Below are 57,012 nucleotides of genomic sequence, written 5' to 3' on the forward strand. Positions count from 1 at the left end.
CGGTGAAAACCACCCCCCGGCCCCCCTCCTTACCAAGGAGGGGGAGTGCGCTACCCGTTTCACAAGTTGGCGAAGCCACCCCCTCCTGTTTTAGGAGGGGGCCGGGGGGTGGTCCGGCCGGTCCGGCCAACAAAAAAGCGCTGCCGGTGTTGAAACCGGCAGCGCCATATCTTTTGACTGGTTCAGATTCCGTTACTTCTGCTCCGTCAGCAGGTTGAAGAACTCGTCGAGTTTCGGCAACAGGATGATTTCGGTCCGGCGGTTGGCCTGACGACCGGTCTCCGTGGTGTTGTCTTCCTTCGGCAGGTATTCCGAACGACCACCGGCCGTCAGACGCGAGGGAGCCACGCCGAACTGGGTTTGCAGCACCCGGACGACCGAGGTCGCCCGCAGTACGCTCAGATCCCAGTTGTCCTTCATGAACTGCGTCTGGATCGGGTACACGTCGGTGTGCCCTTCGACCAGCACGTCCAGCTGCTTATGATCGTTGATGACCTGCGCTACCTTGCCCAGCACCACCTCGGCCCGTTTGTTGACTACGTAGCTGGCGGAAGGGAACAGCAGTTTGTCGGAGATCGACACGTAAACCACGCCTTTCTTGACCTCTACCTGGACATCGGAATCGTTGATGTCGGAGAGCGTACGCTTCAGGTTCTTCACCAGCACCAGGTTGATCGAGTCTTTTTTGGCCTGCGACGAAGAAACGCTCGACAGGGTTTCCAGCGACTTCCGGATGCTCTCGGCGCCGGCCTTGCTCACAACCGACAGATCGGCCATGCGGTCGAGAAGATTGTTGTTGTTCTTTTTCAGATAATCGACCTGATTCTGGAGGTCGTTCACCTGGCCGGTTTTGGTTTGCAGGTCGGTATCCTTCGTTCGCAGCGAAGCCTGGAGGTCAGCGTTTTTCTGATTACAGTCGTTGAGTTCGACCTTCATCCGGTCATGAATCGTTTGTAATTCGGCAAGCCGTTTCTTACTGGCACAGGAGGAAAAGACAGTTACGAAAGCTAAACCAAACAATATTTTTTTCATGGGTCATTTTTGGGATAGAAGAATTGAATAGTAGCTCAATATAACCTGCAAGTTACGATGCAATTTGCAAAGGTTACAAGAGAACTTTTGTAATATTTCAATTTTTAAGGATTTTCTAATAAATAAAACTCTTTATAAAGAGTAATCAATAAGCCCTATTGGTCTTGTCAATCAACCACTACCGGCGGCTCTCCATCTCACTGCGAAGAGTTGAAAGATTTGTTTATTTTCGGCAAGTCCACAACCCTTCTTTCATGATCAGCCGCCTTCTTTTTTTTGTCTTGATCGGCCTGTCGGCCGTCGGTGCTCCCCCGGTCCGGCGCTCGGTACAATCGCCCGACGGCCGGACGACGCTAACTGTCGAAGTGACCGACCGCATCCGGTTCTCCGTCGCCCGTTCGGGCCGTCCGCTCCTGAATCCGTCGGCGGTCTCGATGACGCTTGGCGACGGCCGCCGGCTCGGCTTTCAGCCGACGGTTCGGCGGAGCGGTCTGCGGCAGGTGCGGGACTCCATCCTGGCACCGGTCGCCATTAAACGCCGGGTGGTTCACGACCATTACAACGAACTGACTCTCGACTTCCGGGGCGACTTTTCGCTCATTTTCCGGGCTTACGATGACGGCATCGCTTACCGGTTCCGGACCAGCCTCCCGGATTCGATCACCATCCGGAGCGAGGAAGCCCGCTTCGAGCCGGCCGGCGATCCGCAGATCTATTATCCCGCCGTGGCCCCGCGCCCCGACGCCGACCGGTTTCATACGTCCTTCGAGGAACCGTACCAGGTCCGGCCGCTGAGCCAGATGCCCGATACCGCCCTGTGTTTTACGCCCGTGCTGGCCGCCCGCAGCGATTCGCTCCGCATCGTCGTCACGGAATCCGACCTGGAAGACTACCCGGGGATGTTTCTTTCCCGAGAAGGATCAGCTCTGAAAGGCGTTTTTGCGCCCTTTCCGCTGGCCGAGCGCATGACGCAGGGAGAATTTCCGCAGGCCGTCGTAACGCAACGGGCCGGGTTTATCGCCCGAACCGTCGGCCGCCGGGTGTTTCCGTGGCGTGTGCTGCTCATCGGCACCGACCGGGCCCTCCCGGCATCGGACCTGGTCTACCGGCTGGGCGCACCCAACCGGCTGACCGACGTCTCCTGGATCCGGCCGGGCCTCTGCACAGACGAATGGATCACCAACATCAACCTGTTCAATGTGCCGTTCCGGGCGGGGATCAATACGGCCACCTACAAGTTTTACATCGACTTCGCCAAACGGTTCGGCTTTGACCGGATTCTGCTGGACGCGGGCTGGTCGGATTACCTCGACCTGTTCAAAATCACGCCGGGTCTGGACATCGACGAACTGGCCCGCTACGCCAAAGCCCAGGGCATCAGCCTCAGCATGTGGACCTTAGCTTCCACCCTCGACCGGCAGCTGGAGCCGGCTCTCCGGCAGTTTCAGCGCTGGGGCGTCGATTTCATCATGACCGACTTCATGGACCGCGACGACCAGAAAACCGTCAACTTCTACCACCGCATCGCCCAGGCGACAGCCCGGGCCCGCATCATGATCATGTACCATGGGGCCTTCAAACCCGCCGGTTTCGAGCGGACGTATCCGCACGCCATCACCCGCGAGGCCGTGCTGGGTTCCGAATACAACATCTGGAGCGGCAAGGCCACGCCCGAACACGACCTGCTGCTGCCCTTCATCCGGATGACGGCCGGCCCGCTGGATTACGAACCCGGTCTGCTCAGCAATGCCACGAAGGAGCAGTTCCGGCCCATCGCCGGCCAGGTGATGTCGCAGGGAACGCGCTGCCACCAGCTGGCGATGTTTCTCGTCTACGACAGTCCGTTACCGATTTTTTCCGGCAATCCGTCGCAGGCCCTGCTCGAACCGCGTTTCATGGAGTTTCTGGGCGACTTCCCGACCACCTACGACGAAACCCGCGTCCCCGACGCCCGGCTGGGCGACTACATCCTGACGGCCCGCCGAAAAGGCCGCGACTGGTATGTGGCCGGCATGACCGACTGGACCGCCCGCGACCTGACCCTCCGGCTCGATTTTCTGAGCGAAGGCACCTACGAAGCCACGCTCTGCGCCGACGGCCCCAACGCCGACCGCAACCCCGTCGACTACCAGTTCGCGACCCGGGCCGTCTCCCGGACCGACACGCTGCCGGTTCATCTGGCCCCCGGGGGTGGGTTTGTGGTCCGGTTACGAAGAAAATAAGGTTTTTCGCTTAGATTTACTCCGGCAATTCCTTACCTCTAACGATGAAACGACTCTTCACTTTTTTCTCATTGCTCCTCAGCATGACAGCCCTTGCACAACCGGCGAAGGAAATTCTTTACGTCGGCACCTACTCAACGCGCGGAAGCGAAGGAATCTACGTATTCGAGTTTGACCGGGCCAAAGGCACGCTCCAGCAGGTTCAGACGGTTTCCAACGCCAAAAGCCCCTCATTCCTTGCGGTTCACCCATCCGGCAAATACCTGTATTCGGTCAACGAGGCCGCGGCCAACTCGGGGGGTGTCAGCGCCTACGCCATCGAAGCGAAAACCGGCCGGCTGACGGCCCTCAACCAGCAGTCGTCGCGCGGGCGCGGGCCCTGCCACATCGCCATCGACCAGACCGGCAAGCTGGCCTTCGTCTCCAACTACGGGGGCGGCACCTTCACGGTCCTGCCGATTCAGGCCGACGGCTCGCTGGGCGTCGCCACCGACAGCATCAAATACGAGGGCAGCGGAGCCAACAAGCAGCGGCAGGACAAACCGCACATCCACTCGGCGACGCTCTCACCCAACAACCGCTTCGTCTACGTCTGCGACCTCGGCACCGACCGTGTCTATATCTATGAGTTCGACCAGGCCAGCGGCAAGGTAAAACCCGCATCGACGCCCTTCGCAACGGTTTCGCCCGGCTCCGGCCCGCGTCACATCGCCATCCATCCCAACGGCAAATACCTGTATCTGGTCGAGGAACTGACCTCCTCGGTCGCCACCTTCGAGATGGACCCGAAAACCGGCGCCCTGAAGCTGATCGAAGACAACGTGAAGACCCTGCCGGCCGATTTCAGCGGCAGCAACACCAGCGCCGACATTCATACCGACCCGAAAGGCAAATTCCTGTATCACTCCAACCGCGGCTACAACGCCCTGGCGGTGCTGTCCATCGCCAAAGACGGCAAACTGACGCTCATCGATCAGGCTCCGACGGAAGGCAAAACGCCCCGCAATTTTATGGTCGACCCGAAGGGGGAATACGTCTTTGCGGCCAATCAGGATACGGACAACATCGTGGTATATAAACTCGACGGAAAAACCGGCCGGCTCACCCCGACCGGTACTCAGGTAAAAGTGCCGGCCCCGGTCTGCATCAAACATTTCGCCATACAGTAAGCAGTTGACATACAGCCAGATAACAACGGCTTCCGATCCCCGGAAGCCGTTGTCGTTTTTTTGACCGTTTACCAGTACATCCGCTATATTTCCCTTTCATCACCCGATTTTTACGGTTGGTTACATTTCCACTATCAATTGATCGGTAACTCTCTCATTTTTACCTGACTTTCAGATTCAGCGATGGAAACGCTTTCTGCCCGTTTGTCGGCCTCCCAACCAGAACACCTCATCGGTGCGCTGCATCGGACGCCGGGTCCCGACGGCCGGCCGGCCGCCTTCCAAAGCACCTTGCCCGAACAGTACGACAACATTCCGGCCGGGCTGCCCTCCCCGGCCATCCCGGATTTCGGCATCTGCGATTTTCAGGCAATGGGATAGCAGGGATCAACGTCCAGTCGCACTTTCGGGCCGGACGAAAAGAAGAGAGAAACACAAAACAACAGATACGATGAAAACCATGGAAACTGCCGCCCCCGCTGCCGGGTGGCTCGAAGAACGGGAACCCGACCCCGAGCAACTGGTGGCTGCGCTGATCGACGCCCCCGAAGAAATGGTGCTGACCGGCCCCGGCGCGGCTCCGATCATCGAACGGATCTTCCATCACTTTGCCCCCGCTGCCGGCGATGTGGTGATCTCCCGTCCGTCCTTCATTCTGTACGAATTTCTGGCGCAGGTGGCCGGTATCCGGCCCGAATACTGGCCGCTGAACGAAGAATACCAGTACGATCTGATGCGGTTTCCGGCCATCCGGGCCAACTCCTTCGTGCTGATCGCTTCCCTGACGCCCACCAGCACCTTCATTCCCGAACGCACCCTGGCGACGCTACTCGAAGCCTATCCCGAATCGCTGTTCGTGCTGGACGACGACGGCAACGAAACCTCGACGACCGCCTACCAGTCGCTGCTGTATCGGTTCCAGAACCTGATGATCGTCCGGGCGGTATCCGGTACCTACGCCAACGCCGGGCTGCCGTCAGGGTACGTGCTGGCTCACCCGCACTGGCTTCGCGCCCTGAAGGAAAGCGCCGGCCCGGCCGGACTGTTCGGCCCGACGGCCGAGGTCGAACTGGAGGAAGACGAACCCCAGTTCTGCTGATTGACCCGTTTTATCAGCCCTGTGATGCCCGGATTAAATTTGAAAAACGTAAGCGTAGCCCATGGTCAGGATAGGGAGTGCGATGAAGTCGGACTCCTCTCTTTTTAAACGGCCATTCAGGCGGATGTTTCTTTTATGCTAAAACTCAGTGCGACCACGACCAGCAGCAGGATCAGGAAACCGAAAGCAACGCTTAGGGAAGAATGGTCGGCGATAAAACCCAGCAACGCAGGACCGGCCAGCATTCCCGTATAACCAAGCGTGGTAATGGCGGGTATACTAACCGTTGGGGAGATTCCGGGCAGCCGGCCGGCCGCACTAAAAAAGATAGGTACAATGTTGGCCGCTCCCAGGCCCAGCAACACAAACCCGACCAGCACCCCCACTACCCAGGGACTCCCCACCGCCAAACCCAGGCCGGCCGCCCCCAGCAAACTGCCGCCGACCACGACGGCCTTGCCTTTCAGGCGAGCCACGATGCCGTCCCCCACCAGCCGCATCGTCGCCATGGCAACCGAAAAGGCCGAATAACCGGCTCCCGCAAATTCGGGTTCGACGCCTTTCGTATCACGCAGAAAAACGGCACTCCAGTCCAGAATGGCCCCTTCGGCCAGAAAAACGACGAAGCACATGGACCCCAGGAACAGGACTCTGCCGTCTAACCAGCCGAACCGCCGGCCGGCTGCGGAAGGCTGCTCATCGGTTGCCGAGAAGCGGGCAATCGCCTGTTGCTCCACCTTCAAAGGGAATAAATAGTTGTACTGAGTGAGGGTAATGACGATCATCAGACCGGCAATACTGACCGCGGCATAGACGGGATTCAGCCCCAGTTTCATCAAAAAGCCTAATCCCAGAGAACCCAACAGCCCCCCCAGGCTAAACAGACCATGTAAGGACGACATAATGGGCCGGCCATAAAGATTCTGCACCTGTACGCCGTGGGCATTCATAGCTACATCGATGGTGCCGATGCCTGAACCAAACAGGAATAACGTGCCGGCCATAGCAGCAGGGGAGGCAAGCGTAACCAGCAGCGGCAGGGCAAGAGCCATGACCAGGGCGGCACCCGTCATGACGATGCGGCTGCCTAACCGGTTCACCAGCCAGCCCGAAACGGGCATCATCAGCATGGCCCCCGCCCCCAGCAGCAGCAGTAACAAACCCAGATCGGCCTCGTTCATAGTCAGGCGATCTTTGGCCAGGGGCACCATCGGCGCCCAGCTGGACATGCCCAGACCGCAAACCAGAAAAATCAATTGGGTAGCCAGGCGGGCTTTTATGACCGGCTCCGATCGAATAGCTGCGTCCATGAAGTAATTAACGGGTAGCGATAGCCAAATGTATAAAAAAGTGAATCCCTCCTTCAACTGTCCCCGCAGGAAATAAACCGAAGTTCACGCATATTACACAGGGCACGATTCTACCCTCCCGGGCGGTTCGGCATCCTGTTGACCACCCCCCGGCCCCCTCCTTGTTAAAGAGGGGATGGCTCCGCAGGGTTTGAATCGGGCAGCGCTCTCCCCCTCCTTGCTAAGGAGGGGGCTGGGGGTGGTCCGGCGGCCCGTGTTCCCCCGGATGACCATCCGACCTGGAAGCAAAAACCCTTCCCCAAACCACCGCTCAAGGGCTCTTGAGCGAGAAGACGGCGGCAGCCGTGGCCGGGCCGGAGCAGCCGCAGCTTCGCTGATTTACTTGCTGATTTTCAAGCCCGTTTCCAGGCGCTGGGCTGCATTGTCCCAGTTCATGTAGCTGAACAGTTCGTCGACGAAGTCCGTCCGCTTGTTTTTATATTTGAGGTAATAGGCGTGTTCCCAGACGTCGACCACCATCAGCGGCACGATGCCCCAAACGGTCAGCTTTTCGTGATTTTCGACCTCCAGAACATGGAGCCGGTCGGATTGCGGGTGATACCCCAGCAGGCCCCAGCCGTTGCCGTCCACATTCTTGGAATGATGCGCCAGCTGCGCCTTCATTTTGTCGAACGTGCCGAAATCCTTCTCGATCCGGCGGAGCAGCTCTCCCTTCGGTTCGGTCTTTCTATTGGTCAGATTGGTCCAGAAAATGGTATGCAGCACGTGGCTCGACAGGTGCAGCGACAGCTTTTTGGTCCAGTAGTCCACGCCCTCGAAGTTTCCCGTTTCCCGCGCCGTCTTCAGTAAATCGGTCGCTTTGTTGGCGGTATTCACCGCCCCGCCGTGGTGCGCCGTGTAGTGCAGTTTCAGGATGTCGGCCGGCATGAAGGGTTCCAGGAAGCCGTCGGCGTAGGGCAGGGGGCCCAGCACGTATTTTCCGGTGGCATCGGTCAGCCGGTCCATGCCGCCTTCGGCCAGGCCGGCGCTGAATACGTCGTTGCCCGTCAGCAGAGCCGCCCCGGTAATTAGGGCGGATTTTTGAAAAAATTCCTGTCGATTCATCATTTCCATGGCATGCTTTTCACCGGAACGGCTTCAGATTCGGTGGTTCCTTTTACACGTTGATGACAAATTTCAGCAAAAGCCCCAGTACGGCCGCGGCCAGAATGACGTGCGGTTCCTGAATCTTTTTAAAACGGTACAGCACCAGGGCGGCCGCCAGCGCGATCAGCACCGTGGGCAGGTCGATCAGCTGCCGTTTGGCCAGGACCAGCACCGAACCGGCGATGGCGCCCACGGCCGCGGCCGTCACCCCGTCGACAAACGCCCGGATGGCGGGTCGTCTGCCGTATTTTTTGAAATAGGGCGCCGGCACGACCGTGAAGACGTAACACGGCAGAAAGGTCGCCAGGGCGGCTACGCAGGCACCTGGAAGGCCGGCGATCAGATACCCGATGAACCCCACCGTAATCACGACCGGGCCGGGCGTAATCATCGCCACCGCCACGGCGTCCAGAAACTGCGTTTCGTTCAGCCAGCCGTACTCCTTCACCAGCCCGCCGTAAAGAAAAGGCACGATCGCCAGACCGCTTCCGAAGACGAAAGCGCCGGCCTTCGTGAAGAAAACCGCAATCTTCCAGAGCACGGAATCCCCCGTTCCGACCGCCGGAACCAGCGCGAGCAGACCGACCGGAGCGATGCTTTGCAGCCGGAGCCGCAGGCCCGGACTCCGTACCAGCCAGATCAGCACTCCGGCGGCCAGTACGAGCCAGACGTTCTCCGACTCGGTAATGAAGGTGATGAGGGCCAGCGCAATGAAAATGCCCCACAGCCAGTAATCCTTCCCCAGCGATTTGGTGGTGAGCTTATAGCTGCTGATGGTAATGATTCCGATAACGGCCGCCCCGATGCCGTAAAACAGCGCCTGCATCCAGGGCAGCCCACCGAACCGCTGGTAGACGAAGCCGAGCGCCAGCACCATCAGAAACGAGGGCAGCACAAACGCCAGCCCGGCCAGCGTGGCCCCCGCGATCCGGTAATGAACATACCCAAGATAGATCGCCAGCTGGGCCGCCAGCGGCCCCGGAGCCAGCTGGGCGAGCGCCAGCCCTTCGCGGTAATCCTCCTCCGAAATCCACTTCCGGTCTTCCACCAGATCGCGGTGCATGTAGCCGACCAGGGCCACCGGGCCGCCGAAACCGACCGCGCCCAGTTTCAGAAAGTAGAGCGTCAGCCGGCTCAGCGAATACGCAGGTGACTCGTTCATGGCGTTTTAAAATGCGATACCGAACTGAAAACCGATGGTGAGCGAGGTCGGATGGTCGTTTCCGAACCGGACCGGAACCGGGATGGCGACGAAATAGCCGCTGTTCTTATTCTTTTTGACGATCTTGTTCAGTACCGGCGTGAAGCCGTAGCGGCCCGAGGTTTCGAAGGCGGCCCGCGTCGCCAGCGTGAACCCTTTCCCCAGCGCCAGCAGCAGGCCGGGGTGAATCAGCACGTTGGACATCCGGCTGACGCCGTTCTCGGCCCGCACGAACGGAACGATCTCCAGCGAAAACCCGACTTTGGCACTTTTCCAGATATTGATGCCAAGCGGCATGCCGCCGACGTAATACTCCTTGAAATTGGTCACAGTACCCTCTTCACTGAAGGTGACGATGGGATGAAGAATCCCGACGTAACCCGCGATCCGGGGATACACCGGCGGGGGCGTCTCCTGCGCCAGAACCTCCGGCCCGAATGTACTTGTAAGAATGAAAAAAGACACAAAAAAGGCGATTCGTTTAAAGACTTGCATGCGATAATTCAGGTTTTTACCGCAATACTATGAACGGAACGCCTGCCAAAATAGAACGGAATTATCCTTTTGTATTTCCTTTACCTTGTACTATACTTTTTCTGTAGGCTGAAGGATTTTTACCGGTATGCTTTTTGAAGATCCTCGTGAAGTGGCTCTGGTCGGAAAAACCGGTCAGGTAGGCGATCTCGGAAAGCGTGCTTTTCGACGATTCCAGCAGCTGGATGGCCTTCTCGATCCGCAGCTTACGGATGTATTCCCCGAACGACAGATTGTCGAAATACCGCGAGAACTCGCGCGACAGATAAGTCGGGTTGACGTTCAGGTTCTCCGACACGGTTTTCAGGCTCAGCGTCAGATTGGTATCGATGTGGTCCTGAATCATTTCCTCCAGGTCGGAGATCCAGGCCGGCACCTTCGTTCGTTTGCTTTTCGGCGCGTTCAGGTAGGTCTGGTAAACCCGCAGCAGAAGCTGTTCGGTCGGGTGCTGGGTGTGTCTGACGTTATAAAGCTGTGCGGCCCAGGTGTAGAGGGCGTCGTAGATCATCATGCCCTTTTCGAGCAGTTCGTAATCGTCGCGGATGTTGTAGGCCAGCCCGGCCGAGATGGCCCAGAGGCCGGCCGCCTGCTCGGCCAGCGTATGGTCGTCGGTGTCCGCCCCCCGGACGATGGGCGCCAGCCGGTGCAGGGCCGGGTCTTTCAGCCGGTATTTTTTCAGAAAATAATCAAACGTACACTGGTCGCCGTAGTGCGAGAATTCAACGTCCGGAATGTCGAACGGCGTTGCGCCCAGCTGCTCCGCCCGGGTTTTCACCTCCCCCTCCGGGCAGAAGACGATCTCCGCTTCGGGGTCGATAAACCGCCGGATCAGCCAGGGGCAGGCAATCCGGTCGATCTTGGGCCGTTCACGCGTTATCCATTTCATAGGTGCATCGATAATGGGAATCCGGTTTTATTCCAAAAGAACCGTGCCGATGTGGTAGCTGTTGGCCGCGTTCAGCACCTGATCGTGGTCGGCTTCCAGCACGTGTTCCTCAAAACCGCCCGTCGTGAAAGGCCGCCAGCGAAAATCAGGCCGGATCTCATACTGAAACGCCGACGAATCGCTCGCCCTGAACAACAGGATGGGGCTGCCGATGGGAGTAGTGACCCGGCCGTGCCGGACGTAGTGCCGAACCGCCGAACCGCAGGCTTCCTGCCAGCCCGGCGTCCGGACGGGCGGTTCCTGCTCCGGTCGGCCGACATTCAGCCGGCTTCGGTACCGGTCGATGGCCCGATGAAGGCTGCCGCCCCAGCCGACGCCGTTGCCGCCTTTCAAAGCCACCGCCACCTTCCGGCCGATGCGGCCCACGTCCTTCCGCAGCGATTCGCGGAACGTCACCCGCCGGTAGAGCGGGGTGTCGAGCAGCACGAGCCGGTGCAGCGCCTGCCGGTGGGCCTGCTCCAGCGCCAGGGCCACCTGGTAAGCCAGCAGCCCGCCGAAGGAAAAGCCGAGCAGCACACTTTCGGCCGGGCGGGTGATCAGACCGGCCACCTGCCCGATCAGGTCGGGGAAGGCCAGCAACTCGCCTTCCGGCGAAAAAGGCTCATAGTGAACAAAATACAGGTTATACTGCCGATGCAGCCGGTTTTCGATCCGGCCGTACATCCGGCGGTCGCCGGGCAGGGGCGGAATGAAATACAGGTCGCGACGGGTCGGGTCGGGCGGGTTCAGCGGGATGGCCCGGACGGCGGCTTTCCGGTGGCCCGCCAGAAAATACGCCAGCGCCTTCGGGGTCGGAAACGAAAAGACGGCATGGGCCGGAAGGATGATTCCCAACCCATTTTCCAGTTCGGCCAGACTGCTTTCCGCCGTGAGCGAATCCCCGCCCAGATCGGTAAAAAAGTCGTCGTAATCCGACGGTGCGGCTTTCAGTGCCAGCTCTTTCTGCCAGACGGCTTTGATCCGGGCTACCCAGCGGCCCAGTTCTCCCTCGGCCGACCGATCGGCTTCGGCTCCAGCGGCCCCGGTTTCGGGCAGAGCTGGCAGTCGGGGCCGGTCGAGTTTCCCGGTTTTAGTCCGGGGCAGGGCTTCTACGACGGCATAGCGGTCGGGGAGCATCGTCAGGGGCAGGCGCTGCGCCAGGGATTGCTTCAGAGTCGGCAGGTCGAAACCCGGTTCCACGCAGAGGAAGGCATTCAGCCGGGGCCGCGACGGATGGGCGGTATCGCAGGTGACGGCCGCATCCCGGACACCGGGTTCACGCTTCAGCTCGTTCTCCAACTGAATCAGGCTCACTTTCTGCCCGTTGATCTTTACCATGAAATCCGTCCGGCCGCACCAGTACAGGAACCCGTCGGCGTCGAAATAGCCCAGGTCGCCGGTGGCGTAAACCACCTCGCCGTCGGGCCGGACTTCATACGCCTTCCGGGTGGCTTCCGGATGGTTTGCATACCCTGCCGGAATGTGCCGCGCCCGAACGACGATCTCGCCCACTTCACCGACCGGCAGAACGGCCCCGGTTTCCGAACGGATCGTCACCGTTCTGCCGGCCACGGGCCGGCCGACGGAGAACAGATGCTCGCCCGCGGGGCTGTCGGTCCGGATTTTCTGCTCGGAGATGGTGCGGGTTTCGGTCGTGGCATAGGCCACCTGCAGGGTAGTCTGCGGACCGAAACGGCTTTGAAAAGCTGCAATGTCTTCGGGCCGGACGGGTTCCGCACCGACCGAAAGCATCCGAAGATCCGGCAGGGTCCGGAAGTCCGTATCGCTTTTGAGCAGCGCCCGAAACGTACTTACGGACAGGCTGCTGAAGGTGATTCGCTGCGTTTTCCAGAAACCGGGCAGCGACAGCACCCCTTCGGTTTTGAGGTCGTACAGCACGAGCGTGGCCCCGCTCAGCAGCGCCGGAAAAACGCAGGCCAGGGAGGCACTGAACTCGAAGGAAAACAGCTGATCGATCCGGTCGGTCGCCTGTATCCGGTTGTCGGCGATCTGGCGGAGCGTGTCCGTCATGACGCTCGCGTGCGAATGAACGACCTGCTTGGGCGGGCCGGTGCTGCCGGAGGTCGTAAACAGACAGAACGGCTCGTCCGGCCCGACGGCGGGCCAGTCCTCCGCCGGCATCGCTGCCGCGGGCAATGACGGGGGCAGGAGCGTCGGCCCATCCGTCGTGGAGTAATAGTAATTACCGGATAAAAGTACGCCGATTAGGGCCGCCACGTGTTCAATCGGGTCTCGCGCAGGCACGGCAATGCATTGCCCCCGCAGCCCCTGTCCAACCAGCCCGGCGGCATACCGGCCGGCCCGGTGAGCCAGTTCTTCGTAGGAAAGGCTGCGGCCGGACGCGACTACGGCGGTTTTTTCGGGATAAGCCCGAACCACTTCCATCCAGCGTAACCGGAATTCAGCGCTCATAGACCCGGAAGCTTTTGTAAGGCACCAGACCTACCTTCAGCATATTCCGGTAGCTCGCGCTGTTGTCGTAGGCCCAGGAGTAGACGTTCTTCGCTTTCTGGCGGTAACACCAGTCGAGCCGGGTTTCCAGGGCGTGCGTATGGTAGCCTTTGTTGCGGTGGTCGGGCAGGATGGCCCCGCCGGCCAGAAAGTAGTTGTTCCCCTTGTCGTAGAGGACGGCGATGCCTACGGGCCGTCCGGAATCGGTAACGTGGTACAGCGAGATGCCCCGGCTGCCCAGCAGTTGCCGGAAGTTGGTTACGACGGGCGCCAGGTTTTTCTGTTCGGACTCGAAGCCGGTCAGGTAATCGGCCGTGAAGGCGGGCAGCGATTCTTCCGAAACCGGGTCAAGGCCCAGGCTGGGCAACTCCGGGCCCCGGCCGGGCCGGTCGGCGGGGGCGCTGACCACCCGAAGCCGTTCTTTCAGCGTATAGCCCTGTTCGGACAGAAAATCGTAATGCTCTTCGGCGTACAGGGCTTCGTCGATCAGCAGGCGGTGGTGGCGAATCTGCCGGTCGCCGTAGAATGAGACGGCCCGCTCGACGACGTCCGGGAGGTTGTCGGGATCGAAACAGACGCAGTAGTTGAAATACCCCACGTCGGTGAAGGAAAGAAACAGGGCGTTCGGATGCGATTCGATGTTGATTTTTCCGGCGTTGTCGGCAACGGCGTCATAGCGGCTGAGCCGTTCGACATCATACTCCAGGAAGAGTTCCATACATTCAATTAAAGGTTCAGGACAATCAGGTACAGGTATTATCTTTTTGTGAAATTCGGTTTTGGCTTGAGTATATGGGCAGTTCGGGTTAATTTTCGGGCTCTTTCCGGCTTTCCGTTTTCGACTTACCCAGCCCATGAAACGATTCCAATTCCTGCCGACCTTCGCGGTCTTTACTCTCTGTCTTTTTGCCTTCGGCGTGGTTGTCGGTCAGAAAGCGCCATCAAAATACGTACTTATCGGGTATGTTGGTTCAGGGAGGTGGACAAAAGAAGACATTGAGGCCAATAAATTAACGCACATCAATTATGCCTTTGCCGTTCCGGCGGCCAACGGCGAACTGGCCCCGCTCCGGCCTAAAGATGAGGCCAATCTGGCTGCGCTGCACTCGCTGAAGGCGGCAAACAAAGACCTTAAGATCCTGATTTCCATCGGCGGATGGGGCGGCTGCAAGTACTTCTCGGATGTCGCCCTGACGGACGCTTCCCGCAAGAAGTTTGCCGCCAGCACCCTGGCCCTGCTGAAGAAACACCGGCTCGACGGCATCGATATCGACTGGGAATATCCGGACCAAATCGGGGATAATAATATTTTCCGGCCCGTCGACAAGCAGAACTTTACGCTGCTGCTGAAGGAATTGCGGGAACAGCTCGATGCGCAGGGCAAACAGGATCGCCTGCCGGCCTCGGGCCATTACCTGCTGACGGCCGCCACCGGGGGCGACACGGCTTTCGTGAATCATACCGAACTCCGGAACGCCCAGAAGTACCTCGATTACGTCAACATCATGACGTACGATCTCTACCACGGCAACGACAAAAAGACCGGCCACCACAGCAGCCTCTATCAGTCGGCCCTGAGCGACCGGTCGCGCAACAGTTCGGACGATGCCGTCGACGGCCACATCAAAGCCGGGGTGCCGGCCTCGAAGATCGTGCTGGGCCTGCCCTTCTACGGCCGTGGCTGGACCGACGTCAACCCGACGAACAACGGTCTGTTTCAGCCCTCGGCGGGCAAGCACATGAGCCCGAACTTCCACGATCTGGTCGACAACTACATCAACAAGAACGGATTTACCCGGTATTGGGATGAACAGGCCAAATCGCCGTACCTGTGGAATCCGCAAAGCCGCACGTTCATCTCCTACGCCGACGAGGAATCGCTCCGATACAAAATTGATTACGTCAAATCCAAAGGGCTGGCGGGGGCCATGTTCTGGGAATACACGCTCGACAAGGATAAAAGACTGCTCAACACGCTGGTGAAAGGGCTGGCGAAATAAGCATTCCGGCTATAACTATCTAACTACCTTTGCATTCCGTATGAAAACCTTTTTCTCATCGCTCGTTCTGGTTTCTCTCCTATCGACGGGTATGGCCTTTGCACAGACGAAAGTGATCGCCCACCGGGGAGCCTGGAAAAACACCGGCGCTCCGCAGAACTCGCTGGCTTCCCTGAATGAAGCCATTAAAATGGGCTGTTACGGCAGCGAGTTCGACGTGCATATGTCGGCCGATTCGGGCCTGTTCATCAATCACGACCACACGTATCAGGGGATATCGCTGGAAACGACGCCCTCGGCCCAGCTGGCGGGCCTGAAACTGCCCAACGGCGAATCGCTGCCCACGCTGGAAGCCTACCTGAAAGAAGGGCTGAAGCAGAAGAAAACCCGGCTGATTCTGGAAATCAAGGCGTCGAAGATCGGCAAGGAGCGTTCCCTGACCCTGACCGACAAGGTGGTTCAGACGGTGAAAGCCATGAAAGGCCGGAAGCTGGTCGATTACATCAGCTTCGACTACGACGTCTGCAAACGGGTGAAAGAACTGGACCCGAAGGCCAACGTAGCCTATCTGATGGGCGATAAGGCGCCGGAACAACTGGCCGCCGACGGTCTCTACGGGCTGGATTACCACTTCACCATCATGAAGAAGAACGAAAACTGGATCCGGGAAGCCCACGACAAAAAGCTGACGGTCAACGTCTGGACCGTCAACGACAAGGACACGATGAACTGGCTGGTCGAACGCAAAGCCGAGTTCATCACCACCGACGAACCCGAGACCCTCCTCCAGTTAACCAAATCCCTCTGAAGCAAATGGGCGCCGGTGAACCACCGGCGCCCATTTCATCTATAAACCTGATCATTAAAAAACACAACCCCAAACGCCCCACTCTTACACTGCCCAACTCTTACACTCCCCAACTCACTTCACTCTCCCGCCGACCAGCGCCACACACAGCCCCATGGCCGCGATGATGGAGAACGAAATGCGGAGGCTCGTGGCACCGGCCACCAGACCAATCAGCGGAGGACCAATCAGGAAGCCCAGAAAACCGATGGTCGAAACGGCAGCCAGGGCTACCCCGGGCGACATCGTCGTCGATTTGCCGGCAGCGCTGTAGACCAGCGGCACGACCGACGACACCCCGAAGCCGACCAGGAAAAAGCCGACGATCGACGGGCCGAGATACGGCATCAGCACCGAGATCAGCAGCCCCGAAGCGATCAGCAGCCCGCTCAGCTGGAGGGTGCGTTTCAGGCCGAAGCGGCTCGTGAACCAGTCGGCCAGAAAGCGGCCGAGGGCCATCGTGCTCATGAAGGCGGTATACCCGGCCCCGATCCAGGCCGGGTCGGCCATGACCACCTTCCGGAAATACACTCCGCTCCAGTCGAACATGGCGCCTTCGCAGATCATGGAACAGAAGGCGACGATGCCCAGCGTCAGGAGCGTTTTGTCCGGTCTGGCAAACAGAGGGGCGTCGGATTTCTCCCCGGCTTCATCCGGTAAGATATAGCGGGAAGCGACGGCCAGGGCCGCCAGGGCGAAAAACAGAATGAAGGCGAAGTGCTGATACGGCACTACCCCGGCCCCGATCATAATCGTTCCGATAGTGGCCCCCGTAAAACCGGCCAGACTCCATAAGCCGTGGAAAGAAGCCATAATGGAACGACCATACATCGCTTCCACCCCGACGGCCTGCGTATTGACGGAAATGTTCGCCATGTTACCGGCAAAGCCGAAAACGAACAGAAAAGCCATCAGCTGGACCGTGCTTTGCGCCAGCCCGAGGCTCACCAGCGTGACGGCATACAGGGCCACCGCCAGCGTGACGACCCGGCGGCTGCCGATTTTCGTGATGAGCCAGCCTGAAAACGGCAGCGACAGCATCAGACCGGCGGGCAAAGCCAGCAGAACCCCGCCCAGCTGGGTGTCGGAAAGGCCGAGCGCCTGCTGGATGTTGGGAATCCGGGAGGCCCAGCTCGCAAAGGACAGGCCCATTAAAAAGAACAGTGTACCGACGGCCGCCCGGCGAATGAGCCGGGTGCCGAAGGGGGTGGACAAATGGAAAGAAGTAAAATTCATTCTCGGAAAAGTTCAAGTTGTATTCAATCGGCACGCTTTAATTGCAATCGCTCTTTACGGATAAACAGCTCCTTTATGAGCGCAATAAGCGGAAATTTTGCTTAAATCTTAACAAAGATATTTCTGAACGGTTCTTGGATTTGGTCAATTCCACAAGAGTTCGTATTCTTTGTTCCTATTATCCAAAAAATGGGGAATCGGGATGGGTTTCTATCTTTGAAGCGGAGGACTCAGGCAAAGAGCGACTATGCAGCATATCATCTTCTTCCCGACCCCGGCCGACCTGCGCCGGTGGTTTGAAGAAAATCACGAAACAGAAAAGGAAGTACAGGTCGGATACTATAAGGTCGGTTCCGGCAAACCCAGCATTACCTGGCCCGAGTCGGTCGATGAAGCGCTCTGCTTCGGCTGGATCGACGGGGTGCGGCACCGGATCGACGAGGAAAGCTATACCATCCGGTTTACGCCCCGGAAAGCGAAAAGTATCTGGAGTACGGTCAACATCAACCGGGTGGCCGAGCTGACGCAGCAGGGCCGGATGCGCCCGGAGGGGCTGGCGGCTTTTGAAAAACGCGACGAGAAGAAGTCCGGTATTTACGGTTACGAGCGGGAGGACACCCGGCTCAGCGAGGAATTTGAAGCGCAGTTGCGGGCAAATGAAGCCGCCTGGGCGTTTTTGCAGACACAGGCGCCCTATTACCGGAAAACCGCCGGTCACTGGGTGATGAGCGCCAAACAGGAAGCCACCCGCCTGAAGCGACTGGCTTCCCTGATCGAGTGTTCGGCCAGGGGCGAAAAACTGCCGCAATACCGCTATTCGGACAAAAAAGCCTGAGCGTTACGCCGGCTGCGGGTGCAGGGTCTCGATGGACGAGCTTTCCTGGTAGTTGTCGTAGTCGGTGTTGATCTCCCAGAGGTCGTGGTTGCGGTCGGAAACGATGTTCTCGGCGGCCAGGATGCCCATCAGGATAGAGTGGTCCTGGTTGTTGTACTTGAACGACCCATACCGCCCGATGACGCTCAGGCCGGGCAGGCCGGACAGGTAATCCTGCACGGGTTTGAGCAGGTCCTTGTAACCTTTGGAATACACCGGATAACTCCGCGCCAGCCGCCGGACGTGGCCCTCGGAAACCGGCGCATCAGCGATCAGCCCGGTTTGCCGCAGCTCGCGCTTCGCCATATCGATCAGTTCGGCATCGGGCTGCGTCCAGACCGGATCGGTGTCGTAGCACCAGTATTCCATCACCAGGATGCTGGCTTTTTCACCGTTGATGATCTCCGGGACCCAGTTGCTGAAGTTGGTGATCCGGCCGGTCTGCAGTTCCTTCGAATGGATGTAGAGCCAGTTGTCGGGAAACAGATTTTCGCCCTCGACTTTCAGGTAAATCAGGATGGTGTTGCGGTACGTCAGGCTCTCCACCCGCCGGCGAATGTCGGCCGGAACTCCGGGAAGGCGGCTGACGAGCAGCGTTAGGGGCATGGTCGAGATGATGTGGTCGAAGGTCCGGCGGGTGCCGTCTTCGAGCAGCAGCGTACGCCGGTTCTCCTCGTCCTCCCCGCCCACCGCATGGACCGGCGTTTTCAGGTGCACCCGGCCGCCGTGGCGGTTGACGTAGTCGGCCATGCGTTCGTAGATCATGCCGCTGCCGCCGGTCGGGTAGGCGAACTGGTCGATGAGGGTTTTGTGGGTGTTGCCCTTCCCGCCTTTCAGCGCATTTTTGACGGCCTCGCCGAGCGACAGCTTCTTGATGCGCTGGGCCGCGAAATCGGCATCCAGCTCCGTACAGGGAATCCCCCAGAGCTTCTCGGAATAGGTCTTGAAGAAGATGGAATACAGCCGGACGCCAAACCGCCGGACCACCCACGACTCGAAGGTGTCGGACTCGGGGGTGGGCGACAGCTTTTCCCGCAGATAGCTGATCAGACAGCCGACCGACTGCCCGACGCCGAGCTTCCTCAGCGCATCGACGGGTTTGAGCGGATAATGGAAAAATTTCGAGTTGTAGTAGATGCGGGTCAGCCGGTTCACCATGCGGTAATCCCGGCCGGCCACCTCGAACCAGACTTTGTTGATCCGGCTGTCGCTGGTGAAGAACCGGTGCGGTCCCAGATCGACCTTCTGATTCCATAGTTCGATGGTCTGCGCCAACCCTCCTACTCTCGGTCCGGCTTCGAACACTTCCACGGCAATACCGGCCTTGGCCAGTTCGTAGGCGGCCGTCAGACCTGCCGGTCCGGCACCGATAATTCCGACTTTCAAGTCACGGTCTTTCCGCATAATCTCGCCTGTAATGGTGACCCTCTGTTTATTTATTGTGCTTTAAATCAATACATTGCTTCAGGTCTGCCCGGTCGGCAAACCCGTCGGCCGATGGTGCTTATTGCCACAGCCATTTTAAGGATTCGGGCAGGATGGCGCCCCCGTGTTTTCCGTTGTGGCCGCCCGTTCCGCCAACGAATCTGTGCTCGTAGTTCCGGTATTTCAGGGCGGCCTCCATCTGAAGATTGCCCAGCCACCAGTTGCCGTGCTGATTGTCGAGATCGTTGGTGCCGTCCTGAAAAAACACCCGGATGTCGCGTTTCGGGGCTTTCCGGATCAGGGAAGGATACACGTGCCCGCCTTTGATATTGGTGAAACTACCCACGTGGCTCAGGACCCGGTAAAAGTAATCCGGCCGCTGCCAGGCGGCCGTAAAGGCGCAGATCCCGCCCGAGGAAATACCGCAGATCGCCCGCATTTTCGGAGAATCGGCCAGTTTGACGCGTTTGCTGATTTCCGGAATCAACTCCTCGATCAGCATCCGTACATACTGATCGGTCAGCGTGTCGTATTCGAAGCTTCGGTTGTCGCTGCGCCAGGGGTCGCGGGGGAGTTCGGCGCCGTGCTGACCCGGATTTACGAACAGGCCAACCGTGACCGGCATGGCTTTCTGATGGATCAGATTGTCGAAAACCACCGGCACCCGGAAATCGCCGTCTTCCTTCACATAGGTGTGTCCGTCCTGGAAAACCATCAGCGCAGCCGGCCGGGCCGGATCATACTGGGCGGGAATGTAGAGATAGCATTGGCGGATCGTTCCGGGAAACACCTTGCTTTTCCAGATAAACGGGGTTACCTCCCCCTTCGGCACGTCCGGATGCCGTTCCGAATCCGGTCCGTAGACGACGGTTTCCGGCGGGGGCTGCGGCTGGGCCGACATACCCGTTACCAGACCTGAAATCAGACTCAGTGCAATAAGCAGGGTACGGTATTGCATACGGTAAGGTAAGAATCCGTAAGCAAAAGTAGGCATTCGCAGGTATAGAATGTTACCGAATGAACAATTACCGGTAAATAACTTCTTTCTGAGCCCGGTTCGGTGGGGTCTACGGCGTGATTCTTTTCCTTCGACGGATGCGAAGCAGGCGGTTGATGTCTTCTTCGGTGGTCTGATCCCCCAGCAGGATGCCCCAGGCTTCCATCCCTTCCACCCGGTCGAACACCGCCTTCATCATGGCAATGGCCGGGATGGAAAGGAACATGCCCGACACCCCGGCTACGGCCCCGCCGATCAGCACGCCGATGATCGAAACCATGGCGTTGATCCGGACCTTGGAACCGACGATCATCGGAACCAGAAAATTATTGTCGATGAACTGAACGACCAGAAAAACCGCCACCACGCCGAGCAGGGTCTGCGGATCGGGATGGTTCACGAAGGTAACCAGCACGGCCATGGCCGTCGCCACCAGCCCGCCGATGTAGGGTACCAGGTTCAGCAGGGCGGCAATGACGCTCAGCAGTACGGCATACTGCACCCCCAGCACGAGCAGTCCGAGGGCGTTGAGAACGGCGACGCCGGCCGTTTCGAGCACCAGCCCCACCACATAACTCTGAATGATGACCTTGATTTCGCCCAGCACCTCCCGGACCCGCAGCGCGTGCTGATCGCCGAACAGCCGGAGGATGAACTGAACCAGCATGACCCGGTAGTAAAGCAGCAGAAAGACGTAAATGGGCAGGAGCAGGAGCGTTCCCAGCGGGCCGGTGATGATGCCGAGGGTATCGGTTCCCTGGAGGGTGTCGAGGGTTTGGGCCTGGGCCTGTTTCAGGTATTTTTCCTGTTCGCGGTAGCTGACGTTGTATTCGCGACGCACCCAGCGCCGGACGTCGTTATAGACGTCGGTCAGGTTTCGGCGCAGTTTGGGAATATCGTCGGTGAAGTCGGCGATCTGCATGGAAAGCACCATCGTCAGCCCCGCCATGACGATAATTGCCAGCAGGACGGCGAGGCTGATGGCGACGACCCTCGGCACTTTACGCCGGATCAGCCAGTCTTCGACCGGCCGGAGCAGAACCGACAGCAGGAAAGCCATGGCGATCGGCACGACGATATCCTTTCCCAGATAAATCGCCAGCGTAATGATTCCGATCGATAACAGAGAGTGTGAAAGACGGTGATAAAAAGGCGGGGTAGATGGCGAAAGCATATGGCCGGATGGTTTAACCGGCGTAAATTAACGGTTATTCCCAAAAATGCCCGTTCACACCTTCCCTTTATAGTCCCAATGGTCTTTGATGACCTTTCCTTCCGGATCTTTCTGCAGCCGTCGGGAAAAGTGATCGCCTTTGATCATTCCGTCGTCCCCGGCCTTCCCGATGAACAGCAGGATCGGGTTTCCCTCGGCATCAGTCTTCATGGCGATGTCATACCGCCCGAACTTCTGGGCGATCATGCGATCCGGTTCATACCGCCTGTTCAGCTTTTTCAACAATGTCTCTCCGATTTTCATCGCTACCGCAGTGGTTTATACGGTAATCGGCGAAAGCCGGAAAGTGTTTGGACAAGGGCAGGGATTTGATGGAGACGACCGGATAACGGCATACGGCAAGGCGATATTCCGCCGAAAGGTGAAAAATCCCGGTTTGCCCCCAAAAGCTTTCGATGCAGCAGCAAACCAACTTTACGGTGCCGCAGATTCCGTTATGAAACAACCGAAAGGCAAATCCTGAAAAAAACAGGTTTCGAAAAACAGGGAATTAACAATCCGACCAGTAAATTTTCCCCACCGGCCTGCCTTTATTAGAAAAAAGAACCCGCAACTCATGTTTCAGAAGCTGTTACTCCTCCTTCTTTTCGGCGCTTTTCTCGGTAGTCCCATTCACGCCCAGACGCTCCGGATCGCCACCTACAACATCCGGTACGACAACAGGGGCGACTCGCTCAACCCCTGGAAAGACCGCGCCCCGGTGATCGCCGATCTGGTCCGGTTTCATGATTTCGACATTTTCGGGACGCAGGAAGGGCTGTACAACCAGCTGCAGGACCTGGCAGGCAGTCTGAAAGAATACACCTTCTTCGGGGCCGGACGCGACGACGGGAAGCAGGCCGGTGAATTTTCGGCCATTTTTTACAAAAAAGATAAGTTCGACCTGCTGAAAAGCAGCACGTTCTGGCTCTCGACCACCAGTGACCGCCCCAGCAAAGGCTGGGATGCCGCCCTGCCGCGCGTCTGCACCTGGGGCCAGTTCAAAGACAGGGCGTCGGGTCGGTCCTTCTACGTCTTCAACGTTCACTTCGACCACCGGGGCCAGGAGGCCCGGAAGGAAAGTGCGGCCCTGCTGCTCGGCAGAATCAAAGAGATGGCCGGAACGACGCCGGTCGTGCTGACGGGCGACTTCAACTTCAACCAGAAAAATCCGAACTACGAACTGCTCGCCAAATCCGGCCTGCTGAAGGACACCTATGAACTGGCGCCGATCCGGTATGCGCCGAACGGCACCTTCAACAGCTTCGATATCAAAAGCAAACACGACAACCGGATCGACCATATCTTTGTCACCTCCGCCTTTAAAGTGGGCCGGTACGGCATTCTGACCGACACCTACGGCGGCCGGTTCCCGTCCGACCATTTCCCGGTGCTGGTCGAGCTGAAATATTAGTCTAATTCACCCGCAAAACCGTATAAGCCGCCTGATGGGGCCGGCGGGTGCGGTCGCCGACGGGCGTGGCCGTGCGGTCGTCGTCGTGGATGACAAGCAGGTGATTACGGTCGAGCAGGGTCAGGTCTTCGGCTTTGTGGTTGAAATGGACCGGCCGGCCGGCTTCGTCGCGGACGAGCGTGAAAGGCCGGTTGTTCAGCAGGGCGTCGGGGGTGGCCGTCCAGAGGTAGGCGTCCAGCCGGCCATTCTGCTCGATGGAGGTCAGCATCCAGAAAAGCCGGCGGTCGCGGTCATATTCCAGGCTCGACAGAGCCAGCGGTTTGGGCAGTTCGGCCACCGACCCCGGATCGAAGTCGGCCACGATGCGCCAGTTGCTGCCGAGCCGGATGGTTTCGCCGTCGGCGGTTTTCTGCACCGAAAACGGCACGGCCACGATCCGGGTGCGGTAGTCGAACTTGTCGAACTTCTCCCCTTCTTCCCGGATGCCGAACAGCAGCAGCGAATCCATCACCGCCAGCCCCTCGATCTTGAAATACGGCATCCCGTTCGGAAAAGCCGGGCGGTTCTGAGCCAGCACCCGGCTCAGCGGCTCCCGAAACCCGACGGAGGTCGCTGCACCCGGCTCCGGTGCCAGCACTTTCACCCCGGCGGGGTCCCCTTTTTTCCAGTACAGGATCGTGTTGTACGCATCCCAGTCGGTCGAGCCGGGTTTGACGCGGTCGAAGGCCGTGGTCAGGAAAACGTATTCGCCATTGGAGGCAAAATCCTCATATTTTTTGGCGGCCAGAAACGGCCCGGCGGTCAGGGGCGCCGGCTGAACCGCCGTGTCGCCGAAGGCGGCCCAGGGCTTGCTGAACACGGGGCTCAGGCCGGCGGGCATGTCCTTGTCATTGGCGACGTAGACTACGCCGTCCAGGAACAGAACCGCCGAGGCTTCACAGGAAGCCGGGTTGCCGTCGGGCATCTTCCGGTCGCTGCCGCAGCAGTTCAGCAGACTTTCCGTTTCGGCCGACGCGCTCAGGGGGCGCCCGGTTTCGGCCGGACGGCGGGCGGTTTTACATTCGAACACCGAGACGGACGCCAACAGCAGACCGGCCAGAAAAACGGATTTCTTCATCAATCGGAAGGAAGTCATTCGCAGCATTTTGCAGAAAAAGGAACAAAAAGAAGGGATACGCGGCCGGGCGGGACCGGTCGGCTGCAACACTCGCCCGCCGGGCTGCGTATCCGATTCAAGAGATAAAAAGGTTAGATTACAGGACCCTGGTGCTTACCGGGGTTTTGTTTTTCAGGCACCCTCACCAGTTTCGGAGGCTCCGCTCCGGATGCCACTGCAAATAAATGGTTTTTCAGGCTTTTTCCCTCTCCAGCAGATCCCGGATCGCGCAGAGAACACCGTCCCAGCCGCCCTCGGCCAGGGCTTTCCGATAACGGTCTTCGCCGTCCGTCACCCGGGAGTAATCGCCCTGCGACACCAGCAGCACGGTCTTGTCGTCGTCGCGGATGACCTCACAGACGACGGTCAGGGGACTGGACACATCCTCAGGATAAGGCCCGTGGGGATCGATCACCGTGTAGGCCAGCAGTTCGCCGGGTTCCAGCCGCACGATGTTTCCGGTTACAAATACCGTTTCCTTCCCTTCATATTCCCCCTTCCACTCGATCGGACTGCCGACCTTCCAGTCGGTGACCACCTCACAGCCGTACATGTACTGCTTCGTTTTTTCGGGATTGGTCAGCAGGTTCCAGACCGTGGCCGGGTCGGCGTTCAGGATAATCTCGTTGCGGATGATCATTTTGGTAAATTTTAGGGGGTGAAGCGTCCCGGCGTGAAGCTACGATAAAATTTAAATCGGCTTTCTCCGTTGTCAGGATTAAACGCTCTGCATCCAGCCGAACCCCCTTACCATTAAAGCATCATTTTATACGCTTCAATTCATGGTTCTTCCAATTGGTGCTTCTTCCGATTGGACACCGGCCGTTTACTTTCCAATTTTGAACCATCGGAACAGAATACAGACACCCGTCTCTTTTCCGAACAGTAAACAGCAGAGCAACAGTAAACAACAAATCATCGTGAAGAAAACCCTGGTGTTCTCGGTCGTGCTTCTCTTTGCGGCCGCGATGCCCGGCTTTCCGCAGGCTTTCCGGAAGTTCGACAAGATCCTGAACGTCGGGGTCGGTTACCAGACCTACGCCGTCGGGGGCCTCTGCCACGGCGGTTCCTTCGAAATGGGCCTTTCCGACGAGGTAAGCGTCGGCGGCTTTTTCGACTACGCCCGCTACGGCCAGATGCCCGGTAACCAGCAGTGGAAGAGTCAGTTCCTGAATTTCGGCATTCGGGGCTCCTGGCATCTGGGCAAGCTTATGAACAGCCTGACCGGCCGGTTCGATCCGTACGCAGGGCTGTCGCTGGGTACCCGGAGCGCCGTGCACCGCAGCCGGTCCGACCAAACCCGGGACCTGCTGCCCCGTGCCCGCGGTCTGTTTCCCGGTATTCACCTGGGCGGCCTGTATCGGTTCAGTAGGAAAATCGGCGGGTTTGCCGAAGCTGCGCTGGGCATGACGTCCGTCCGGCTGGGGCTGACCGGTAAATTCTGAAACCGGCGGCAATCCTGCCTAATGAGATTGTCGTCATGCGATCAAAAAAGCGTAATTTAGGAGTTTGATTTTTTGTATCGGTTACAACTCCAACCAGCTTTTGGCCCGACCCCTTTACCAGCGTATCACCGGTTTTTTCCCGAAAGGCGAACTGCTGTATCATACTTTGATGATGCCGGTTCTCTTCCCGATCGGCAACTATTTTCTGATCGGTCCCCGGTATTTCAACGACGGGGCGGTGTTCGCCCTGGGCACGGGCCTGGTGTTCGTGCTGTACTGGCTGGCCGTCGTGACGCTCACGCTGGTCATCCGGTGGGTAATCCGGCGGTTTCCGAACGCCCGGCAGGCCACGCTCCGCATCCTGACCATGCTGGTGCTGGTAGGTGGCGTCACGGCGCTGCTGGCGCTGCTGGTCGTGTTTGTGTTCAGCCGGTTTCCGTTGCTGGGAACGCAGTTCGGCTGGAATGCGGTGCGTCCGATTCTGATTCTGGGGCTGGTTTTCGATCTTTTTCTCTGCATTATGCTCACGGTATTTTATACCTACAACCAATGGCATAAGGACCAGACCGAGAACGAGCAGCTGCGGCAGGCGGCCCTGCAACACCAGCTCGACGCCCTGAAGATGCAGATCAACCCACACTTCCTCTTCAACAGCCTGACGTCGCTGTCGTCGCTGATCGGCGAAGATCAGGAACAGGCCGAGCGTTTCGTCGACAATCTTTCGAAGGTATACCGGTATCTGCTCCAGGCCAATCACCGCGAGGTGGTTCCGCTTCAAAGCGAACTGGAGTTCATCACCAGTTACACGAACCTGCTGCACACCCGCTACGGGGCTTCCCTGCGGGTATCGCAGGAGATCGACCCGGCGCTGCTCGACCTGTGTCTGCCGCCCCAGAGTCTCCAGACGCTGGTCGACAACGCCATCAAATACAACATCATGCTGCCGGGGAAGCCGCTCACGATCCGGATCCGGACGACGCCCGACGGCCGGCTGCAGGTCACGAACAGCCTCCAGCGCAAGACGATCCGGGTGGAAACGTCGCAACACCGGCTTTCGGCCCTGATTGCCAAATACCGCCTGCTCGGCGAAACCCAGGTGTCCATTACCGAGACCGGGACCGAGTTCGAAGTGACGCTGCCGCTGCTGAACATCCAGAACCTAAACCGACCATGAAACCGATTGTCGCTTTTTTTGCCCGCCGGCTGGCCCGCATCCGGCCCCAGACCCGGTGGCATTTCGTGCTGTTGTACCCGTGGTTCATTCCGCTGATCACCTACTGGCTGCTGGGGATGAAATATCTACAGGACGGCTGGATTTTCGTGTCGGCCACGACGCTGAACCTGGCCATCGCCAGCTGCTGCCTTTACACCCTCGACCTGCTCACGCAGCGGGTAGTGCGTCAGTACCCCAACCTCGGCCAGACCTGGCAGCGGGTGTGGCGGCTGCTGCTGGTGTTTATGCTCGTGACGCCCCTGTTCATTCTGGGTCCGATCGCTTTCTACGACTATATTCACTGGTTCGGCTACAGCCACAACCCGGATTCGACGGGTCGTATTCTGCTCATCAACATCGCGGCCAACCTGCTGTCGGTCGGGATCGACGAAAGTACGTACTCGTTGAAAAAATGGCGGGAAAACACCATCGAGAAGGAGCAGCTCAAGAAGATCAACCTCCAGAGCCAGTTCGAGAGCCTGAAAAGCCAGGTCAATCCGCATTTTCTGTTCAACAGCCTCAACTCGCTGTCGTCGCTGATCGCTGACGAGCCGGATCGGGCGGAGCAGTTCGTTGACGAGATGGCGAAGGTCTACCGGTATCTGCTGCAAACGAACGAGAGCGCTCTGACCTCGCTGGAAGCGGAGCTGGACTTTATTCAGTCGTATTACCACCTGCTGAAAACCCGCTACGGATCGGGCATTCAGCTGGAAGTCAGCGGAGTTGATTCGTACCTCGACTATCAGCTCCCTCCGCTGACGCTCCAGATGCTGGTGGAAAACGCCGTGAAACACAACGTCATTCACGCCAACAAGCCGCTGCTGATCGAGATCAGGACCACGCAGGTGGGCCGGCTGGTGGTGCGGAACAACCTTCAACGCAAAACCGGTCGGGTGGCCTCGAACAAAGTCGGCATTACGAACATCGTCGCCAAATACCGCCTGCTTTCCCAGAGCGACCCCATCGTTTCGGCCGACGACCAGTATTTCACTGTGACTCTGCCGCTGCTGAACCCGGTAGGGGTATGAGCGGGCGTCCAGCCGTTCAGTAGCAAAAAATCATTTTTTTCCAATCGAACCGGCCATTTTTTCAGGCGGTCCCTCCAGCCAACTTCGGCTCAGTATTCACCAAACACTGAGTCGAGATGAGATTCTTTCCATTTTGTGTAGTCGCAGTTCTTCTAATTGCAGGCATTGTTAATAGCTGCATAAACGAAACTATACCAGCCTGGAGTAATGCAGAACTCAGTATTGATGAAGCAAAGTACTACTTTAATAAAACATTTGAAAAAGACAGTCTTGAAAAAAAACCATTATGGCCACTGGCTATTCAAAATAAATTACCCCAAAATTTTAATTATGTGGTTGTACCATTATCCTTCCAAGAGAAATTAACTCCAATACTAAGTCAAGGAGGAGATGAAAGTGCAAAAAATTTGGAAGATAAGCTTACAATAAACCAACTCAGCTATTTATACTTTTATAAAAACAAACAAAATAAAATTAAGTGTGAAGTTGTCACTTATATCCCGAATGATAAATATTATACAACACTTATGGAGGCTAAAAGCTTAGCTACAATTAAGTTTTCAGGATTTGTTTTAATAGAAGACTGGGAAAAAACATTTATTAGCGGGTATAATGTCGATGAAGATACTATCATTGGAGAACTCGCTAAAAACCTTTCACCTGAAATAACACATAAAGCAAGAATAAAGGGTAATAGTCCTTGCGGCTCAGTAAAGTGGATGAGATGTGTTTGCTCTATGGATGCTGCAAACCGGTACCAATGTACTTGTACTCCATATAGCATTCAGGACTTTTACTGCTTATATTACCCCAACCCAGCCGGCAGTTCAACCAATAATGTAATCTCAGCATCCTCAAGGGGTAGTGGCAGTCTGACCGCTTCGCCAAATGGAGGGCTCAACAGCTATAATATTTCCTCTCGAACTCTTACTTTCCCGGCCGATCCAGGTGAAATAATCATTTCAGATTTGTCAAAAGAATTAAGTTGCTTTTCAGCAGGCAAGAACACGCCAGACTTTAACTATAAAATTGTAGTGTATGTCGATGAGCCCTACCCTTCGTCCGGAAGTTCGGTAACCTTTGGCGGAGACTCCGGCCATACATGGGTAGGCTTTGAGAAAGTTCATAAAAAAACAGGCCTGATAACAACAAGAACAATCGGTTTTTACCCTGCACCTGATTTTAACACTTTTTTAGTTGTCAGAGGGGGGGTGAAATCCGCTATTAGGGATAATAGTTCGCACTATGCAGACGTAAGCATTAGTTATGATGTGACCGCATTACAGTTTGAAAATGCGGTTTATGAAGCCCGGGGAAGTGCAACCAGAAGTTATTCTTTAGAGAATTACAATTGCACAAACTATGCATATGACATCTGTAAAGCGGCTAACTTAACTATTCCAAATCCAACAACGTATGTTGCAATTGATGGTACCATATTAAAAACTTATTCTCCTGGAGGATTAGGATTTTTCTTAAGGCATCTTAATACCAATGCGGTCAGGCTGAATCATTTTCCGCCTAAAAAGCAGGGCAGTTGCAACTGAGCAAGCTTTGTATCTATAGGGGATGCTTTGCATCCCCAACTCTCTTACTTCCTCACGGGATAACCAAATAAAACAATGAGATCGATACTGTTATTGAGAATTGGTTTGTTAGTTTCATTTTTAATGATAACCCCCTGCGGGCTAAATACCTTTTGCGTTCCGCTCCTTGTTACGATACCGATTAGCATGATGGGGGGCGATCTTACTGCAATAATTTCAATAACGGGAGTTATCTTAATTATTTCTTCAATAATTAAATTAAGAAAAGGCCAAAAGAGTAGTCGGCATTTCTACTTTGGAACTGCTTTAATACTTGAATCATTAATTCAAAGCATTTCATTCTCCATTTTTTTTCACAATTTTGATTATGAATGGAAGTCGGAAAAAACTTACCTCACAATTGCAATATTTATAAGCATCCTTACCTTATTTTTACCTATTCACTTTTTTTTAACAAAAAGGTTAACTAAAAGATAGCGATCAATATTATTTCTTTGCAATTACCTTACTGAATGTTTCTGGCGTACACCCGACATAAGAGGCTAAATTTTTAATGGAAACTTTGGATAAAACCGCAGGATATTCTTTGAACAGCCATTCAATTCTCTGCTCCACACTGTTCTGCCGCATCATCTGGTTGCGTTGCTCGCTGAGCAGATAATATTTCTCCGTGATCATCCGGCCCAACTGGCTAAAGTCCGGGAAGGAATGATACAGCCTGTGCAGGGCGTCATAATGAATAGAATATACTTCCGTCTCCTCCAGCGCTACGATGGCTTCCGAGGAAGCCGACCGAGTGTAAAAACTGCGGGGTGACATAAAAAAATCGCCTTCTTTCAATAACCAGGTCGTTTTCTCGACGCCGTCGTCCAGGTAATAGATCCGTACCAGACCGGAACGGATGAACCAGACGTGGTGACACACTTCGTGAAGCCGGAGGATATAAGCGTTCTTAGGAAAACAGCGAGACCGGACGAGGCCGCTGACCTCATTCAGGGCTTCTTTGGAAAGCGGATAAATGGCGTAGATTGCGTCGATCAGTTTTTTCATCCTGCAAAAGCGTGCCTTTTCCGACCACACGCTCCTGTTTGACGCCGACAAATTCAAAAAGTAACTACTGAAGGGCAGCATCGCCCCCCGACCGGAGCGCCGGTCCGACCCCTCCTTGCTAAGGAGGGGTAGTACGCTGCCACTTTTCAGTCACTGCGAAGCCACCCCCTCCTTAGCAAGGAGGGGGCCGGGGGGTGGTCTCACAGCTTCAGCCGCTCGGCCCGCACCGGTGTGTCCCAGAACAGGCCGGCCTGGCGTTCGAAGTCGTCGGGGGAGTCGGTGGTGAAGAAGCGCAGCGTGCGGCCCCGACTACACTGCTCGTCGATTTCGGGGTGGCGATGCAGGTAGTTTTTAAGGCTGTCGGCGACAATTTCACCCTGGCTCAGAAGGGCGATGCCTTCCGGCGCAAACTGACGAATCTTAGGCAGCAGCAGCGGGTAATGAGTGCAGGCCAGCAGCAGGGTGTCGATCTCCGGCGACTTTGCAAGCAGCCGGTCGAGGTGCTGGCGGACGAAGTAATCGGCCCCGGGCGCCCCATGCTCGCCGTTCTCCACCAGCGGCACCCACATCGGACAGGCTTCCTGATAGACATGCAGGCCCGGAAAAAACTTATCGATCTCCACCACGTAGGATTCCGAAGTTACCGTTCCGCGGGTCGCCAGGATGCCGATATGACCGGACTTTGAATAATTTCCCACCACTTCGGTCGTGGGGCGGATGACGCCGAGCACCCGCCGGTCGGGGGCGATGCGCGGCAGGTCGAGCTGCTGGATGTTCCGGAGAGCCTTGGCCGAGGCCGTGTTGCAGGCCAGAATCACCAGCCGGCAGCCCATCGCGAACAGATGCTGCACACATTCCAGCGTATACTGATACACCGTGTCGAATGACCGGGTGCCATAGGGCGTCCGGGCATTGTCGCCCAGATAGACATAATCATACTGCGGCAGCTGATGAACGATGGACTTCAGGACGGTCAGGCCGCCGTAGCCGGAATCGAACACACCGATAGGCTGATAATCAGGCATTTTTACCAAAAACAGATTTCCTGAACGCAAAGACCGCTCCGGGCTGCAATCGCTACCGAATTCTTAACGACCTTTGCGGGCAAAGCGGAATCGATGAAATTTTTTCGTGTCTTATTAAAAGTCCTCCTGGGTCTGCTTCTGGCCGTTGTTTTGTTTGTGGCGGTCAGCGTGGCGCCCGTCGACGACACCCCCTACCAGCAAACCGACTACTACGCCCAAACCCGCCGAAGGCTGGCGAGCCTGCCCGCCCCTCCCCGACCCAAAACCGCCCTGCGGGCCGGCTGGTCCAAAATCAACATCACTCCGCCCTACACCACTCCAACGGGCGGCTACGGCGTCCGGCGAGGTAAACACTGGACCACCGTGCACGACTCGGTCTACGTCCGGACCATCGTACTGGACAACGGTAGCGCAAAGATAGCCGTAATCGCGCTGGATTTACTGATTACGCCCCCCACCGTGACGGAACAGCTCAAAAGGAGATTGCCGGACATCGGTTTTCGATGGGAGGAAGTCTACACCGGGGCCATTCATTCGCACAATAGCCTCGGCGGCTGGGCTCCCGGCCTGGTAGGCGGGCTATTCGCCGGAGAATATGAGGAGCGCATCGTGACTCACCTCACCGACGCTATTCTGAAGTCGATTACAGCAGCACAGCAAAATCTGGCTCCTGCGGAAATCGGCTACCAGGAAGTGGAAGCCCCGGATCTGATCAACAACCGGCTGAACCGGGACGGGCCGGTCGACCGGCCCGTCCGGTTGCTGAAATTTAAAAAGCCGGACGGTTCGTCGGCGCTGCTCTGCTCGTATTCGGCCCATGCCACGATTTTTCACGCTATGAATTACCAGCCGCTGAGCCGGGATTATCCGGGCGCTCTGGTCGACCGGCTCGAAAAGGAGTCCGGCGGCTTCGTGGCTTTTCTGGCGGGTGCCGTCGGCAGTACTTCGCCCCGGGTTCCCGACAGTCCCGACGATCTGAAGGTGATCGGCGCCTATGCCGACAGTCTGACGGCCCGGATTACGCCGGCCCTGGCTTCGTTTCCCACTCGTCCCGACAGTACGCTGGAGATGCTGACCCTGCCGCTGGGCCTTCGGGAACCGCACGCCCGGGTGACGGACGGCTGGCGCGTTCGCCCCTGGCTGTTTCACACCGTCTACGGCGATTTTCCTTCCGACCTGAAGGCCCTCCGGATCGGCCGGACGGTGCTGCTCGGAACGCCCTGCGACTTCTCAGGTGAACTGGTGGCCGGGCTAAAACCGGCCGCCGACCGGAAAGGGCTGAACCTTATGGTGACCAGCTTCAACGGCGGGTACGTCGGTTACATCACCCCCGACAAATATTACCACAAAACGTCTTACGAAATCCGGACCATGAACTGGTTCGGCCCCTACAACGGGGCCTACTTCACGGAAATGCTGACCGGCCTGATCGGCCGGCTGTAAGGCGGTAATTCAGGCCCATTTGCCGTCATGACCGGCACCGGCAGTAGCTTTGTCATCCCGACGCAGGAGGGACCTTGTGCTTCGACGCCCGGTCAGATGGAACATTCAGCCGCAAGATCCCTCCTGTGTCGGGATGACAAGGCTACCGGGAGGACTACGCATCCGGGGGCCTTACTCCTGGGTGGTTTCGCCGGGCTGGCTCGCGGCAACGTTCTTCTGCTCCTCGGCTTTCTTCTGCGCTTCGGCCTCCTTTTGTTTGGCTTTGGCTTTCCGGCGGAAATAACCCCGGAACAGGAAGTTGCTCTGCAGGGCCTTCATGTTTTCGTCCAGCTTCTCACTGCTGCTTTCGAGGTTATGGATGGTATTTTTCAGGTCGCTGTTGACGCTCTCGTCGTTCAGCAGCAGCCCGATGGCGCTGTTCTTGCTGTTGAGCCGGTTGCTGGCCTGCTTGACGTTGTCGGCAATGTCGATGGCGCTCGCCGATGCCTGACGCAGCCGGGACGACGATACCCGCAGATCGTGGAAAACCGTCGTGTCGGAGACCAGTTGATTGGCAAGCCCTTCGCGGTTGTTCAGCTTGGCCGAAAACGTCGACAGGGACCCGGATACTTTGGCCGCATTGACCGAAGCCGATTCCAGATTGGCCAGCGTCGACCGGAAGCGGTCGGCCATCCGGTCGTCTTTCAGCATGGCCCCGGCTACCCCCCGGCCCTTCGTGATCTCACCGACGATATTCTTCACGTCGGTGGTCACTCTCAGGAGGTTGCGGTTATTTTCCTGAAGCGTTTCCAGCATGGCATCGGTATCGAGGGCCTCCTTGGCGCCCAACAGATCCCCTTCCTGAACCGGCTGTGCCCGTGGGCTTCCTCCGATGATCTCGACGATTTTGTTCCCGATCAGACCGTCGGTGCTAATCGTGGCCTGGGCGTCTTTTCGGATATACTGCTGTACGTCCTGCTCGATGTTCATCGTAACCTCCACCTGCGAGGTACCGTAGAACTGGATCTTTCGGACGGTTCCGATCTTCACGCCCGAAAACCACACGTTATTGCCGACCTGCAAACCACCCACGTCGTTGAAGACGGTGTTGATCCGGATGCTTTTGATGAACCGTTTCTGCTGGCCGCCCAGGACCATGATTCCCACTACCAGGATCACAACCCCTATCGCAACAAAAATACCGACGGTAACTGCCCGTTTATTTTCTCCTGCTTTCATATGCGTTTGGTATCAATCCACGAACTTATAATCATAAAATTGTTTAACACGCTCATCGTCAGCCGCAAATACTTCCTCAAAAGTACCGACCTGTTCAAACCGGCCGTCGAGCAGCATGGCGATGCGGTCGCCGACGGTTTTAGCGCAGGTGAGGTCGTGGGTGATGACGATGGACGAGGTATTATGTCTTTCTTTGACTTCGTTGATCAGGTTATTGATTTCGCTGGAGGTGATCGGGTCCAGCCCGGCGGTCGGCTCGTCGTAGAGCATGATTTCCGGTTTCAGAATGAGCGTCCGGGCGATCCCGATCCGCTTCCGCTGCCCGCCCGACAGCTCCGACGGCATCTGGTTGATGGTCTGCTTCAGGCCCACGTCGTCCAGCGCTTCCTCCACCGACCGGTTGATCTCCTGGCGCGACAGGTTCCGGACGTTCCGGATCAGCGGAAACTCCAGGTTTTCCCGTACGGTCATACTGTCGTAGAGGGCACTGTTCTGGAACGAAAACCCGATCTTCAGCCGCAGCGTGTCCAATTCCCGGGCGGAGAGCTGGTCGACGTTCTGTCCGAGCACATCCACCTCCCCGGAATCGGGCCGGAGCAACCCGGCGATGATCTTGATCAACACCGACTTCCCGGTGCCGGACCGCCCCAGCACCACGAGGTTCTCCCCCTGGTAAAGGTCCAGATCGACACCCCGAAGTACGTGCAGATCCCCGAAGGAAATCTTCAGCCCCCGGATGGCAATCACGGCCGACGGCCGGCTTTCCTCCGTTCTCTGGGGCTTTATCTGATTAGCTGGCACGGATTGCATTGACGATTTGGAGGATCAGAAGTTCTTCAATGAATATGATAAACATCGAGGTCACCACGGCGGAATTGGCGGCCCGCCCGACGCCCTCCGTCCCCTTGGAGGAATGGTAGCCCTTGTAACAGCCGACCACACCGATCGTGAAGCCGAACACGGTCGCCTTGATGACCGCCGAGTTGATGTCCAGAAAAGTAATGGAGCTGAAAAACTGTTCGATGAACGTCAGAAAGCTCGTTTCTTCATTCTGGTGAACGTTCAGATACGACCCCAGCATCCCGACCAGCGAGAAATACAGGGAAAGAATCGGAATCGTGATCGTCGTCGCCAGGACACGGCTCACCACCAGAAATTTGAACGGGTTGGTCGCCGAAACTTCCATGGCGTCGATTTGCTCGGTGACCCGCATGGAGCCCAGTTCGGCGCCGATGTTCGAACCGACCCGCCCGGCCGCGATCAGCGCCGTCACCAGCGGAGAAAGGGCCCGAACCAGCGCAATGGCGATCAGAGACGGTAACCAGGAAGTGGCCCCGAAGGTAGCCAGCGACGGCCTCGACTGGTTCGTAAAGACGATGCCGGTGATGAAGCCGGTCAGGGAAAGCAACGGTAACGAACGTACGCCGACCTCGTAACACTGTCGGATGATCTCACGCCCTTCGTAGGGGGGCACCAATACCTCCCTGAAGAAGTGGGTTATAAAGCTGGCTACATCACTTAAATTCAGAAAAATTTTATCCAGACGCCCGGATACCACCGGCTTCTCAGACGTCGCCTGATTTGTATTTGTCGAATCCATCCTGTGGGTAGATGCATTATTTAAACACGAATATGCTATAAACCTGATTTGGCAATACAAGTTTTGATTTGTTACTGAGTACAATGGATCCTACCCAAAAAAGAACGGCGGAGAGCCTCAGGGGATGGACTCCCACCAGGGCGCCGTCGGAACCGGTTCACCCAGAACCAGAACCTCGCCGATGCGCGGGGTGGCCAGCCGGGAGCCCAGCTGGGCGGCCCGTTGGGTCAGGCGCCGGATGGGGTCGCGCCAGGGATGGAGGGCCAGATTGAATTTCGCCCAGTGGATGGGCATCAGCACCTCGGCCCGAACGTCAAGCTGGGCCTGGGCGGTTTGTTCGGGCAGCATGTGGATGTCGATCCACTTCTCATTATAGGCCCCGCACTCCAGCAGGGCCAGATCGAAGGGCCCGTATTTTTCACCGATGGTTTTGAAGCCGGGATAATACCCCGAATCGCCCCCGAAGTACACCCGGCGGTTTTCGCCCTTCAGCACCCACGAACACCAGAGCGTGCTGTTCCGATTGGTCAGCCCGCGCCCGGAAAAATGCCGGGAAGGCGCACAAACCAGCGTCAGAGTACCAAATTGGACGGATTCATCCCAGTCCAGTTCCGTGATCCGGTCGGCGGGGATGCCCCATTTTTCGAGGTGGGCGCCCACGCCCAGCGGGACGAAAAACCGCTCGGCCCGCTCTTTCAATCGAACGAAGGTCGGGTAGTCGAGGTGGTCGTAATGATCGTGCGACATCAGGACGGCATCCACTTTCGGCAGTTCGTCCAGCCCGATGTAATGGTCGTACGGAAACCGCTTCGGGCCGACCATGGACACCATCGACACCCGCTCCCCCACCAGCACCGGGTCGGTCAGAAAGGTTTTCCCGCCCATCCGGATCAGCAGCGACGAGTGGCCGAACCAGGCGACGGCGACATGATCCGGATCGCCGGCCCCTTCCAACCGCTTCACATCCAGCGGAACGGTCTGAATCGTGGCTTTCGGCTCCGAGTCGTCGGTGCCCCGCAGCATCTGCCAGGCCGCCTTCGCTCCTTCCAGGAAGGAGAGGTCGAGGCTGGTCGGGACCAGGTTCTGAAAGGTGCCGTCTTTGAAGTTCGGGGATGCCTGCATGCGCTTCAGGCGCTCGCCGGTGGCGGCCGCGCCGAACTGTGGCGCCAGATTGACGAAGGCAACGGTGCCCAGCGCGATCAGCGCCAGCAGGGAGAGAGTGACAAGGGCCATGATTTTGAAAGCTTTTCTCATTGTGAAGGAAGCGGTGGGAACTACCGGATGGATGAACACGAAGAAGAGGCCCGGCGGTTCCTCCCCCATTCAGGGTGGGGGCAGATTTCGAAATCTTCCAGTATCTTGACCGGCTGGAACTCACCCCCTCCGGCCCATGAAAAACGCTCTGCTGGCTCTCCTGATTCTTTGCCCGATTCCGTTCTGCTTCGGCCAGACCGTCGCTGACCCGGCCGCCGGCCTGGCCAGGGAGCCGGCGCTGCAATGGAAATTTCAGACCGGCGGGCCGGTGGTGGCTTCTCCGGTCGTCCGGAATCAGGTGGCGTATGTCGGCAGTCTCGACAGCACCTTCTACGCCATCGACCTCGACACCGGCCGACCCGTCTGGACCCGGAAAATCGGCGGCTCCATTCGCTCGACGGCCTGCCTGCATAACGACCTGATTTTCTTTGTCGGCGGAAATGCCGTTTTGTATGCCCTGGAAGCCGGCTCCGGCCGGGTGCGGTGGCGGTTTCAGACACTGGGCGGTATTCTGGGCGAACGGAAATACGATTTTGCCGATTACTACCACTCCTCGCCCCTGCTGTATCGGAACCTCGTCTGTTTCGGTTCGGGCGACGGCCGCGTCTATGCCGTCGACGCCGATACCGGGAAACTGGTCTGGAGCTACCCCACCGGCGACATCGTCCACACCAGCCCGGTCGTGCAGGACGACCGGCTGTTCATCGGCTCGTCGGACGGAAATCTCTATGCGCTGAACGCGCAGACCGGGACGCTGCTCTGGAAATTCAAATCGGTGGGGCACCGGTATTTCCCGAAAGGCGAGATGCAGGGCTCGCCCGTGGCGGCCAACGGGCTGGTATACATCGGCAGCCGCGACTACAACCTCTACGCCGTCGATGCGCAGGCCGGCTACGGACACTGGAACAAGGCCTTTCCCCTCGGCTGGGCCACCGCCCTGAGCGTCCGCGACACCGTGCTGTACGTCGGTACCTCCGACGACCGGCTCCTGGTGGCCCTCGACGGACGGACGGGCCGCGAATACTGGCGGACGGATACGAAATTCAACATTTTCGGGGGCAGCGCCTTCTCACCGACGACGCTCTTCGTCGGCACGCTGATGGGGAAACTGCTGGCGCTGGATCGAAAAACCGGCACGATCCGCTGGACCTTCACGACGGACGGCTACAAACGGAATCGCAGCCGGTATTTCCGGGACGACGACAGCTTCCGGCCCGATATTCAGACCATCATCCGGGTGCCGGAAGATTTTCTGCAATTATATAATCAGGTCGGTGCCGTTTTTTCGGCACCGACCCTGGCAGGGAACCGGCTGCTTTTCAGCAGCATGGACGGAGCAGTCTACTGCCTTATTTCACGCGGCTGAAGACGAACAGGTCTTTGAACGCCCACTTGCCGCCTTCCTGATTGCCGCGCTGAATGACGAGCTGATCGTCCGACCGCCGTTCGTAAATGATCCGGATGGAGCCGTCTTCCTTCTCGAACAGGGCGTGGTTCTTTTTGGCTTCGATGAACTTGTACCGGTCGGAGACGTCTTTCTCCTCCTGCCCGACCAGACCCGGTTTAAAATGTTTGACGAGCACGACCGGGCCGCGTTCGGTTTGTTCGAAGATCAGCATTTCGTACATGCTCACCTTGTCGCCCTTCATCATCCGCATAAACCCGGTGAGGTTGTCGCCGGCGGGTGCGATCCAGACGGCTTCGATGGGGCCGCCGTTGAAGGTGCCTCTCCAGTGGCCTTCCATAAAACCTACATCAGCCAGCGTAGCGGTTTTGGATGCGGTCTGGGCGTACCCCGTAAAGGCGGCCAGAACGCCCAGCAGGCAAAGAATCGAAAAACGGTTTTTCATTGAAGTAAGGGAAATAGGGTTTATCCGCGCAAGATAAAGGAAAACGGCGACGGTTTCTCACCACACCCGCCGGAGGATTTCCGCCCCGTTTTTCCGGAAGCCGCCGGGACCAGGCCCTTTTCCAGGAAGAAAAAGGAAATCCCCGCAGGCACCTTTTGTCTTGATGTAACTGTTCTGGCTAAAATGAAAACCGCCTGGAGTGGTTTTCCGATACAACCGGAATCACCATGCAATTAAGTGTTTTAGACCAATCGCCGATCCGCAAGGGCAGCAACGCCCGGGAAGCCCTGCAGGAGACGGTCGCCCTCGCCAAACTGGCCGACGAACTGGGATACACCCGGTTCTGGGTGGCCGAACACCACAATACGACGGTGCTTGCCGGCACCACGCCCGAAATCCTGATCGCCCACCTGGCCGGCCAGACCAGCACCATCCGGCTCGGCTCAGGCGGGGTCATGCTGCCCCATTACAGCGCCCTGAAAGTGGCCGAAAATTTCCGGATGCTCGAAGCTCTGTTCCCCGGCCGCATCGACCTCGGCGTAGGCCGTGCGCCCGGTGGCGACCGGCTGACGGCCGGCGTCCTGAACCCGACCAATACGTTCAGCGAACAGGATTTCGTGCAGCAGCTGTTCGACCTTCAGAACTACCTCAATGACCGCTACGACCCGGCCAGCGTGCAGGCCAGGGTCCGGGCCATGCCGGTACCGCCCTCCGTCCCGGCACAGTGGATTCTCAGTTCCAGCGGTCACAGCGCGGTGCTGGCGGCTCATTTCGGGATGGGTTTCTCCTTCGCCCACTTTATCAATCCGAACGGCGGCTCCGAGGCCGTGCAGCATTACCGGGAGCGGTTCCAGGCGTCCGAAAATCTGGAACAGCCCCAGGCCAACGTGGCGGTGTTCGTTTTCTGCTCCGAAGACCCCGGGCAGGTGCAACGGCAGCAAGCCCTGACCGACCACCGTTTCCTCCAGCTGGAAACCCGCGGCCGAATCACGTCCTTTGATTACGACGACATCAAAGCCGCCGACTACTCCCCCGGCGAAGAAGCCCGCATCCAGTACAATCGCCGACGGATGATCATGGGCAGCCCCGAAGAGGTAAAAAGCGGATTGCTGGCCCTCGCCGACCAATACGCCGTGGAGGAGGTCCTGCTGGTCAACGTGGCGGCCGATTTTGAGGAACGGCTGGAGTCCTACCGGCTGCTGGCAGGGGTGTTCGAACTGAAAGGGGTTGGCGTTTAAAGAATGGAAGGAAAGAAATTCGTACCGTCAACGGGGTAGTTGAGCCGCCCGATGCGGTGTTTCGTTCGGGCGGATCGTTCGCTGCCCTTTCCGTGAAAAGCCGGTCCGTACCTTTGGATATAGCCTGAGCGAAAACGAGTTTACAACACATATCCACACCATTTTTTCTGATGACGACCACGGAGAGAAACAAGGAGATTGCCCGGCGGTGGCTGCAACTGGTGAGTGAACACAAAGTAGAGGAACTCTGCGAAATGACCTCCCCGACCTGGACGATGCACGGCGGAGCGCCGGGGCTGCCGCCCGGACCGGACGGTCTGCGGATGCTGTTCGGCACCTTCGGGCGGATCGAACAGGAGTGGACCGTCGAGGACGTCATCGCCGAAGGCGACAAGGTGGTGGTCCGGGCCACCAACTCGTGCCTTCAGGAGAAATTTCTGGGCATCCCTTCCTTCGGGCGCCGGCAGAAGTTTACGGCCACGTTCATCCATCACATCGTGGACGGCATCGTCGAGGAAACCTGGCGGAACGCCGACGACCTCGGGCGGGTGCTGCAACTGGGTGCGAAACTCCAGCCCGCCGAGGGCTGACTGCGCGACCGGTCAGTCTTTCGGCCGTTTACGCCGGGTAGAGTCCGCTTTTTCGATCGTTACACCCACACCGAACGCATTTGGATCGCTCGGCGGAACGGTCCGGACCCGGCGCTTTCGGCCGCCCGACTGATTTCCCTTACCGGTCTGAATCGTTGGATCAGCCGCCGGACTCGTTAACGGGGCGCTGTTGGAGGGCGTCACGACCGGCGCAATGGTCGTCGGGGCTTTCCGGATCGAATCCTGCGCGAAACCGACACCGGCCGACAGGCAGCCGGCAAGAAGTAGCAAAACCGCACGCATTGGGTTAGTTGAAATAGGGTTAGTTGAGTAAAACGGGGAGGGACGCAGCATCCGGCGCTCTCCCCTGTTTTATTTAACCGGGCCGACCGCATGACTGTTCACGTGTTTATGTTTACTTTTAATGTAAACTTATTCCAAACCCCCTGACATGCTCTCAACCCGCAGAACTTTTCTCCGGCACCTCGGCCTGGGTGTCGCCGGCTTTTCGGTGGCCGGAAGCCTGCCCGCTTCGGCCTGGGGCGCGCCCTTCAAAACCCGGCAGCTGCCACGCAGCCTGCCCGAATCGCAGGGCGTCGCATCGACCGGTATTCTTAACTTCGTGAACGCCGTCGAAGCGGGCAAACTGAACCTGCACAGCCTGATGGTCGTGCGGCACGGGCAGGTGGTGGCCGAAGGCTGGTGGGCGCCCTATGCGCCGGACCTGAAACATACGCTCTATTCACTCAGCAAAAGCTTTACGTCGACCGCCGTCGGACTGGCCGTGGCCGAAGGGCGGCTAAAGGTGGACGACAAGGTGGTCTCCTTCTTCCCGGAGGACCTTCCGGCCACGATCAGTCCGAACCTGGCCGCCATGCGGGTTCGCGACCTGCTCAGCATGTCGACCGGGCATGACAAGGACACGACCTCTTCGCTTCGGTCGGGGTCGAATAAAAACTGGATCAGGGCTTTTCTGGCGCAGCCGGTAGAACATGAGCCGGGGACGTTTTTCATCTACAACAGCGGGGCTACCTACATGCTGTCGGCCATCGTTCAGAAGCTGACCGGCCAGACGGTGCTGGCCTACCTCAAACCCCGGCTGTTCGAGCCGCTGGGTATTGAAGGCGCCGACTGGGAAACCGACCCCAACGGCATCAACACGGGCGGTTGGGGGCTACGCGTCCGGACCGAAGACATCGCTAAGTTCGGGCAGCTATATCTTCAGAAAGGGGTCTGGAAGGGCAAACGCATCCTGCCGGAAGCCTGGGTCGAGGAGGCCACGCGCTCCCATATCCAGTCGAAAGGCGGCTCACGGAAGAAGGAAGAAAACGACTGGCTTCAGGGTTACGGCTATCAGTTCTGGCGCTGCCGCAACGGGGCCTACCGGGGAGACGGCGCCTTCGGGCAGTATTGCATCGTCATGCCGAAGCAGGATACCGTCGTGGCGATCACCAGCGAAACCGGGGATATGCAGGCCATTCTGGACAACCTCTGGAACCACCTGCTGCCGGCCCTGCAGGACACCGCCGGGGGCAAACCCCAACCTGAACTGAAGCAGAAACTGGCTTCGCTAACCCTGCCCGTACCGGTCGGCCGGCCCGGCTCGCCGGTGGCGGCCCGGATCAATGGAAAATCGTTCCAGATGGCCGATAACCCGTTGAAGATCAAAACCGTATCGCTTGCTTTCAAACCGAACGCCTGCGTGTTCACGGTGCGCGATGAACAGGGTGAACACCGGGTGACCTGCGGCCTCGGTCAGTGGCAGAAAGCCGAAACCAGCCTGTCGGCCAACCCCATCAAGCTGGTCAACACGCCGGTTCCGGGCGAAGCTAAGACGAAAACCGCCGGCAGCGGAGCCTGGATCGACGACAAAACTTTCGCCATGACGTGGCGCTTTATCGAAACCGCCCATTACGACACGGTGAACTGCCGGTTTGACGACGACGCCATCCGGGTGGAGTTCAGGAAGAGCCTCGCTATTCTGAATCCGGACACAAAGGAAACCCGGCCGGTGCTGGAAGGCCGACTGATGCAGGGCGCCGTCCCGGAGACAGGGAAATAGGCGGAATGAAACGAAAAGGCCCGGTGTGTTCCAGGCCTTTTCGCTGATTAAACCCGCCGGGTAGCTACCCGGTACAGGATCACGGCCAGAGCCGCGAAGAACAGGGCACCCAGCAGTTGGAAGCCTTCTTCACCCAGCGCCCCGGTCAGCGCCGGTTCGAGCGTCAGGCGAGCCAGCCCGTTATAGATGGATTCGTTGACGGAGAGCAGGGCCACGGCCACTCCGGCCAGCGCCCCGCCGGCCACCAGGCCGGTTGAGAACAGGTTTCCGCGCCCCAGGTCGGCCTCTTCCTCGACGATGCCCTTCCGTTGGGAGTTCCAGTCGACCAGCGCCTTCATACAGCCGCCGGCAAAAATAGGCAGCGTGGTCGACAGCGGCAGATAGAGACCGACTGCAAAGGCCAGGGCACTGACCCCGCAGATTTCAACGACGAACGACATGAACGCCCCTACCAGCACGAACTGCCAGTCGAGGTTGAACGACAGCAGCCCCTTGATGAGCGTCGCCATCAACGTACCCTGCGGAGCCGGAAACCGGTCACTCCCGATGGCGTGGGTGATGCCCTGCGCCACCAGGTCGGGGGTGGGCGTGTCGAGCACCTTGATAGTGGCTCCGATCGCCAGCGAGGAGACGATGACGCCGACGAACAGCGCCATCTGCTGATACCGGGGCGTTGCTCCCACCAGATAGCCGGTTTTCAGGTCCTGTGAGGTGGCTCCGGCCGTAGCCGCCCCGATGCAGATCATCCCGCCGACGACCAGCACGACCGGTTCGTAAACCTTCCCCGTCAGTCCGAAGCCGATGAATACCAGCGCCGTTCCCATAATGGTGGCAATGGTCATCCCCGAAACCGGCGACGAACTGGTGCCGATGATGCCCACGATGCGGCTGGCGACAGTGACGAAAAAGAAGCCGAAAATGATGACCAGAATACCGATCAGCAGCTTGGTCAGCAGCGAGTCGCCGGGAATCTGCGGCAGAATGATCATCAGGGCAACCAGCGCCAGGCTGCCGAAAATCACGACCCGGATGGAAAGGTCCTGCTCGGTCCGGCGAATCCGGGCGTTTTCCCCCGCCCCGCCGATGGAGCCGAAGCTCTGTTTAAAGGAGGCTACGATGGTCGGTATGGTTTTGATCAGGGTCATGAATCCGCCCGCCGTCACCGCCCCGGCCCCGATCTGGCGGATGTAGGCCCGGTAAATGGCTACGGCGGTGTCGTTGAAGGTATGAGTCGCCGGATTCCAGCCGCCGGGACCACCCGCGGTCTGGAGATTCGGGATATAGGCGAATTTGACCAGTTGGGCCGCAATGGTATCGGCCGGCACCAGCGACGCCAGCAGCGGAATCAGTGCCAGCCAGGCCAGAATGCCCCCGCCGACCAGAACGGCCGAAATCCGGAAGCCGATGATGTAACCGACGCCGAGGTATTCAGGCGTAATCTCCCCGCTGACCACCGCCGACGGAAAATACCGGTTAGCCTGCCGGGTGGCCCAGGTCGGCACCTCGGCGATGACGTGCAGCACCTTTTGTAAAACGGCATATACCAGCGCCACCCCGAGGCCCTGGTAGGCGGTTTTGGCGAAATCTCCGCCCCGCTCGCCCGCGATCAGCACCGACCCGCAGGCCGTGCCCTCCGGGTAGGGCAGGTTGCCGTGTTCTTCGACGATCAGCGCCCGGCGCAGCGGAATCATCATGAGCGTACCGAGCAGGCCGCCCAGAATGGCCAGGGTCAGAATGGTCCAGTAGTTGAAAAAGCTGGTGCCGATGCCGTCGGAGAGAAACAGAAAACCCGGCAGCGTAAAGACGACGCCTGAGGCAATGGACTCCCCGGCCGAGCCGGTGGTCTGGATGATGTTGTTTTCGAGAATGGTGGTATTGAGAAACCGTCGCCCGAGCGAGATGGCCAGCACCGCAATCGGGATGGAGGCCGACACCGACAACCCGGCTTTCAGGGAGAGATACACCGTTGCGGCCCCGAACAGCACGCCGAACAGGGCACCCGTGACGACGGCTTTAAACGTAAATTCGGCAGGAGATTCGGAAGCGGGAATATAGGGTTTAAACTCGGTCGAGGGCTTCTCCATGGGCAAATCAAGGTTTGGATCAAATGAAAGAACTTTTTTGAAGGAAAAAAAGGTATTCCCTCGATCACACAATAAACCTTGACTTTAACGTTGTTTCTTTAAATATTTGCAACATCAGAAGCGGGAGTAGCTCAGTTGGTAGAGCGGCAGCTTCCCAAGCTGCAGGCCGTGGGTTCGAGACCCATTTCCCGCTCGGATTCTGTACTCGCTGTACTTGAGGCACTTAACTGAAAAGTTGAGTGCTTTTTTTGTGTATTGACCTGAGGGAGGTTCAGCATTGGGTACAACATGGTGATCAGAAGAAAAAAGGCAGCCGTCGCCGGGAGCCCGCGCTAATTCCTCTTTCCTAATTCGTCCTCGGTAAATCTCCTGTACCAGTAGCCTGTAGCTAAAAACCGCCTATGGGTATCCAAATTTTAAGCTGGATATATCTCTTTTCAACCGGTTTCTTTTCGAAAGACGCTGGGTCGGGTGCCGCCGTAAAAAATATACCTAAGATATAGTAGTATATATCTATTTAGTATATTTGCATATGGAGAACACGACTTCGCACCCCTTACTCAAAGGCAGCCTTAACGCCATTATCCTGAAATTGCTCTCGGAAACCGAATGGATGTACGGCTACGAGATCTGCCAAAAAGTAAAGCAACTCACCGATGGGCAACTCCGCATTACCGAAGGGGCGCTCTATCCGGCTTTGTACAAACTCGAAGCGGAAGGAATCCTGACGACCAAATCCCAGGTAGTCGATGGCCGGGCCCGAAAATATTACGCCATTGCTCCCGATCAGCAAGGCAGGGCCGGCATTCGGCTCGGTCAGATCGAGCATTTTCTTCATCAGTTGCAACGAATCCTACTCCCAGGCGATTTGATCAAATTTCCCACTTCTTAATCGACCCTACTCCGATGACTCAGGACCAACACGCTGCCGTCGTTTCCTTTCTGACCCTGAAATGCCACCTGATTGAAACCGCCTTTATCGAAGAGATGACGGACCACCTCCTTGTTTCAGTGGAAGCGCGAATGGCCGACTCGCTTTCGTTTGACGAGGCATTGGCGCAGACGGTTCAGGATTTTGGAGGTCCCATCGCCCTTCAGAAGCTGGAATGGACGTATCGGTTGGGCTTTCTTAAAAGCGGGCTCCGGGACTGGTGGGGACTGGTTAAAAGCCGGTTCTCCGGACCAAAACGACTTCGAACTCTGGTGGTGGTCGGCTTTATTACCCTAGCAGGCCTGTTTTCCGGCCTCATAACCGATTTTATAGGGGGTATCCAACGGTCGGTTGTATGGACCTCCTTTCAGTTGGGAGGTGTGATTGCCGTGGGTATGCTGACGTGGTTCCTGCTTCAAGGCATTTTCCCAATAGTCAGAAAAGTAGGCGTCGTGCGGTTCCCGCGTCTATTCCGGACGTGGCTTTCCTTTCTGCCGTGGTCTGGGGCCTTGCTGGGCTACCTGGGCCTGAGTAGCCTGGAAATACCTCACATCCTGCAAGGCCCCGGTTATTCGGTTCTTTGGTCGACCTTTGCCGTGTTCTATCTGGCGTGCCTGGATTACGCACAGCAAACCGACCCGGACTCCTGGTATCAAACCCGCTAATCCGGCATTGACTAGTAGGGACATACGAAGGTTTTCGGGGGCCGTTTTTGCATTTCTGGTAAACGGCCCGGCAGATTTTCAGCAAGCTACCGTCCGCCGATGGAGGGGTGGCCCGTTCGATTATAACCACTCAATGGTAGTCGGCTCAAGAAAATCCGTTAAAATCTCAATTGCCGCCGACGATCGACCGTAGTAAACCTGGCTTAGCTTTGGGCCATCCGGAAAAGATTACATCCGATTCCCTGAACTATGAACAATCAACCTTTGCTTCGTCAGCTCTATCAGGATTTTAACGAACGCCATGTGGAGGCCGTATTAGCCCATCTGCACACCGATGTAACCTGGCCCAATGGGTGGGAAGGCGGGTATCTGTCCGGTCACGATGAGGTACGTGCTTACTGGCTCCGTCAATGGCAACAAATCAATCCTAAGGTAGACCCTCTTTCGTTTGAGTTAAGACCGGAAGGTCAGATTGCCGTCAAGGTCCACCAGGTCGTTAAAGATTTACAGGGTCAGTTGTTAAGTGATAATCAACTATTTCATATCTACAGCTTCGAGAATGGAAAGGTGCGGAAAATGGTTATTGAACACTAACCAGTAACACTCGCCGGAAGCTTCATACTTTCCTCTTTTCGCAGGCAATCGTTACTGCACCCGTTTTCACGGTTGAGTTTTTGACTGTTACTTTCATGCTCGACAACCTGACGTGTCATCGCCCAACGATTTACTCCTGATACTCTTCCAGAATGCTGCTGAGCTGCCGGAGCGGCTGGACGAAGCTGCGCCGGTTTTCGTGGCGTATCGCGAAAAAGCAGGAAAGCAGGGTCAGGCCATAGCAGAGGATAGCGCCGGACGGAAACGCCTGCACTCCGCCCGGGACATACAGGGTAAAGACCAGAAAAACCCCAATGGCCGAACTGATTGGGATAAGGGCCATTTCATACCGCTTTTTGAAGGTGAAAAAGCTGTTCAGCAGGCGATACTGCTCCGATAGATACTCATGGATCGAAGACGGCCCGTTTCCCTTGAGCCGCCCTTTCGCCACCCGCTGAAACCGGTTCATCAGGACAATGGTAAAGGGAAGGTAGAGCAGAATTCCCAGCAGGCTCAGCAGGCGAATCTGCATCTCCGGCCAGTGCCTGATAATCAGGTGGCTGCATAGAGCGTAGACCAGTATCTGCAGGGTGAAGGAAGCCCAGAAATAATGGAAACTGGTCTTCGTGTGCTTCCGCACCCTGGAGGTAATTATTTTCCGGAGGGAAGCTTCGTCGATGGATTCCTTCGGGACGGAAGCGGTTGCCTTATTGGACGGCTCCCAGTGTTTTTTCAGTTGATCAAGAGTTGACATTGTAAGGAGAGTCGGTCTGGTTTTTCAGTTGCTGTTCCAATTCTTTTTTGATCCGTACCAGCCGCACACTGACGTTGGATCGGGTCAGGCCGGTAATGCCGGCAATTTCTTCATAGCTTACCTCGTCGAGGTACAGGAACACAATGGCTTTGTTCAGGGGGGATAAGGTGGCAATCGCCCGAAAAAGGGCCTGCCGGTGTTCCTCCCCCGGGTCAGCCGCCGGTTCGGGGATCTGCTGGTGCCGGAGGGCCAGGCTTTCCCATCCTTTTCTTTTCGATTTTTTCCGCCAGCCAAGAGCGGTGTTCAGGCAGACCCGGTACATCCAGGTGGTGAAGCGGGAGCGTCCGCCGAAGTCCGGGTAGGATTTCCAGAGCTGATAGAGCATCTCCTGCAACAGATCGGCCCGCTCCTCCTGGTCCTGAAAGTAGATCCGGCACACCTTATGGGCGATTCCGAGGTGATCGTTGATCTGTTCAAGAAAGGTCTGCTCCAACCGGTCGGTCATGATTCATGTTCTTGAGGATTTTTTGATTCCATTTCAACCAATTAGTAGCGGGGAATACCCGAAAACTACATCTCAGTTGAAAATAATTTTAAAAAGGAAAGCTGCGGGGCATGAACACGTTCGTAACTCGTGTTCATGCCCCGCAGCTTTCCGGTATTCAGAACAGGCTCTTGCTCAGGGATTGATCTTAGAAAACCGGTATACGGCCGTGTAGGGAACGTCGACGGTTTCGGTCGCGCTCGCCGGCGGGGTGGCCGGCGCTTTTCCGCCCGTGGTGGCAATGCGCTGAATATAATCCACTTCCTGAAAAATCCCGGTCGGGGTGGTTCCGGCTTTGGGCATCAGCAGTAACCAGTCGATGCTGTTCGCATCTTTACTGGCCGTTTTGGGCGGGGCATAGGCCTGCGCGACGATCAGGGCGTTCGGGCCGGCCAACTGCCACGAGGGCCCGGCGAAGTGGGTACCGATTTTGGCATTCGTGGCATCGTACAGATCGGCCTCCGGCGCCACAAACACCCACTCATAGGTCACCGGGCCGCTGCCCGGCTTCTCCCGCGCCTTGTATTTCTGCACACCCCGCGCAAAATACGTAGCTACCCGGCTGTTCCCGTTCGGCTGGTTCGGCGGCAGATCGACCCCGGCCGGGATGACCATTTGCTCGCTGGCGGCAAGGTGGAGAGACGGCCGATCGCCCTCGGGTTCCGGGTGGTCCGTGCAGGAAACCATCGTTAGGGCCAGAACCAGACTGATGCCGAAGAAACGACCCAGGAACCGCACTACTGCTCCTGAACCGGTGGCCGGTTCGTTTTTAATACTTCGTGTTACTCGTTTCATGGTGTGGAATTGGTTTTGAATGTTCATCATCCATTGTGGGATGCAAAATTCCACACGCAGGGCCACGAAAAAATCACCGAAATCCACGATTCTCCGTCACGGATCTCCGTGATTTTTAGGGCAAACGGCCCTGCTCACCGGCCCGGCAGCCGGGAGAAGGCAACTGGGAGGAGGAGACTATAGCCGCAGCCGTCGCTTTCTTTTGGTCGTCAGGTAATTTCTGACCGGCGTGTCGTAAACCCGCATGGCTACGTAGGCGAAACCGATCAGGAAGAGAGTTCCGGCGATAATGACGAGGGCCAGTTCCCGGAGTCCGGGTTTATAGGTGGTGAGGTAATTCCCGAAGATCCAGATGAAGGCATAATGGGTCATATAGAGCGGGTAGGAAAGATTCCCCGACAACTCGCACACCTTTTTCAGCCCGGGCGACAGACTGGAGCCGGTACCCAGACTGACCACCAGCGGAAAAAACAGGAGCACCACCCCGGCTTCGGCCAGCCAGTTCCAGCGAAAGTGAGGCATGAAAAAGGCCAGCGACAGCAAGACGCTAAGCCCGATGAAACCCAGCCGGTTTTTAATGATCCCGTTCGACCGGAAGATCAGCAGCCCCATCAGAAACGAGTAGGAAACCCGGACGCCACCGTCCCAGAAATTCTCCCCGTTCCAGCCGCCCAGCAGGTTACCGGCCCGGTAGCTGACCCACACGATTCCGGCTGCGGCCATGACCGTCAGAACCAGCAGCGTACGAAGGCCGATCCGGCACAGAACCAGCGCGTAAACCACGTTGGCCACATACTCCCAGAACAGCGACCAGGCGGGTGCATTGAAACCGAACAGGTTGAAGGCCCGCTCTTTCATAACCGGAAAGGGGATCAGGAACAGGGAACACAGAAAGATCGGCAGGAGGTTTCGCGGAGAATAGGCCCCGGCCTGGTTCATGATGGGATCGAAGAGAAAGCCGAGCAGGCCCAATACCGACCCTAAGATGACCAGAGGATGCAGCCGGATCAGCCGGGAGACAAAAAACGCCCCGGCTCCCATCTGCCTTATGCGGTCGTCATAGGCGTAGCCGATCACAAAGCCGGATAGGCAGAAAAAGAAGTCGACGGCTAAAAAACCGTGACCGATGAAATTGTGCTTCGGGTCCGGAAAGACCCATTCCATGAAATGGAAAACCACAATCGCCAGGGCCGCCACGCCACGCAGTCCATCCAGAATGACGAAATGCCCTTTGGGATTCAGAACCTCCGGATTCAGTGTTTTACTGCTCATCAATGCGGGTATGAATGCTTCTTCAGGCCCACTTCATCGATAGGTAGGCCAGGTGGCCGGAGAAAAGAAAAAGCTGCCTCTGTTTTTTACTGGTACTTCCGGAATTCCAATATAGCGTATACAGAGCGTTTCTTTTTCACTTAACATTACGGTTTATTTCACCTACCCTTTAACTTCCTAACCATCATGCCGCTTCGTGCCGCCTACCTCTGCGCTTTTCTCATGCCGGTCGTCCTGCTTGCCTGCCAGACCAAATCCGAAACCCAGACTTCCGAAGCGCTGCCGCTCAAAGGCACCTGGGAACTGATCTCCGGCCGGACCGTCGAGAAGGGCGATACGCTTTTTACGGATTACCGGAAGAATGAGAAAACCATCAAGATCATCAACGATACCCATTTTTCGTTTCTCCGGCATGACCTCGTCAAAGGGAAGGATACGGCGGCCGTCTTCGTGGCGGGCGGAGGTTCCTATAAACTGGCCGGCAACGCCTACACCGAATTTCTGGAGTATTGCAACGACCGCCAGTGGGAAGGCAATAAATTCGATTTCACGGTGGCGATTAAAGGAGATACGCTGATTCAGACCGGGGTTGAAAAAGTAGCCAACCTGGGCATCGACCGGGTCATCACCGAAACTTACCTCCGGGTTCGGGAGTAAGTGCTACACCATAGGAATCTTCTCTTCCCGGAAACGCTTTCGTGAAACATCGGTTACATAAGTTGTATCGCTAACTCTACGACGTATGAACCGAATTCTGAGCTCCGTGCTGCTGCTGGCAGCGCTTTGCAACGCCTGTACTCTGGATGATCATGTGGACGGGATTGAAGTCCGGCAAGCCAGTTACACCCTCCCGGGCAACACCTTCTTTCCGGAAGGCATCGCCTATGATCCGAAGCAGGGCGTCTTTTACACCGGAAGCGTCGCCAACGGCGACATCGTAAAAGTGGATGTCCAGACCGGCGCCGGCAGCCTGTTCGCGCCCGGAGCGGCCCAGGGCCGGACGGCCGCCACCGGCCTGAAACTAGACGCCAAAGGCCGCCTGTGGGTCTGCGGGGGAGCCACGAACAAAATCTACGTGCTCAACCCGGACGGCTCGCTGCTCAAAAGCTGGGACCTGGCCTCCTTCTCCCCGACCGGCTTCATTAACGACTGCATTCTGGACGAGAACTACGTGTATTTCACCGACTCCCAGAACCAGCAGATCTACCGCACCGATGTGGCCGCTTCGACGCCCGGCGACATCGAGCGCTGGCTGACGTTTACGAACGCGCAGATTCCCTACACCTCTCCGGGCGTCAACGCCAACGGAATCGAACTGACGCCCGACAGCAAATACCTGATCCTGGTGGTTTCCTCCTCCGGGAAGCTGTACCGGATCGATACAGCCAGTAAAGCTATCTCCGAAATTACGCTCAATACGCCGGTCAACTCCGGCGACGGCCTATGGCTGGAGAACAACATCCTGTACGTCTCCCGGAACGCGACTAACCTGATTTTTCCGGTAACGCTCAGCAACGACTACCTGAACGGCACCGTCGGGGCCGGTTTCGGCGAAAATCTGCTGTTCAATACCACCCTCGCCAAAGCGGGCAACTATTTTCTGGTCGTCAACGGGCAGCTCAACCGGCGGTCCGGACCGACGCCCCCGGTGTTGCCCTTCACCGTTTCGCGGGTCGCCATCCCCTGAACCGCCCGGATTTATTCTCAAAAAGCATGACCGCGAGAATGCGGTCATGCTTTTTTATTCCATCCCCTTCCGTTTGCTCGACGCTGCCTCAGACTCACCTGCCTTTCAATAAAAACATCAGCGTTTCCGCCCTGATTCTGAATATCTTACTCTCCCTGACCCAGTATTTCAATTTCATTTCATCTACCTGATTTCTTAACCAACCATGATTTCTCCGGCCCGAACCGGCGCAGCCCGCGCTTTGCCTTCCCGTTTCGTCTCTCTACGACATCACCCGCTGACTTTCCGGGTTTTAACGATCCTGTTGCTGGCCGGCGGTATTTTTCGTTCCGACCGGGCCACCCGGCTCGACAGCTTCACCTTCGACGAGGCTTATCACATCATGGCCGGGGCTTCCTACGTCGAAACCGGCTCCTTCCGCATCAACCCGGAGCATCCGCCCCTGACCAAGCTCTGGGTGGGCGCGGTCGTTCTGCAAAACGGTTTTAAAACCAGCCCGCTGAAGCCGCTGAACGATAAGAATGCCGAACGCAAGTTTGCCGAACAGGACGTCTACCTCAACAACAACCCGGATGCGGTGCAGCGGCAGGCCCGGCTTGCGATGTTTACGCTCAACGGCCTGCTCCTCCTCGGCCTGACCCTGCTGGTTCGCCGGCTGCTGGGCGGGGCCGTCGCCCTCGGCACCCTGGCCTACCTGCTCCTCGACCCCACGGTGGCCGCCCACCTGCCGGTGGTGATGACCGACCTGCCCGTCGCCCTCAGTTCGGCGCTGGCCGTTCTGGCGGCCGTGGCGGCTTTCCGGTCCTGGCGCCCCGGCGACCTGCTGCTCGCCACCGCCTGTCTGGGACTGGCCCTGGCGAGCAAGCATTCGGCGGTGATTACGGCCGTGGGGGTCGTTCTGCTCGGTGTCGGTATGGCGGTTTTTCAGCCCGGCGCCCCGGCCGTCCGGATGAAACGGCTGGCGCTGGTCGGCCTTGTGGGAGTCGGCGCAGTGGTGGTGCTGTGGGGTTTCTACGGTTTCCGCTACCGCGACAGTGTGCAGGAAGGCGAATTTTTCAACCGCCCGCTGAACACCAAAATCGAGGATATACGCTCGCCGGTTATGAAAACCGTGCTGCATGCCCTGGCCGACGGCCATCTGCTGCCGGCTTCCTACCTCTGGGGACTGGCCGACACCATCCGGGCGGGGGTGGAAGGCCGGGCGGCCTCGATCTACGCGTTCGGAAGGCTGTATTACAGCCGCGCACCCTTTTACTACACGCCCGGCATCTGGGCCGTCAAGCTGCCGATCGGTCTTTTGCTGCTGACGCTGGCGGGCTTGGCGCTGCTGCTGACGGGCCGTCTGCCCCGGTCCGCTGCCGTTCCGCTGGCCGGGCTGGGTCTGCTGGCGGGTCTGTTCTGGCTGGCCCTGGCAACCGGCTCCACCTACGGCGGGGTGCGGCACGCGCTGGCGGTATTGCCCCTGCTGGCGGTTCTGGGCGCAATGGCGGTGGTCTACGTCGTGAATGGACGATCCCGGGCGAAGCAGGCCGGGGTGGCGGTGATGGGAACGGCGGCTCTGGTTTCGGCGCTGCCGGTGGTTCGGCCCTGGGAGTACTTCAACGAGCTGGCGGGCGGACCGGAGGGCAGTTACCGCTATTTCAGCGATGAAGGCGTCGATCTCCAGCAGCGGTCGGGCGAGCTGATCCGCTATTACCGGACACATATCGAACCGACCGGCGAAATTCCGTTCATCTGGTACGGTATGGCCCGGGCCGAGCGGGAAAAATACCGGATGCACTGGGTCGGCGAAGACCCCGCCCGCGACAGTATCCGGTATGCCTCCGACCGGGTGACCGGGACGTTCTTTCTGCCTTCCGGCGGCCTGGCTCCCAGCCTGTACGGAACCGGGGAAAAAGCCTTCCTGAAGGCGAAGCCGGTGGCCCGGATGGGGAATCTGCTCGTTTACAAGGGAACCTTCCGCCTGCCGGATGTCCGCGCCAACTGGCTTTCCGGTCAGGCCTACAAAGCCCTGTTCATCGATGCCAGACCGGATACCGCGAAGGCAATCCGGCTGCTGGCCGAGTCCGTCGCCCTCAATCCAAAGGTCTTTTTTATGGACTGGGAGCTGGGCAACCTCTATGCCCTGAAAGGCGAGCGGCAGAAGGCGGTTCACGCCTTCGAGCTGGCGCAGCGGTATGTTCCGACCGACGAGCTGAAACCGCTGTTGACGGGCCACATTCAGCAACTGAAGACCCAGGACCCCCGCCGGGTGCCGCCCCTACGGAATCCGGGCCTCGAATAACCGGCTTTATGCCTCCAAAAGAAAAACCCGGCTTCCTCAGAAGCCGGGTTTTCGTTCTTAATCAACAGGTACTGAATTATTTGACCAGCAGGATGTCGTCGAAATAAAACGTTTCATCCTGCTTGTCCGGTCCCTGAATCCGGAAACCGATCTGCTTCAGCGTCTTGCCGGGCAGCCAGAAGTCGATGTCGGCCAGGTTGAACTTGAAGTAGGTCCAGGTGCCGGCTTTAACGTCGATCTTGTTGGTCGCCACGAAGTCGCCGAAACCGGCCTTGCCCGCGTCGGTGGTCAGGTAGAGCGAGTAGTCGGCCGAGCCGCCTTTGATCCAGCCCGTCACGTAGGTATAGTCCTTCGAATACGTCAGGGCCGAGGCCGACCAGTTGGCCAGCCCGATCAGGTGCCAGTTGCCTTTCTGGTAGGTCTTTCCGATGGAGGCCGTCCCGGTTCTGGCTTCTTTGGTCGTCACGGCAGCCGCATCGCCCCAGGAGCCGTCCTGGAACCCGGTCCCGTACGCATCCGTGAAGACGGCGTAGGCGTTGGCAATGTTGATGAACTCCTGCTTCGTCCGAAGCCGGCCGGTGCTGTTGGTGATGACCAGCGTGCCCCGGTTCAGTTTCGAATCCGGCATTTTGATCACCAGCTTCTTCTTCTCTTTCGACACGATGGTAGCGGCATCGGCAATACCTTTGACCGAGTCCGACAGCATGACGGCCGTCACGTCGTCGAAGTTGTTGCCCGTCAGCGTAATCTCGGTGCCCTTCGTGAAGTTGAAGTTCGAAGCGTCGGTGACCGACGGATAGGCCAGCACGCGGAACGGTACGGAAACCGACTGGCCGGCGCTGTTGGTGAACGTGATGTTCTGCTGTCCGCCCGAAGCATCCTCCGGCACGCGGAAGATCAGGGCGTTTTCGGAATTCAGGGTCGGCTGGAACCCGGCCGGAACGCCCTGCTTTTCGAATACGATGGTGCGCATATCGCCCAGGCCGCTGCCCTGGATGGTCACGACGGCTCCGCCGGCGGCCGAGTCGGGCAGGATGCTGGAGACCGTCGGGTTACCGGGTTCGATCTGAGGGCGGCCGTCGGTATCCTTCGTACAGGAACTGATGGTCAGCCCGGCGAAAAGCGTCAGAAATGAAAGTCCTGCTATTTGCTTGAATTTATTGGTCGTCATCGGTTTGCAAAGAGATAATTACTTGTAATACGGTACGGGGTCTTTGCCCAGCTCGGGGTCCTGAATGATCTCCCCGGCCGGAATCGGCAGGAACATCTTGTCTTCGGTGAAGGTGGTGATGTAGCTGGCGCCCGTCACCGTACCCCGGTTCTGCTTCTCGATGATGGCTTTCGCTTTGGCAAAACCCTGACGCTGGATGTCATACCAGTAATCGCCCTCGAAAGCGAACTCGACCCGGCGTTCGTGCAGGATGTCGTTCTTCGTGAGGCTGGTTTTCGGCCCCAGGCCGGCGCGGGCCCGCACCTTGTTGACGGCATCCAGCGCGCCGGCGTCGGCGGTCGAAGCGGCATCACCCAGAACGGCCTCGGCGTAAATCAGCAGAATGTCGGCGTAACGGAGCAGCACCACGTTGTTCCCGGAATTCTGGCCCAGGACGGGGTCGCTGCCGAAGCTCTTGCCCGGGCCGGCGAAATACTTGACGATGTTAGACCGGGTGGGGCTTTTGCTGCCGCCGTCTTCCGTCGGCTGGATCGTATCGTATTTGAAGCCGCCGGCCATGAAGGCGTTGTACTTCGGTGCGTTGACGCGCTGCGGTTTCCAGTTCGGGTTGGTCCAGCCGTGTTCCATTACGGACCACTTCCGGCGGAGGTCACCGAATTCATATTCCTTCAGCAGGTCGAGCGAGGGGATGTACATCTCCCAGGCATCGGCTTCGGCCGTCCGGAGGGCGGATGCGCCCCGGTCCGGGTTCTTGATGTTACCGGTTCCCCAGGGGTCCTGCGCCAGCTGGTGCTGGATCGAGAACAGCGACTCGGGGTTGTTGTTCATGCTCATTTTCGTGAACATCCCGGCATAATCGGCCACGAGGCTGTATTTGCCCGACTGGATCACCTCCTGCGCTTTGGCTTTGGCGTTGGCGTAGTCCTTGTTATACAGGTACAGCTTCGCCATCATTCCCTTGGCTGAGTATTTGGTCAGGCGGCCCGGCTCGTCGGATTCGGGCAGACCGGCTTCAGCCAGCTGGAGTTCTTCCAGCGCAAACCGCAGCACGTCTTTCTGCAGATAGCGCGGAATGTTGAAGTTACCGGACAGGGCCGTCGCACCCGGGTCGGTGATGATCGGCGCAGCGCCCCAGGTCCGGGCGATGTAGAAATACAGCGTCCCCCGGATGAAATGACACTCGGCGATGGCCGGGTCGAGGTAGGCGGCCCCCCCGCCGGCGGCTTTCTTCTCCTCGAAGGTCTTGATCATCACGTTGGCGTAGCCGATGATCTTGTAAAAAGCGCCCCAGGCCGCCCCGATCCGTTCGGAAGCCGACGACACCGTAAAGTTCAGATATTCCACGTCGGTGTAGGTGAACATGTTCCCCGACATGACGTCGCCGATGGCGTCCTGC

General features: G+C 57.8%; 54 protein-coding genes and 1 tRNA gene (1 of these 55 only partly in view). 25 read left to right on the top strand and 30 right to left on the bottom strand.

The features are described from left to right. Positions 1-192 precede the first annotated feature (192 nt). Complete coding sequence (locus DX909_RS21625; protein WP_128547314.1) at positions 193-1,032, bottom strand: OmpA/MotB family protein; 840 nt, start codon at positions 1,030-1,032, stop codon at positions 193-195. Positions 1,033-1,286: 254 nt separating this feature from the next. Between DX909_RS21625 and DX909_RS21630 the strand changes: the two genes are divergently transcribed. The 4 genes from DX909_RS21630 (at position 1,287) to DX909_RS21645 (ending at position 5,522) form a co-directional block, all read left to right on the top strand. Then, positions 1,287-3,254 (top strand): glycoside hydrolase family 97 protein, encoded by a 1,968-nt coding sequence (locus DX909_RS21630; protein ID WP_128547315.1) that lies wholly within the window; start codon positions 1,287-1,289, stop codon positions 3,252-3,254. Positions 3,255-3,337: 83 nt separating this feature from the next. Next, the gene (locus tag DX909_RS21635; protein ID WP_229311142.1) at positions 3,338-4,423 is read left to right on the top strand and encodes a lactonase family protein; all 1,086 of its coding nucleotides are present in this window, start codon (positions 3,338-3,340) and stop codon (positions 4,421-4,423) included. Between the two features lie 183 nt (positions 4,424-4,606). Then, complete coding sequence (locus DX909_RS21640; RefSeq protein ID WP_128547317.1) at positions 4,607-4,804, top strand: hypothetical protein; 198 nt, start codon at positions 4,607-4,609, stop codon at positions 4,802-4,804. A 70-nt stretch (positions 4,805-4,874) separates the two neighbouring features. Beyond that, positions 4,875-5,522 carry an aminotransferase class I/II-fold pyridoxal phosphate-dependent enzyme gene (locus DX909_RS21645; protein ID WP_128547318.1) on the top strand — a complete coding sequence of 216 codons (648 nt, stop codon included), beginning with the start codon at positions 4,875-4,877 and terminating at the stop codon, positions 5,520-5,522. 116 nt (positions 5,523-5,638) lie between these two features. Here the strand turns inward: DX909_RS21645 and DX909_RS21650 are convergent, their stop codons facing one another. The 7 genes from DX909_RS21650 to DX909_RS21680 form a co-directional block, all read right to left on the bottom strand. Next, positions 5,639-6,832 carry an MFS transporter gene (locus DX909_RS21650; RefSeq protein WP_128547319.1) on the bottom strand — a complete coding sequence of 398 codons (1,194 nt, stop codon included), beginning with the start codon at positions 6,830-6,832 and terminating at the stop codon, positions 5,639-5,641. Between the two features lie 378 nt (positions 6,833-7,210). Continuing rightward, a complete protein-coding gene (locus tag DX909_RS21655; RefSeq protein ID WP_229311143.1) occupies positions 7,211-7,939 on the bottom strand; it encodes a superoxide dismutase in 729 nt (242 codons plus the stop codon). A gap of 49 nt (positions 7,940-7,988) precedes the next feature. Then, entirely contained in the window at positions 7,989-9,140 is a 1,152-nt protein-coding gene (locus DX909_RS21660; RefSeq protein WP_128547320.1) for a chromate transporter, read from the bottom strand. Between the two features lie 6 nt (positions 9,141-9,146). Further along, positions 9,147-9,644, bottom strand: coding sequence for a hypothetical protein (locus DX909_RS21665; protein WP_229311144.1), 498 nt, complete (start codon positions 9,642-9,644; stop codon positions 9,147-9,149). Between the two features lie 91 nt (positions 9,645-9,735). Then, a complete protein-coding gene (locus DX909_RS21670; protein WP_128547322.1) occupies positions 9,736-10,599 on the bottom strand; it encodes a chromate resistance protein ChrB domain-containing protein in 864 nt (287 codons plus the stop codon). 27 nt (positions 10,600-10,626) lie between these two features. Continuing rightward, positions 10,627-13,071, bottom strand: a complete 2,445-nt coding sequence (locus DX909_RS21675; RefSeq protein ID WP_128547323.1) for an AMP-binding protein — start codon at positions 13,069-13,071, stop codon at positions 10,627-10,629. Continuing rightward, positions 13,061-13,828, bottom strand: coding sequence for a GNAT family N-acetyltransferase (locus DX909_RS21680; RefSeq protein ID WP_164851364.1), 768 nt, complete (start codon positions 13,826-13,828; stop codon positions 13,061-13,063). The genes DX909_RS21675 and DX909_RS21680 overlap by 11 nt, the downstream gene beginning before the upstream one ends. Before the next feature lie 136 nt (positions 13,829-13,964). Between DX909_RS21680 and DX909_RS21685 the strand changes: the two genes are divergently transcribed. Both DX909_RS21685 and DX909_RS21690 read left to right on the top strand, forming a co-directional pair. After that, a complete protein-coding gene (locus tag DX909_RS21685; protein WP_128547325.1) occupies positions 13,965-15,110 on the top strand; it encodes a glycoside hydrolase family 18 protein in 1,146 nt (381 codons plus the stop codon). 40 nt (positions 15,111-15,150) lie between these two features. Next, a complete protein-coding gene (locus DX909_RS21690; RefSeq protein WP_128547326.1) occupies positions 15,151-15,918 on the top strand; it encodes a glycerophosphodiester phosphodiesterase in 768 nt (255 codons plus the stop codon). Between the two features lie 114 nt (positions 15,919-16,032). Here DX909_RS21690 and DX909_RS21695 read toward each other — a convergent pair whose 3' ends face one another. Continuing rightward, positions 16,033-17,193, bottom strand: a complete 1,161-nt coding sequence (locus tag DX909_RS21695) for an MFS transporter (protein WP_128547327.1) — start codon at positions 17,191-17,193, stop codon at positions 16,033-16,035. Positions 17,194-17,440: 247 nt separating this feature from the next. On the opposite strand from DX909_RS21695, the gene DX909_RS21700 reads away from it, so the two are divergent. Continuing rightward, positions 17,441-18,028 (top strand): YdeI/OmpD-associated family protein, encoded by a 588-nt coding sequence (locus tag DX909_RS21700; protein WP_128547328.1) that lies wholly within the window; start codon positions 17,441-17,443, stop codon positions 18,026-18,028. 3 nt (positions 18,029-18,031) lie between these two features. On the opposite strand, the gene DX909_RS21705 is transcribed toward DX909_RS21700, so the two are convergent. From DX909_RS21705 to DX909_RS21720, 4 genes are all read right to left on the bottom strand, one after another. Next, positions 18,032-19,471: an FAD-dependent oxidoreductase gene (locus DX909_RS21705; protein ID WP_128547329.1), complete on the bottom strand. Its 1,440-nt coding sequence runs from the start codon at positions 19,469-19,471 to the stop codon at positions 18,032-18,034. A gap of 100 nt (positions 19,472-19,571) precedes the next feature. Further along, positions 19,572-20,450: an alpha/beta hydrolase gene (locus DX909_RS21710; RefSeq protein ID WP_128547330.1), complete on the bottom strand. Its 879-nt coding sequence runs from the start codon at positions 20,448-20,450 to the stop codon at positions 19,572-19,574. A gap of 109 nt (positions 20,451-20,559) precedes the next feature. Beyond that, positions 20,560-21,663, bottom strand: a complete 1,104-nt coding sequence (locus DX909_RS21715) for an AI-2E family transporter (protein ID WP_128547331.1) — start codon at positions 21,661-21,663, stop codon at positions 20,560-20,562. Positions 21,664-21,717: 54 nt separating this feature from the next. Beyond that, the gene (locus tag DX909_RS21720; RefSeq protein ID WP_229311145.1) at positions 21,718-21,909 is read right to left on the bottom strand and encodes a hypothetical protein; all 192 of its coding nucleotides are present in this window, start codon (positions 21,907-21,909) and stop codon (positions 21,718-21,720) included. On the opposite strand from DX909_RS21720, the gene DX909_RS21725 reads away from it, so the two are divergent. Then, complete coding sequence (locus tag DX909_RS21725; protein WP_164851363.1) at positions 21,908-22,186, top strand: hypothetical protein; 279 nt, start codon at positions 21,908-21,910, stop codon at positions 22,184-22,186. The two genes, DX909_RS21720 and DX909_RS21725, sit on opposite strands and share 2 nt — an antisense overlap. Before the next feature lie 93 nt (positions 22,187-22,279). Further along, positions 22,280-23,116, top strand: a complete 837-nt coding sequence (locus DX909_RS21730; RefSeq protein ID WP_128547334.1) for an endonuclease/exonuclease/phosphatase family protein — start codon at positions 22,280-22,282, stop codon at positions 23,114-23,116. 1 nt (position 23,117) lies between these two features. Here DX909_RS21730 and DX909_RS21735 read toward each other — a convergent pair whose 3' ends face one another. Next, positions 23,118-24,233 carry a hypothetical protein gene (locus tag DX909_RS21735; RefSeq protein WP_128547335.1) on the bottom strand — a complete coding sequence of 372 codons (1,116 nt, stop codon included), beginning with the start codon at positions 24,231-24,233 and terminating at the stop codon, positions 23,118-23,120. Positions 24,234-24,465: 232 nt separating this feature from the next. Beyond that, positions 24,466-24,912 (bottom strand): SRPBCC domain-containing protein, encoded by a 447-nt coding sequence (locus DX909_RS21740; protein ID WP_128547336.1) that lies wholly within the window; start codon positions 24,910-24,912, stop codon positions 24,466-24,468. A 280-nt stretch (positions 24,913-25,192) separates the two neighbouring features. Between DX909_RS21740 and DX909_RS21745 the strand changes: the two genes are divergently transcribed. The 4 genes from DX909_RS21745 (at position 25,193) to DX909_RS21760 (ending at position 29,505) form a co-directional block, all read left to right on the top strand. Continuing rightward, positions 25,193-25,717 carry a hypothetical protein gene (locus DX909_RS21745; RefSeq protein ID WP_128547337.1) on the top strand — a complete coding sequence of 175 codons (525 nt, stop codon included), beginning with the start codon at positions 25,193-25,195 and terminating at the stop codon, positions 25,715-25,717. Between the two features lie 100 nt (positions 25,718-25,817). Further along, positions 25,818-26,891, top strand: a complete 1,074-nt coding sequence (locus DX909_RS21750; protein WP_229311146.1) for a sensor histidine kinase — start codon at positions 25,818-25,820, stop codon at positions 26,889-26,891. Continuing rightward, complete coding sequence (locus tag DX909_RS21755) at positions 26,888-27,958, top strand: sensor histidine kinase (protein WP_128547338.1); 1,071 nt, start codon at positions 26,888-26,890, stop codon at positions 27,956-27,958. Before DX909_RS21750 ends, DX909_RS21755 begins: the two co-directional genes overlap by 4 nt. Positions 27,959-28,074: 116 nt before the next feature. Beyond that, the gene (locus DX909_RS21760) at positions 28,075-29,505 is read left to right on the top strand and encodes a hypothetical protein (protein WP_128547339.1); all 1,431 of its coding nucleotides are present in this window, start codon (positions 28,075-28,077) and stop codon (positions 29,503-29,505) included. Positions 29,506-29,991: 486 nt separating this feature from the next. Here DX909_RS21760 and DX909_RS21765 read toward each other — a convergent pair whose 3' ends face one another. Both DX909_RS21765 and murI read right to left on the bottom strand, forming a co-directional pair. After that, positions 29,992-30,555: a Crp/Fnr family transcriptional regulator gene (locus DX909_RS21765; protein ID WP_164851365.1), complete on the bottom strand. Its 564-nt coding sequence runs from the start codon at positions 30,553-30,555 to the stop codon at positions 29,992-29,994. A 200-nt stretch (positions 30,556-30,755) separates the two neighbouring features. Then, positions 30,756-31,580, bottom strand: a complete 825-nt coding sequence (murI, locus tag DX909_RS21770) for a glutamate racemase (protein ID WP_128547341.1) — start codon at positions 31,578-31,580, stop codon at positions 30,756-30,758. Between the two features lie 93 nt (positions 31,581-31,673). Here murI and DX909_RS21775 point away from each other — a divergent pair, with 93 nt between their 5' ends. Next, positions 31,674-33,023: a neutral/alkaline non-lysosomal ceramidase N-terminal domain-containing protein gene (locus DX909_RS21775; RefSeq protein ID WP_128547342.1), complete on the top strand. Its 1,350-nt coding sequence runs from the start codon at positions 31,674-31,676 to the stop codon at positions 33,021-33,023. A 171-nt stretch (positions 33,024-33,194) separates the two neighbouring features. On the opposite strand, the gene DX909_RS21780 is transcribed toward DX909_RS21775, so the two are convergent. The 4 genes from DX909_RS21780 to DX909_RS21795 all read right to left on the bottom strand — a co-directional run bounded on the left by DX909_RS21780 (position 33,195) and on the right by DX909_RS21795 (position 37,095). Continuing rightward, a complete protein-coding gene (locus DX909_RS21780; protein ID WP_128547343.1) occupies positions 33,195-34,241 on the bottom strand; it encodes an MlaD family protein in 1,047 nt (348 codons plus the stop codon). A gap of 12 nt (positions 34,242-34,253) precedes the next feature. Next, the gene (locus DX909_RS21785; protein WP_229311147.1) at positions 34,254-35,042 is read right to left on the bottom strand and encodes an ABC transporter ATP-binding protein; all 789 of its coding nucleotides are present in this window, start codon (positions 35,040-35,042) and stop codon (positions 34,254-34,256) included. Further along, positions 35,032-35,841 (bottom strand): MlaE family ABC transporter permease, encoded by an 810-nt coding sequence (locus DX909_RS21790; RefSeq protein ID WP_128547345.1) that lies wholly within the window; start codon positions 35,839-35,841, stop codon positions 35,032-35,034. The genes DX909_RS21785 and DX909_RS21790 overlap by 11 nt, the downstream gene beginning before the upstream one ends. Positions 35,842-35,958: 117 nt before the next feature. Next, positions 35,959-37,095 (bottom strand): MBL fold metallo-hydrolase, encoded by a 1,137-nt coding sequence (locus DX909_RS21795; protein ID WP_206513032.1) that lies wholly within the window; start codon positions 37,093-37,095, stop codon positions 35,959-35,961. Between the two features lie 136 nt (positions 37,096-37,231). On the opposite strand from DX909_RS21795, the gene DX909_RS21800 reads away from it, so the two are divergent. Next, on the top strand, positions 37,232-38,461 hold the full coding sequence (locus DX909_RS21800; protein ID WP_128547346.1) for an outer membrane protein assembly factor BamB family protein: 1,230 nt from the start codon (positions 37,232-37,234) through the stop codon (positions 38,459-38,461). Here DX909_RS21800 and DX909_RS21805 read toward each other — a convergent pair. Further along, on the bottom strand, positions 38,445-38,945 hold the full coding sequence (locus DX909_RS21805) for a DUF6265 family protein (RefSeq protein WP_128547347.1): 501 nt from the start codon (positions 38,943-38,945) through the stop codon (positions 38,445-38,447). The two genes, DX909_RS21800 and DX909_RS21805, sit on opposite strands and share 17 nt — an antisense overlap. 227 nt (positions 38,946-39,172) lie before the next feature. Here DX909_RS21805 and DX909_RS21810 point away from each other — a divergent pair, with 227 nt between their 5' ends. Then, positions 39,173-40,183, top strand: coding sequence for an LLM class flavin-dependent oxidoreductase (locus DX909_RS21810; RefSeq protein ID WP_128547348.1), 1,011 nt, complete (start codon positions 39,173-39,175; stop codon positions 40,181-40,183). Between the two features lie 170 nt (positions 40,184-40,353). Beyond that, positions 40,354-40,773, top strand: a complete 420-nt coding sequence (locus DX909_RS21815) for an ester cyclase (protein ID WP_128547349.1) — start codon at positions 40,354-40,356, stop codon at positions 40,771-40,773. 12 nt (positions 40,774-40,785) lie between these two features. Here DX909_RS21815 and DX909_RS21820 read toward each other — a convergent pair whose 3' ends face one another. After that, positions 40,786-41,076, bottom strand: coding sequence for a hypothetical protein (locus DX909_RS21820; RefSeq protein ID WP_128547350.1), 291 nt, complete (start codon positions 41,074-41,076; stop codon positions 40,786-40,788). A 148-nt stretch (positions 41,077-41,224) separates the two neighbouring features. Here DX909_RS21820 and DX909_RS21825 point away from each other — a divergent pair, with 148 nt between their 5' ends. After that, positions 41,225-42,835: a serine hydrolase domain-containing protein gene (locus tag DX909_RS21825; protein WP_128547351.1), complete on the top strand. Its 1,611-nt coding sequence runs from the start codon at positions 41,225-41,227 to the stop codon at positions 42,833-42,835. A gap of 47 nt (positions 42,836-42,882) precedes the next feature. On the opposite strand, the gene DX909_RS21830 is transcribed toward DX909_RS21825, so the two are convergent. Continuing rightward, on the bottom strand, positions 42,883-44,919 hold the full coding sequence (locus tag DX909_RS21830) for an OPT family oligopeptide transporter (protein WP_128547352.1): 2,037 nt from the start codon (positions 44,917-44,919) through the stop codon (positions 42,883-42,885). 120 nt (positions 44,920-45,039) lie between these two features. On the opposite strand from DX909_RS21830, the gene DX909_RS21835 reads away from it, so the two are divergent. The 4 genes from DX909_RS21835 (at position 45,040) to DX909_RS21850 (ending at position 47,109) form a co-directional block, all read left to right on the top strand. Continuing rightward, positions 45,040-45,112 (top strand) — tRNA-Gly (locus DX909_RS21835). Between the two features lie 339 nt (positions 45,113-45,451). After that, complete coding sequence (locus DX909_RS21840) at positions 45,452-45,811, top strand: PadR family transcriptional regulator (protein WP_128547353.1); 360 nt, start codon at positions 45,452-45,454, stop codon at positions 45,809-45,811. Positions 45,812-45,825: 14 nt separating this feature from the next. Further along, positions 45,826-46,515, top strand: a complete 690-nt coding sequence (locus DX909_RS21845; protein ID WP_128547354.1) for a hypothetical protein — start codon at positions 45,826-45,828, stop codon at positions 46,513-46,515. A 249-nt stretch (positions 46,516-46,764) separates the two neighbouring features. Then, positions 46,765-47,109, top strand: coding sequence for a nuclear transport factor 2 family protein (locus DX909_RS21850; protein ID WP_128547355.1), 345 nt, complete (start codon positions 46,765-46,767; stop codon positions 47,107-47,109). Between the two features lie 130 nt (positions 47,110-47,239). Here DX909_RS21850 and DX909_RS21855 read toward each other — a convergent pair whose 3' ends face one another. The 4 genes from DX909_RS21855 to DX909_RS21870 form a co-directional block, all read right to left on the bottom strand. Beyond that, a complete protein-coding gene (locus DX909_RS21855; protein ID WP_128547356.1) occupies positions 47,240-47,863 on the bottom strand; it encodes a hypothetical protein in 624 nt (207 codons plus the stop codon). Continuing rightward, positions 47,850-48,368, bottom strand: a complete 519-nt coding sequence (locus tag DX909_RS21860) for an RNA polymerase sigma factor (RefSeq protein ID WP_128547357.1) — start codon at positions 48,366-48,368, stop codon at positions 47,850-47,852. The genes DX909_RS21855 and DX909_RS21860 overlap by 14 nt, the downstream gene beginning before the upstream one ends. Before the next feature lie 174 nt (positions 48,369-48,542). Continuing rightward, positions 48,543-49,202: a DUF3455 domain-containing protein gene (locus DX909_RS21865; RefSeq protein WP_128547358.1), complete on the bottom strand. Its 660-nt coding sequence runs from the start codon at positions 49,200-49,202 to the stop codon at positions 48,543-48,545. Between the two features lie 177 nt (positions 49,203-49,379). Next, entirely contained in the window at positions 49,380-50,474 is a 1,095-nt protein-coding gene (locus DX909_RS21870) for an acyltransferase family protein (RefSeq protein WP_128547359.1), read from the bottom strand. Positions 50,475-50,660: 186 nt separating this feature from the next. On the opposite strand from DX909_RS21870, the gene DX909_RS21875 reads away from it, so the two are divergent. The 3 genes from DX909_RS21875 to DX909_RS21885 all read left to right on the top strand — a co-directional run bounded on the left by DX909_RS21875 (position 50,661) and on the right by DX909_RS21885 (position 54,445). After that, entirely contained in the window at positions 50,661-51,131 is a 471-nt protein-coding gene (locus tag DX909_RS21875; RefSeq protein WP_128547360.1) for a hypothetical protein, read from the top strand. Positions 51,132-51,216: 85 nt separating this feature from the next. After that, on the top strand, positions 51,217-52,161 hold the full coding sequence (locus tag DX909_RS21880; protein WP_128547361.1) for a Vgb family protein: 945 nt from the start codon (positions 51,217-51,219) through the stop codon (positions 52,159-52,161). A gap of 205 nt (positions 52,162-52,366) precedes the next feature. Continuing rightward, positions 52,367-54,445, top strand: coding sequence for a tetratricopeptide repeat protein (locus DX909_RS21885; protein ID WP_128547362.1), 2,079 nt, complete (start codon positions 52,367-52,369; stop codon positions 54,443-54,445). A 76-nt stretch (positions 54,446-54,521) separates the two neighbouring features. Here the strand turns inward: DX909_RS21885 and DX909_RS21890 are convergent, their stop codons facing one another. After that, positions 54,522-55,616: an IPT/TIG domain-containing protein gene (locus DX909_RS21890; RefSeq protein ID WP_128547363.1), complete on the bottom strand. Its 1,095-nt coding sequence runs from the start codon at positions 55,614-55,616 to the stop codon at positions 54,522-54,524. Positions 55,617-55,634: 18 nt separating this feature from the next. Next, on the bottom strand, positions 55,635-57,012 hold the 3' portion of the coding sequence (locus DX909_RS21895) for a RagB/SusD family nutrient uptake outer membrane protein (RefSeq protein ID WP_128547364.1). Its footprint extends 194 nt past the window's final position; 1,378 of the gene's 1,572 nt are visible here — the last part of the coding sequence; the start codon falls outside the window, past its right edge; its stop codon occupies positions 55,635-55,637.

Source organism: Larkinella soli, assembly GCF_003703975.1.
In the GTDB taxonomy this organism is placed as follows: Bacteria; Bacteroidota; Bacteroidia; order Cytophagales; family Spirosomataceae; genus Larkinella; species Larkinella soli.

Bases quoted from the DNA above. Each gene is read 5' to 3' on its own strand.
- DX909_RS21625 (WP_128547314.1), bottom strand. From the start codon at position 1,032: ATGAAAAAAATATTGTTTGGTTTAGCTTTCGTAACTGTCTTTTCCTCC.
- DX909_RS21630 (WP_128547315.1), top strand. From the start codon at position 1,287: ATGATCAGCCGCCTTCTTTTTTTTGTCTTGATCGGCCTGTCGGCCGTC.
- DX909_RS21635 (WP_229311142.1), top strand. From the start codon at position 3,338: ATGACAGCCCTTGCACAACCGGCGAAGGAAATTCTTTACGTCGGCACC.
- DX909_RS21640 (WP_128547317.1), top strand. From the start codon at position 4,607: ATGGAAACGCTTTCTGCCCGTTTGTCGGCCTCCCAACCAGAACACCTC.
- DX909_RS21645 (WP_128547318.1), top strand. From the start codon at position 4,875: ATGAAAACCATGGAAACTGCCGCCCCCGCTGCCGGGTGGCTCGAAGAA.
- DX909_RS21650 (WP_128547319.1), bottom strand. From the start codon at position 6,832: ATGGACGCAGCTATTCGATCGGAGCCGGTCATAAAAGCCCGCCTGGCT.
- DX909_RS21655 (WP_229311143.1), bottom strand. From the start codon at position 7,939: ATGATGAATCGACAGGAATTTTTTCAAAAATCCGCCCTAATTACCGGG.
- DX909_RS21660 (WP_128547320.1), bottom strand. From the start codon at position 9,140: ATGAACGAGTCACCTGCGTATTCGCTGAGCCGGCTGACGCTCTACTTT.
- DX909_RS21670 (WP_128547322.1), bottom strand. From the start codon at position 10,599: ATGAAATGGATAACGCGTGAACGGCCCAAGATCGACCGGATTGCCTGC.
- DX909_RS21675 (WP_128547323.1), bottom strand. From the start codon at position 13,071: ATGAGCGCTGAATTCCGGTTACGCTGGATGGAAGTGGTTCGGGCTTAT.
- DX909_RS21680 (WP_164851364.1), bottom strand. From the start codon at position 13,828: ATGGAACTCTTCCTGGAGTATGATGTCGAACGGCTCAGCCGCTATGAC.
- DX909_RS21685 (WP_128547325.1), top strand. From the start codon at position 13,965: ATGAAACGATTCCAATTCCTGCCGACCTTCGCGGTCTTTACTCTCTGT.
- DX909_RS21690 (WP_128547326.1), top strand. From the start codon at position 15,151: ATGAAAACCTTTTTCTCATCGCTCGTTCTGGTTTCTCTCCTATCGACG.
- DX909_RS21695 (WP_128547327.1), bottom strand. From the start codon at position 17,193: ATGAATTTTACTTCTTTCCATTTGTCCACCCCCTTCGGCACCCGGCTC.
- DX909_RS21700 (WP_128547328.1), top strand. From the start codon at position 17,441: ATGCAGCATATCATCTTCTTCCCGACCCCGGCCGACCTGCGCCGGTGG.
- DX909_RS21705 (WP_128547329.1), bottom strand. From the start codon at position 19,471: ATGCGGAAAGACCGTGACTTGAAAGTCGGAATTATCGGTGCCGGACCG.
- DX909_RS21710 (WP_128547330.1), bottom strand. From the start codon at position 20,450: ATGCAATACCGTACCCTGCTTATTGCACTGAGTCTGATTTCAGGTCTG.
- DX909_RS21715 (WP_128547331.1), bottom strand. From the start codon at position 21,663: ATGCTTTCGCCATCTACCCCGCCTTTTTATCACCGTCTTTCACACTCT.
- DX909_RS21725 (WP_164851363.1), top strand. From the start codon at position 21,908: ATGCGATCCGGTTCATACCGCCTGTTCAGCTTTTTCAACAATGTCTCT.
- DX909_RS21720 (WP_229311145.1), bottom strand. From the start codon at position 21,909: ATGATCGCCCAGAAGTTCGGGCGGTATGACATCGCCATGAAGACTGAT.
- DX909_RS21730 (WP_128547334.1), top strand. From the start codon at position 22,280: ATGTTTCAGAAGCTGTTACTCCTCCTTCTTTTCGGCGCTTTTCTCGGT.
- DX909_RS21735 (WP_128547335.1), bottom strand. From the start codon at position 24,233: ATGAAGAAATCCGTTTTTCTGGCCGGTCTGCTGTTGGCGTCCGTCTCG.
- DX909_RS21740 (WP_128547336.1), bottom strand. From the start codon at position 24,912: ATGATCATCCGCAACGAGATTATCCTGAACGCCGACCCGGCCACGGTC.
- DX909_RS21755 (WP_128547338.1), top strand. From the start codon at position 26,888: ATGAAACCGATTGTCGCTTTTTTTGCCCGCCGGCTGGCCCGCATCCGG.
- DX909_RS21760 (WP_128547339.1), top strand. From the start codon at position 28,075: ATGAGATTCTTTCCATTTTGTGTAGTCGCAGTTCTTCTAATTGCAGGC.
- DX909_RS21765 (WP_164851365.1), bottom strand. From the start codon at position 30,555: ATGAAAAAACTGATCGACGCAATCTACGCCATTTATCCGCTTTCCAAA.
- murI (WP_128547341.1), bottom strand. From the start codon at position 31,580: ATGCCTGATTATCAGCCTATCGGTGTGTTCGATTCCGGCTACGGCGGC.
- DX909_RS21775 (WP_128547342.1), top strand. From the start codon at position 31,674: ATGAAATTTTTTCGTGTCTTATTAAAAGTCCTCCTGGGTCTGCTTCTG.
- DX909_RS21780 (WP_128547343.1), bottom strand. From the start codon at position 34,241: ATGAAAGCAGGAGAAAATAAACGGGCAGTTACCGTCGGTATTTTTGTT.
- DX909_RS21790 (WP_128547345.1), bottom strand. From the start codon at position 35,841: ATGGATTCGACAAATACAAATCAGGCGACGTCTGAGAAGCCGGTGGTA.
- DX909_RS21795 (WP_206513032.1), bottom strand. From the start codon at position 37,095: ATGAGAAAAGCTTTCAAAATCATGGCCCTTGTCACTCTCTCCCTGCTG.
- DX909_RS21800 (WP_128547346.1), top strand. From the start codon at position 37,232: ATGAAAAACGCTCTGCTGGCTCTCCTGATTCTTTGCCCGATTCCGTTC.
- DX909_RS21805 (WP_128547347.1), bottom strand. From the start codon at position 38,945: ATGAAAAACCGTTTTTCGATTCTTTGCCTGCTGGGCGTTCTGGCCGCC.
- DX909_RS21810 (WP_128547348.1), top strand. From the start codon at position 39,173: ATGCAATTAAGTGTTTTAGACCAATCGCCGATCCGCAAGGGCAGCAAC.
- DX909_RS21815 (WP_128547349.1), top strand. From the start codon at position 40,354: ATGACGACCACGGAGAGAAACAAGGAGATTGCCCGGCGGTGGCTGCAA.
- DX909_RS21820 (WP_128547350.1), bottom strand. From the start codon at position 41,076: ATGCGTGCGGTTTTGCTACTTCTTGCCGGCTGCCTGTCGGCCGGTGTC.
- DX909_RS21825 (WP_128547351.1), top strand. From the start codon at position 41,225: ATGCTCTCAACCCGCAGAACTTTTCTCCGGCACCTCGGCCTGGGTGTC.
- DX909_RS21830 (WP_128547352.1), bottom strand. From the start codon at position 44,919: ATGGAGAAGCCCTCGACCGAGTTTAAACCCTATATTCCCGCTTCCGAA.
- DX909_RS21840 (WP_128547353.1), top strand. From the start codon at position 45,452: ATGGAGAACACGACTTCGCACCCCTTACTCAAAGGCAGCCTTAACGCC.
- DX909_RS21845 (WP_128547354.1), top strand. From the start codon at position 45,826: ATGACTCAGGACCAACACGCTGCCGTCGTTTCCTTTCTGACCCTGAAA.
- DX909_RS21850 (WP_128547355.1), top strand. From the start codon at position 46,765: ATGAACAATCAACCTTTGCTTCGTCAGCTCTATCAGGATTTTAACGAA.
- DX909_RS21855 (WP_128547356.1), bottom strand. From the start codon at position 47,863: ATGTCAACTCTTGATCAACTGAAAAAACACTGGGAGCCGTCCAATAAG.
- DX909_RS21860 (WP_128547357.1), bottom strand. From the start codon at position 48,368: ATGACCGACCGGTTGGAGCAGACCTTTCTTGAACAGATCAACGATCAC.
- DX909_RS21865 (WP_128547358.1), bottom strand. From the start codon at position 49,202: ATGAAACGAGTAACACGAAGTATTAAAAACGAACCGGCCACCGGTTCA.
- DX909_RS21870 (WP_128547359.1), bottom strand. From the start codon at position 50,474: ATGAGCAGTAAAACACTGAATCCGGAGGTTCTGAATCCCAAAGGGCAT.
- DX909_RS21875 (WP_128547360.1), top strand. From the start codon at position 50,661: ATGCCGCTTCGTGCCGCCTACCTCTGCGCTTTTCTCATGCCGGTCGTC.
- DX909_RS21880 (WP_128547361.1), top strand. From the start codon at position 51,217: ATGAACCGAATTCTGAGCTCCGTGCTGCTGCTGGCAGCGCTTTGCAAC.
- DX909_RS21885 (WP_128547362.1), top strand. From the start codon at position 52,367: ATGATTTCTCCGGCCCGAACCGGCGCAGCCCGCGCTTTGCCTTCCCGT.
- DX909_RS21890 (WP_128547363.1), bottom strand. From the start codon at position 55,616: ATGACGACCAATAAATTCAAGCAAATAGCAGGACTTTCATTTCTGACG.